The following is a 52,654-nucleotide window of genomic DNA, read 5'->3' on the forward strand; positions in this document are numbered from 1 at the left end:
GACGATGCCGTTGTCGTCCATCGTCCACAGGAGGCCGCCGGACAGCACCGGGGACGCGCCGGTCGCCCGCTGGCCGCGGACGTCCAGCAGCGGCACCCAGCCGTCGCCTTGCACGCGGTAGGCCTGCCGCGCGGTGTTGACGAACCAGTCCGTCGTCCCGTCGCTGAACAGCTCGATCGGCGGCAGCCCGCCCGGCAGGCCTGGCGCGATCGGCGTACGTCGAGGGCGGGCGGCGGACGGGACCAGGGCCTCGACGCGATCCTTGGCGACCAGGAAGAGCGTCCCGCCATGCCCGCGCAGTAGCACCAGCAGCGAAGGGTCGCGCAGGACGGGACGCGCGGTCGCGCTGCCCGCCTTCACCGTCATCAGCTGCCCGTTGTCCAGCCACCAGAGGTCGCCGGCGTCGTCGACGACGGCGCCCGAGAAATCGCCGCCCGCCGCCGGCGTCCCGCGCAGCGCGACGAAGCGGTGCCGGGCGGCGTCGAACCAGGCCGCGCCCTGGCGGGTGAAGGCCCAGACGCGACCGCTGCCGTCCTGCACGATCCTGAACACGACCCCGGAGGGCAGGCCGGAGTCGCGCGTCCAGTGGTCGACCTCCCCATACCCGATCCAGCGGTGGATGCCCTGGCCGGACGCGCCCAGCCACAGCGCGCCGTCGGCGTCGGTGAGCAGCACGCGCAGGGCGGCGTCGGGCAGGCCCTCCTCGCGCGACCACGCCTGCCAGGCGCGTCCGTCCCAGCGCGCGAGTCCGTGCTCGGTGGCGGTCAGGATGCGGCCCTGGGCGTCCTCGGCGGTGGGGCTGGAGGCCTCCCAGGTCGGGCTGGGGGATGGCGCCGCGGTGACCTCGAAGCGTTGCGCGCCGGGTGCCAGCCGCGCCAGGTGCGTCCGCCCGCGCGCCCACAGGCTGCCGTCCCGGCCGACGAACAGCGTCGCCCAGGAGTCGTCGGGCAGGCCCTGCGCCTGCGCCCAGCGCGTGACCGCGGGTTGGCGCCGGTCCCACGAGCACAGGACCTCGCCGCAGCCGAACCACAGCTGGCCGCCGAGGAGCCGCAGCGGGCTGGAATCGACGAAGGGCGTGCCGCGCGATCGCAGGTGCGCCGGCACCGCCAGGGGCCGGGCCTGCACGGTGGCCGACGCGGTGGCGTCGTCGATGCTGGCGGTCCAGTAGCGGAAGTCGCGATCGAACGCGACCAGCCCGCCTTGCGCGTCGATGTCGAACTGCTGGGCCAGCACGATGTCCAGCGGCTTGCCGTCGGGGCGCACGATGCCCACCCAGCGCGCCGGGCGGTCGGTCTCGTCCGCGTGGCCCGTCGACGCCGGCGGCAGGCGGACGAACAGGCCGCGGTCGGTCGTCAGCCAGAGCCGGCCGAGCGGGTCCAGGCGGCCGCCCCACAGGACCGTGCCGATCGCCGGCGGCGTCGGTTCGGCGTGGACCTGGAAGCCGTCGAAGCGGAAGAGGCCGTTCTCGGTGCAGATCCAGAGCACCGACCGCCGGTCCTGCAGCAGGCAGGTGGGGGTGAGGTTCTGCAGGCCTTCGCGTTCCTGGTACGACGACAGGACGATGTGCTCGCCCGCGTGGACGTCCCGCGGCGCCAGCAGCGCCAGCAGCGCGGTCAGGAGCGCCAGCAGCGCGAGCGCGGCGGACGCCGGCAAGGCCAGGCGCCGGCGGCCCGCGGTCGTCTCAGTCGACGATCCCATGGCGCATCGCGTAGCGCACGAGATCGCTCAGCGACGACTGGTTCAGCTTGTCCATCAGGCGCGTCTTGTAGGTGCTCACGGTGTTGGGCGCCACGTTCAGCGCGGCGGCCGTCTCCACGAGCGACTTGCCGCGCACCAGGGCGACCAGCACCTGGCGCTCCCGGGGCGACAGCGACTCGAGCGGCTCCGGCGCCTTCGGCCGCGGCCGGATCAGCGCGGCGCTCAGCGCCGGATCGACATAGGCGCGGCCGGCCGCGACCTGGTGCAGCGCGTCGATGAGCAGTTCGGTCGAGATGTCCTTGGTCAGGTAGCCGTTCGCCCCGGCCTCCATCGCCCGGCTGGCGATGTGCGGGTCGGCATGCATCGTCAGGACCAGCACCGGCAGGTCCGCATGGGCCTGCCGGATGCGCTCGATCAGGTCGACGTCCGTGCAGCCCGGCATCAGCAGGTCCAGCAGCACCAGGTCGACCCCGCCTTCGGCCAGGCGTTCCAGCACCTGGGAGGCCGACGCGGCCTCGCCGGCCAGCTCGAGCCCGTCCTCCAGCTCCAGGACCTTGCGCAGGCCCTCGCGCACCAGCGCGTGGTCCTCCGCGATCAGGACCCGGATCCTGGCGGCCGCCTTCATCGTGCCCACCGCCCCTCGCGGGCGCCGCGCGGCGCGATGCGGTCGCTGGAACGGGAACCGGCGAGGAACGGGAACGGGAACGGGGACGTGGACGGGTCGCGCGGGGCGCGACGAGGTCGTGCGAGGGTCATGGTCGGGGCGGAACTGGCCTGGGGGACCGACCATTGTCATCCGAACGCGCGCCGGGCGGCCCGGGGCCGGTCCGGCGTTCGGGCGTTCCCGCGCGCTCAGACCGCGCCGCGCTGCGCCTCCAGCCGGGCGCGGATCTCGGCCATGCCCCGCTCGGTCAACTCGAAGCGCGACACCGCCACCAGCGCCAGCAGCAGCCCCAGGACCGGGATGCCGGACAGCAGGATCCGGATCATGAAGATCGCGTGCTCGCTCTGGACCGGCAGCTTGGCATCGAAGCCGGTGAACTGCAGGATCCAGCCCGAGGCGCCGACGCCCAGCGCGATGCCGACCTTGGAGATCCAGGACTGGCAGGCCGCGAAGGAGCCCTCGCGGCGCTGCCCGGTCTGGGCCTCGTCGTAGTCGACGATGTCGGGGACGGTCGAGCCGTAGAGCGTCCAGAAGCCCGCGCCGGTGAAGGCGACGAAACCGCAGGCCAGCAGCTGCAGGGCGGGGCGCTCGGGGTCGTACAGCCACCAGTCGCCGATGAACGCGCAGATCGCCAGCGACAGCACCAGCGCCAGCGCCGCGCGCTTGCCGTGGCGCCGCGCCATGAAGTTGAAGAACGGGATGCCCAGGAAGCCGAAGGCCATGCCCGACACGCCCATCGCCGTGTTCCATTTCGTGGCCAGCGTCACGTCGCCCTTGCAGACGTAGTAGACGGTGGCGTAGTAGCCCAGCGCGGCCACCATCGCCGTGCCGATGCCGTAGGCCAGCATCATCCCGAGGATCTGGCGGAACGGCCGGCAGCGCAGCGTGCGCCACAGCGTGTCGGCGAACGGGATGTAGGTCTGCGACTGCGCGACCAGCTTCTCGTAGTAGCGCTCGCGCACCGTCATGAACATCACGATCGACACGCCCACCATCACCGCGCCCAGCAGCGCGCAGTAGGTCTGCGCGCCGAGCAGGATGTCGGGCTTGCCGTCCGCGCCGCGGAACCAGGCCAGGGTGGTGAACTGGGCGGCGAAGAACATCGCCAGCTCCGGCACCTTCTGGATCGCGCTCTTGATCGACATCACGTTGGTCCGCTCGTGATAGTCGGGCGTCATCTCCGAGCCCAGGCTGAGCCAGGCCATGTTGAAGCAGCTCATCACCGGCACGTACACGGCGGTGGAGATCACCATGAACATGAAGTACTGCGTGTCCGTCCAGCCGCGGCCGACGGCGAACATCAGCGGCAGCCCGATGCCGGCGAGCAGGCCGCCGACCAGGATGAAGGGCCGCCGCCGGCCGTAGCGGGTGCGCGTGTTGTCGGAGATCCAGCCGAAGACCGCGTCGGACCCCGCGTCGATGATGATCTTGATCATCTGCGCCGTGGAGATCAGCCCCGGGGCGACGCCCAGGAAGACGTTGAAGACGTGGAAGGCCAGCGACGCGTAGAGCCAGTGGCCCCACATGTCGATCCACGAGCCCAGGCCGTAGCCGATCTTCTGCGGCATCGGCACGCGATCGGCGGGGCGGATCACGTGGGGCGCCGCCGGGTCGGCGGCGGCGGAGGGCAGGCTGTGTGCGCTCATGGCGTTGGCGGGGCCGTCCCGCGTCCTTTCATGGGTTCAGGCTGGGAGGGCCGCCGGCTCACAGGATGCGCCGCGCCTGGATGATCCGGGCGTAGTAGCGGGCCGAGAGCTTGGGCGTGCGCTGCTGCGTGCCGTAGTCGCAGTGCACGATGCCGAAGCGCCGCTGGTAGCCGTCCTCCCATTCGAAGTTGTCGATGAACGACCACAGGAAGTAGCCGTCCACCGGCACCCCGTCCCCGATCGCCCGGTGCAGCTCGCGCAGGTGGCCGCGCAGGAAGTCGCGGCGGTGCAGGTCCTGGCACTCGCCGTCGGTGACCGGCTCGTCGTCGTAGCCGCAGCCGTTCTCGGTGATGTAGATCGAGCGGTGGCCGTAGAGCTCGGCCACCATCCGCGGCGCCCAGTACATCGACTGCGGCACCAGGTGCAGCCACGGCGGGTCCGCGCGCGGATAGTTCTTCGGCAGCGCGAGTTGCTCGTAGCCCGCCGCGTTGTCGGCGGCGCGCACGTAGTGGCCGGTGTAGAGGTTCAGGCCGAGGAAGTCGGTCGGCTGGCCGATGAGCTCGAAGTCGCCGGGCAGCACCTTCGGCGCGGCGTCGCCGACGCGCGCCAGGTAGGACTCGGGATAGCGCCCGGCGTGGATCGCGCCCAGGATGTGGGCGTTGCGGTCGCGGAACCAGGCGGTCGCCGCGGCGATGTCCTCGGGCGTCTCGCTGACCGGCACCGAGACGTCGCAGTTGTCGGTCAGGCCCACCTTCGCGTCGGGGCCGCCGTGGCGGCGCACCGCGCGCACCGCGTGGCCGTGGGCGACGATCGCGTGGTGGTAGGTCTGGTTGACCACCGCCGGCGGCTCGCGCCGGCCCGGCGCCTTGGTGCCGTAGCCGTAGGCCAGCATCGTGAAGCAGCGGATCTCGTTGAGCGTGATCCAGTGCCGCACGTCGCCGGCGAAGGCCTTGACCACGACCTCGGCGTAGCGCGCGAAGGCGTCCACCGTCTCGCGCGAGGTCCAGCCGCCGCGTTCCTCCAGCGCCATCGGCAGGTCCCAGTGGAACAGCGTCACCCAGGGCGTGATGCCGTGGCGGCGCAGGCTGTCGAACAGGCGGCGGTAGAAGGCGAGGCCCGCCTCGTTCACCGCGCCGGTCCCGTCCGGAATGATCCGCGGCCAGGCGATCGACAGCCGGTAGTCCTTGATGCCCAGCGAGGCCATCAGCGCGAAGTCCTCGTCGAAGCGGTGGTAGTGGTCGACGGCCACGTCCAGCGTGTCGCCGTCGTGGACCGCGCCGGGCTGGCGGCAGAAGCGGTCCCAGTTGGACTCGCCCTTGCCGTCCTCGAAGGCGGCGCCCTCGATCTGCGGGGCGGAGGCGGACACCCCGAACACGAAGGTGTCGGGGAAGGGGGAGGCGTAGCCGAACGTCGGGGCCAGCGGGGCGATGGTGGAGGGCAAGGGACTGCTCATGAGGTCGGGCGTGGATCGGAGGAGCGCGGACCGGGCCGGCTCAGCGGGATTCGGACAGCAGGCGCGCGAGCGTCGGCGCCAGGGCCTCGGCCCAGAGGCGGTAGCCGCGTTCGCTCAGGTGCAGCCAGTCGGGCATCACCTCGGGCGACAGCGTGCCGTCCGGATTCGTCAGCGACGCGCCGATGTCCAGGAAGTGCACGACCTGCCCATCGGCGAAGGTGCGCAGGATCGCGTTGACCTGGTGGTTGATCGCGCGCAGCGGGCCGTCGGGCCGGGGATCGCGCGGGAAGATCGCCAGCAGCAGGATCCGCGTCGACGGCTGCCGCATGCGGATCTCGTCGATCAGGCGGCGCACGCCGGCGGCGGTCGTGCGCGGGTCCTCCTGGCGGTCGCCGGTGTTGTTGGTGCCGATCATCAGCACCGCGACCTTGGGCGCGATGCCGTCGATCTCGCCGTGCTGCAGCCGCCACAGCACGTTCTCGGTGTGGTCGCCGCCGAAGCCCAGGTCCAGCGCGTCGTGGCGGGCGAAGTGCTCCGCCCAGACCGCCTTGCCGGCGTCTTCCCAGCCTTGCGTGATCGAGTCGCCGATGAACACGACCTCCGGATTGCGCCCGGCCTCGCGCATCGCGCGGATCGCGGCGAGCTTCTGCTCGTGCCGCGGCATCCACCAGTCGACCGCCCAGGCCTGCAGCAGCGGCGACGGCGTGACCGACTCGGTCCGGTAGTCGGCGCAGACGGCATTGGACCGGCCGTTCCGCACGAAGCGCACGTTGGCGATCGACAGTTCGCCGCGGCCGCTGGACTCGATGGCGAAGGGCTGCGTCACGCGGCTGAAGTCGTCGCCGTCGCGATGGAAACACGACAGGGCGAAGGACAGGTGCTGCCAGCCCTTGCCCTCCAGCGCGCGGCCGGGCAGCAGGTGGTTGACCTTGCGCTCGCAGCCGTCGCCGCAGGAGAGCTTGAAGTTCAGGCCGCCCTGGGCCAGGTCGGCGACGTGGATGTCCAACTCCAGCGTGCCGTGCGCCAGGTAGGGCCGCAGGTCCACCGGCGGGCCGCCTTCCACGCGCAGGCTGGCGACCCAGGCGTCCCGCCAGGTCATCGTCACCGCGTCGCGCGCGCCGTCCTTGCCGGTGCGCCGCGCCGACACCCGGCTGTCCGGGACCTGGGGCTTGGGCGGCTTGGGCACCACGGCGCTGTCGCCGTTCAGCGGCGCGCTGAGCTCGAAGTCGGCCAGCACCAGCCGATGGCCCGACAAGGGCCGGTCGGCCAGGACGCGCAGTTCATCGGCGGGCGCGGCCAGCGGCTCGTCGCGGGCGGCGGCCAGGACGGGCGAGGCGGCGAGGGAAACGGTCATGAGCAGCAGGGTCAGGTTCATGGGCGGGTGGCGATCGGGAGATCGGGGGATCGGGCGATCAAGAGATCGGGCGGTGGGGTCATGGGAGCGGGTGGAGCCGCGCGTCGAGCCGCAGCGTCTGGCCGGGCCGCAGCTGGAACGTCGCGCGCCGGTCGCCGGCGCGCACGGCGACGCGCCGCGTGCCCTCGACACCGTCGCGCGACGCGCGCAGCGTCGCCCCGGTCAGCCGCCCGGCGGCCCATTGCAGGTCGACCTCGAGGCCGCCGCGCGCGCGCAGGCCGGAGACGCGGCCGTCGGGCCAGGCCGAGGGCAACGCCGGCAGCAGCGCCAGTTCGCCGGCATGCGACTGCAGCAGCATCTCGACGACGGCGGCGGTGTAGCCGAAGTTGCCGTCGATCTGGAACGGCGGATGCGCGTCGAGGAGGTTGGGATAGGTGCCGCCGGCGTTGTTGGATTCGGTTCCGGGGCCGGCCTGCTGCGCGGCGCGCGCACCGGGCGTCGCGAGCAGGCCGCGCAGCATGCGGTAGGCATGGTCGCCGTCGCCCAGGCGCGCCCAGAACGCCATCTTCCAGGCCATCGACCAGCCGGTGCCGGCATCGCCGCGCGCCTGCAGCGTGCGGCGCGCCGCCTCGGCCAGCGCCGGCGTGCGCGACGGGGAGATCTGCCGGCCCGGGAACAGCGCGAACAGATGGGACACATGGCGATGCGTGTCGCCCGGCGTGTCCAGCACCGGGTCGTGCTTCTCGTCCAGCCACTCCAGCAACTGGCCCCAGCTGCCGACCTTCGGACCGGCGAGCCGGTCGCGCAGGCCGGCCACGTGCTCGCGCCAGGCGCGCTCGCCGCCGGCCGCGTCGGCGGCGGCCACGGCGTTGTCGAACAGATCCCACAGGATCTGCTGGTCGTAGCTGACGCCGTCCTCGACCGGGCCGTGCTCCGGCGACCAGCCCATCGGCGCGACCAGCCGGCCGTCGGGCAGCGGCTTGAGCTGGTCCTCCCAGAAGGCCACCACCTCCTTCATCAGCGGCAACACCTGCTCGCGCAGGAAACGCCGGTCGCCGCCGAAGGCGTAGTGCTCCCAGAAATGCTGCAGGTACCAGGCGTTGCCGGTCTTGTTCCAGAGGTAGCCCATGCCGCCGAACGGATTGGATTCGGTGCGCACCGTCCAGCCGCGCACCGGCCGGCCCTGGGCCGTCAGGAAACGCTCCCGCGGCGGACGGGCCTCCCCGGCCTGGGCGCCGATGGGGATGGGCTCGGTGGAGGCGGTCGCGCCCGCCGGCGAGGCGTCCGCCGCGAGCGCCTGCGCGGCGGCCTCGGCGACGGCGCGCCGGTACATCGGGACCTGGCTCTGGACGAAGGCGAGGAAAGGCCGCGCCAGTTCCGCCAGGTTGGCCGTCTCCGCCGGCCAGTAGTTCATCTGGACATTGATGTTGGTGTGGTAGTCCGAGTTCCAGGGCGGGGTCAGGCTGTCGTTCCACAGGCCTTGCAGGTTGGCCGGCAAGGAGTCGCGCGAACTGGCGATGAGCAGGTAGCGGCCGTACTGCGCGTGCAGCGCCTCCAGCTCGGGGTCGTCGCCGTCGGCGGTGTAGCGGCGCAGCCGCTCGCCGGTGGGCAGCGCGCGGCGGTCGTCGGCGCCGCGGCCGAGATCCAGCGCCACGCGCGCGAAGAAGCGCCGGTGATCGGCGACGTGCCGCTCGCGCAGCGCCGGCCAGGGCGTGGCGGCGGCGGCGTCCACCTGCGCGGTGACGCGGGGCAGGGGATCGACGCCGCTGTCGAAGGCCCGCGCGGCGTCGGGCACGTAGCTCGTGCCGGCGCCCAGCACGATCGTCAGCGCATCGCAGCCGCTGAACACGAGCCGGTCGCCGTCCACGCGCACGCTGCCGCCCTCGGCCAGGACACGCGCCTGCGCGGCGTAGCGCATCCGGTTCGCGGTCGGCGGCTGGTCGCCGGGCCGGCCGTCCGGTCCCGGCAGGACGTAGCCGGCCAGCGAGCCGGTCGACGACAGCCGCGCGGCAGATCCGGCGACGGTGGCCGCGATCGCGGCGCCGTGACGGTCGGTCAGCGCGAGGCTACCGGTGTACTGGCCGCGGCGATCGGCGCTCAGGCGCAGCACGAGAGCCTGCGCGGGATGGCTGGCGATGAGCTCGCGCGTGAAGCGCACGCCGCCGTGCCGATAGCTGACGCGGTGGACCGCGTCGCCGATGTCGAGCTCGCGCCGATAGTCGGCGATGTCGGTGTCGTGACCGGGCAGCGTCAGCACCAGGTCGCCGAACGGCTGGTAGGCGCCCATGGTGCGCGCGTCGCCGGTCCAGAGCGTGTTCTCGTTGAACTGGATCCGGTCGCGGGCGAGCCCGCCGAACAGCATCGCGCCCAGGCGTCCGTTGCCCACGGGCAGCGCCTGGCGTTCCCAGCCGTCCGGCGTGTCCGGCGCGGGCGATTGCTCGAACAGGCGCAGGTCCGAGGCCGTGGCGATCGACGGCGCGCCGGCCGCGCCGATGACGGCCGCGGTGAGCGCGACCGCGATCACGCGCCCGACTCCACCGATGTGGCCGTCGCGCCGAATGCGCTCGATCGGCTCGACGCGGCCAACGTGGCCAACGTGGCCAACGCGGCCGACGTGTCCAACGTGGCCGATGCGCCCGACGGCGCGGACGAAGACGGCGACGAGGGCCCATCCGCTCATGCGGCGGCCCTCGGCTTGCCGACGACCACGCCGCGCCCATGCGGGGCGAGGAACACGGTGCCGTGCTCGAGCGGATCGGCGGTCATCGACAGCAGCCGCCCGTAGCGGTGCAGCTCGTCGCCGATCCGGACGAAGCTGCGGCCTTCGTCGTCGCTGCGGAACAGGCCCTCGGCCGGCGAGGCCCCGCCCACCGACACCCGTCCCCACACGTAGACCGCGTGATACGCGCCACCGGCCGCGGCCTTGCCGAGCGCGACCATCCAGGCCTCGGCGACCGCCTTGAGCGGCTGCAGCGGCTGGTCGGCGGCGGGCAGGCGGAAGAGGCCGCCGGGCAAGGCGAACCAGAGGTCCCGGGCGCGTCCGGGCGCGCACAGCAGCTGCGCGTACTGCTGGTCGGTCAGCACCGGCAGGCCTTCGACGGCCGGCTGGAAGCGCTGGCCGCCGTCGATGCTCACCAGCACGCGGCCGCGCGCGCGGTCGAGCACGTAGAACACACCCTCGACCGCGCGATCGGCGATCGGCGCGAGCAACGGCCCGAGGTCCTCCGGCCATCCTTCGCAACGCACCCAGCTGCGGCCCTTGTCCTTGGACCACATCGCCGGCTGGCGCTCCGGCGCCCAGACCAGGAAACCGCCCTTGGCGCTGACGGCGACCAGGCCGGTCGGCGCGCGGTGGCCCTGCGCGTTCTTCGCCTCGCGCGGCGAGGGCCCGAAGGCGCGCCAGCTCCCGCCGCCGTCGACCGAGACGTAGCCGCCGGTGGCGGCGTGGTCGGAGGTGCGGGCCAGCACGCGCGGCTCCAGCTCGGCGGCGTCGACGGAGCGGTTGGTCTCGTTGCTCGGCGCGAACAGGCCGGCCGACGGCGGCTTGCCGACGTCGTCCCAGGCCGCGCCGGACACGTCGCCCATCGCCGCCAGCAGCGTCACGCCGCCGGAGGGGCTCTTGATCTCGAGCGTCGCGGTCTCCTCGAGGTTCTCGACCTCGAAGCGCCACTGGACGGTGCCGGCGGGCGCGCGCGTCGCCGCGGCCAGCGTGTCGGTCATCCAGACGCCGTAGCCGGTGCCGTAGACCGCGCGGCCGCCGTCGTGCGGATCGAGCTTCACGTCGGCGATCCAGTGGCCCATCGGGTCGGGCCGCCGCGTCGCGCGCTTGTAGTTGGCCAGCCAGGGGCGGGACTCGATGTCGTGCCGGGAGCGTGCACCGAGCGCGGTCCAGGTCGCGCCGCCGTCCTCGCTGAGGAACAGGTCGTCGCCGTCGCCCCAGCGCTCGATCGTGGAGACGATCAGGCGGCCCGGGCGCTGCCGGTCCACGTCCAGGCCGGAGTAGCCGAAGCCTTTCAAGCCCTGGCCGGGCTGGACCGGCGTGATCTCGGTCCAGGCGGCGCGGCCGTCGCGCGTCTCGCGCTTCCAGACGCCGCCGGTGGAGGCGTAGCTCGGGTTGACCGCGTGCACGCCGTCGCCGCCGCCGGCGAAGCTCACGTAGAGCACGCCGTCCGGCCCGATCGCCGCGCGTTGCGGCGCCATCGCCGGCGTGCCGGGCTCGCGCTGGAAGCTGCGGCCGCCGTCCTGCGAGACGTACAGGCCGGGCTGGTCGTGGCTGCCGGCGTAGACCCGCGTCGCCGCCTGGCCCGGGCCGCCGCTGGCCGGGTCGACCAGCACCAGCGACACGTGTCTCGCCGGGAAGCCGGTCCGCTGGAAGGTGCGCCCGCGGTCGGTGCTCTTGAGCAGGCCGTCCTGCGAGCTGCCCAGGTAGAGCACCTCGCCGACCCGCGGGTCCACTTGCAGCCGCTCGCCGCTGCCGCGGCCCGGCGAGTTGCCGCCGATCTTGATGCCCAGTTCATGCTGGGTCCAGGTGCGGCCGCGGTCGGTCGACGCGAGCAGCGCGCCGTCGCGCACGTCCTTGGACAGGTACAGGCCGCAAGCCAGGTAGACCCGGTCGGCGTCGTTGGGGTCGACCGCGACGCTGAGCACGCCCATCAGGTCCGCGTCGGCCTTGTCGAGGTGGTCCAGCAGCGGCCACCAGCGCCGCGCCTTCGCGTCGAAGCGGTAGGCGCCGCCGATGTCGGTGCGGCAGTACAGCAGTCCCGCCTCGCGCGGATGGAAGACGAAACCGTCGACGAAACCCCCGCCGCCGAAGGGCACGCTGCGCCAGTCGTAGGGCACGGCGGCCGGACCGGGCGCGGCCAGCGCGCCGGCGATCGATCCTGGCAGGGCGCCCCCCAGCGCGGCCAGGCCGGCGGTGTGGGCGATGAAGCGGCGGCGTTGCATGGGCGTGTCCGGGGTCGCGTCCGTCATGGGCGTCATGGGCGGCATGTGCGTCATGGGGGAGGTCGGCGTGGTGGGCGAGGCAGGCGTGGCGGGCATGGTGGGCGTGCTGGCCGTCGCGTCAGTAGCGGCCGAGCTTGACGCGCAGCACCGTCGGCGTCGCCGGCAGGTTGAGGCCCCAGTCGACCTGGTCGCCATTCCAGTTGCGGACGGTGGTCCAGCGGCCGTCCGGGCCGAAACCGCCTTCCTGCGCATGGACCAGCATCGTGCCCAGGCCCTGGAACGAGGCGTCGGGCTCGAAGCGCACCCGGGCGCTCCGGCCGGTGACGATGAACTCGTCGTCGGCGATCTGCGCGATGGCGACGCCGCCGACGGGCTTCGCGGCCGACGGCGGCGCGTCGTCCTTGAGCTGCGGCCAGCTGCGTTCGCCGAACTGCCATTCGCCGAAGCTGACCTTGGCCGTCCAGCCCTTGAAGGCCACGGTCCGCGGCTGGCGGTCGTCGCCTTCGGCCACGCCGCGGGTGCGGCCTTCCAGCGCCCATTGCGCCCACTGCGAGGCCATCGGCGCGAAGCCACCGTAGACGGCGGCGATCGGCGCGGTCATGCGCGCGTCGGTGTGCGGCGAGCCCAGCGGGTAGTTGCTGTAGTCGGCGTAGTCCACGCCGAACGGCGCGACGCCGATCGCGCCGCGTCCGAGGATCGCGTAGTGGTAGCGGGCGTAGGTCGTGGCGTTGCCGATCTCCGGCACCCACAGCGCGTTGTCGCGGCGCTGGAACTGGTCCAGGATCGCCTCGACCTTGGCCGACTCCGGCATGTAGATGTCGGGGCCGACGATGTCGATCCGCGGCGCGGCCGCCTTGTAGATGCCGATCACGTCGTGGGTCGGGCCGCCGCTGGCGAAGTCCGACTTCCATGGCGCCATCGGCGCGAGCGGGTCGCGCAGCGCGTTGTTGACGAACATCGGCAGGTCGTAGACCCGGCGGCCGGCCGCGGCGATCTCGCCGATGTAGCGCGCGATCGCCCAGCTGTGGAAGTACTGCTCGGCGTAGTCGCCGTAGACCTCGGTCCACGAGCCGCGCGCCTTGCCGCCGGCCGCGGGCTTCTGCAGCCGCAGCACCTCGGCCGGCACCTCGGCGGCGAAGGCGCGGTTGGCCGCGGCGCCGTGGTCGCGCGCCAGGCCGTAGGTGCCGACCTCGTTCTGCACCTGGACCATGATCACCGTGCGCGTGGCCTCGTCGACCTGCTTCAGGTGGGTCATCAGCGCGACGAACGCGCGCCGGTCCGCCGCCAGCGTTTCCGCGCCGAACGGCGACAGGCAGTAGCTCGGCTTGCCCTTGTCGTCGAGCATGCGCGGGAAGCGCGCGTTGTCCAGCTTGACCCAGGCGGGCGCGTACTGCGGGCTGGTGTTCTTCCAGGTCGCGAACCACAGCAGCACCACGCGCACGCCGCGCTCGCGCGCCTGCGCCAGCAGCGTGTCGACGAAGCCGAAGTCGAAGCGGCCCTCGGCGGGCTCGACCTGCTCCCAGGCCACCGGCACGACGACGGTGTTGGCCTTCGCGTCGGCCACCGCCGGCCAGACCCGCTCGAGCGCCGCCACCGAGTTGCTCGAGTTGTGGACCTGCGCGCCCAGCACCAGGAAGGGCTTGCCGTCGACGAGCAGCGCATGGCGGCCGTCGCGCTCGACCAGGCGCGGCAGCTCGGCCGCGGCGGCCGTCACGGCCGTGACCGCGAGCGCGGTCGACAGCGCCGCGGCCGCGACGGCCGGCAGCGCCGCCCGCCACGTCCGGGACCGACCGGACTTCCTCGTCGACATCGGCATCGCGCGGCTCCTCAGAAGCTCATCCGGGCGGTGAGCGTGTAGCGCCGGCCGGTGTCGAACCAGGCGCGTCCCACGGTGCCGAAGTGCTGCTGCATCAGCTGCTTGTAGGTCGCGTTGGTCAGGTTCTGGCCTTCCAGGCCCAGCGTCACATGGTCGTTGAGCTTGTAGTACACGCCGGCGTCCAGCTGCCCGTACGAGTCGGCCCACACCGGCAGGCCCCAGGCCACGTTGGTCTGGCCCTTGGTCGCGCTGTCGGGGTTGGTGTCGGTGCCGTCGCCGCCCTGCGTGCCGTTGACGTTGACCGCCTGCAGGTACTTCGAGCGCCAGCTGTAGGCCAGCCGCGCCGAGATGTCGCCGCGGTCGTACAGCAGCGCCAGGTTGTAGGCGTTCTTGGACAGGTTCTGCAGCGGCAGGTTGCCGAAGGTGCGGCCGTCGGTGTCGCAGCCGTTGAGGTTGAGGTTCAGGTTGGACGCCGAGTTCCCGCCCGAGCAGTAGGCGCTGCCCACCGGGTCGTAGAGCTTGGTCTTGCTGTCGACGTAGGTGTAGTTGGCCTGGATGCCGAAGCCCGACAGCCAGCCCGGCAGCTTGTCGAAGTAGGTCTGGAAGGCCACCTCGAAGCCGGTCGCGCGGCCCTTGGCGCCGTTGATCGGGCCGGTGGTGATGAAGTTCTGCAGCGCGCCGGTGGCGTCGGGGATCTGCTTGACGAAGGTCTGGTTGAGGATGATGTCCTTGAGCTGCTTGTGGAAGGCGGCGAAGGTCAGCGAGCCGGTGCGGTCGAAGTACCACTCGGCGGTGATGTCGCCCTGCGTGGACTTGATCGGCTTGAGCATCGGGTTGCCCGAGGCGGTGCCGGTCTGCGTCACGTTGCTGACCACCGTCTGGCCGTTGACCGTCGTGGAGGTGAAGTCCTGCGACATCGTCGTGTAGGCCTGCAGCTGGCTGAAGTCCGGCCGTGACAGGCCCTTGCCCAGCGCGAAGCGGAACTGCAGCTTCTCGCTGGCCTTCATCCGCAGGTTCAGGCTGGGCAGCGCGTCGGTGTAGCTGTTGTCGAAGGTGCCGGCCTGCGAGAAGTTGGGGATCACCGGCACCGGCACGCCGGTCGCGCCGGTGGGCACCTGCTTGGCGGTGAAGACGGTGTAGCCCTCGGCGCGCGACTCGGTGCGGACCACGCGCAGCCCGATGTTGCCGTCCACCGGGTACTTCCAGTCGTCCATGCCGAAGCGCAGCTGCGCGAAGGCGGCCTGCGTGCGCTCGCGCTGGCGGTTCGTGCCCGCCGGGTCGGTGCCGAAGGACGCCGGCGACCAGGTCCCGCAGGACGAGGCGTCGCCGCCGTTCTTCTCGGCGCACAGGATGTCGTGGTACTTGTGCAGCGCCGCGTAGCTGTCCGGGTAGCCCGAGGTGGTCGCCACCGTCGGGAAGATCAGCGACGGCACCGAGGCCCGGCCGCTGAAGAAGTTGCTGAAGTTGTAGAGGTAGGCGTTGGCGCTGAAGCGCGGATCGTTCAGGTAGGCCAGGCCGCTGATCTCGCCCTGCCACGGCTGCGTGATGGCCGACCAGTTGTAGCCCGGCACCGTGTTGGTGGTGGTGGCGTCGCGCTCGGTGAAGCGCACGCCGAAGCGCAGGTCCTGCAGGAAGCCGTCGTCGAACTTGTAGCGGGCGTCGCCCTTCCAGGCCTTCTCGGTGGCCTTGGAGCGGTCCTGGTGCTCCATCGTGAAGGCCCAGTAGTACTGGGACGGATCGGCCAGCGCCGCGCGCTGCGCGTCGGTGAAGACCAGCTGCGGACGGCCGCTGCGCAGGTCCACCGTCTCCTCGGGCATCTGCACGCCGGTGGCCACGGTGGAGTCGAAGCTGTCGGTCGTGGCGCGGATGTACTGCAGGTCCGACGAGAACGACCAGTGGTCGTTGGCGCGCCAGTTCAGCTTCCAGGCCAGGTCCTGCGTCTGGGAGTTGCGGTAGGCGCTGCGCGTGTCCGCGCCGAAGTTCACCGGCGAGCCGTCGCTGTTGCGCAGCGTGCCGTAGAGGAAGCGGCCGTCGTCGGCGAACACGCCGTCGCTGACCCGCAGCTTGTACGGGTCGGTCTGCGCGAACAGGGCGCGCTCGTCCCATTGCATCCGGTACTTGCTGCGGAAGTAGGTGAGGTTGCTGTCGACGTCGTCCTTCTTCCACTGCAGCGCGCCGTACAGGCCCTCGCGCTTGCGGTCGAACTCCAGCGTGCGCCACTGCGAGCCCTTGGGCACCCACAGCGTGGTGCCGGCCGCCTGGCCGGCCACCGCGTCGGTGCGCGGGTAATAGGGCTCGACCTGGAAGGCGTCGGTGCGGGTGCCGCTGCGCGAGCTGGCGATGTTGAGCAGCGCGCCGAACTCGCCCAGGTCGGTCTTCCAGCGGTCGCTCACCATGCCCGACAGGCTGGGCGAGGACTTCTTCTTCAGGTCCGAGTACGTGGTCTGGGCCGACAACGCTGTCTTCACGCCGGAAAAATCGAACGGCAAGGCCGTGCGCAAGTTCACCAGGCCGCCGATGGCGCCTTCGATCTGCTCGGCCGAGGGGTTCTTGTAGACGTCGACGGCGGCCATCAGCTCGGGCGGCACGTCCTCGAAGTTGAGCGAGCGGCCGCCGTTGGCGGAGAACGAGTCGCGGCCGTTCATCTCGGAGCGCACGTAGGTGAGGCCGCGCACGGAGATGCCGGAGCCCTCGACCGAGAAGTGTTCCGGGTCGTTGCGCGCCATGGTGCGGTCCATGGTGACGCCGACGATGCGCTGCAGCACCTCGGTGACCGAGCGGTCGGGCAGCTTGCCGATGTCGTCGGCGACGATGGAGTCGACGATCTCGTCCGAGTTCTGCTTGATCTTCTGCGCCGAGCTCAGCGCCGCGCGCTTGCCCGAGACGACGACCGTCTCGATCTGCGCATCCGGCTTGGCGTCCGGCTTCGGGGCCGGCGCGGTCTGGGCGAAGGCGATGCCTGCGGCCATGCCGCCCAGGAGGACGGCCGCCTGCGCGGCAGCGACGGACACGGCGGTCCGCTGGCAAGTGCTCATGATGTCTCCAGTCTGTTAGGTGCGGGTCCGCTCTGACGGCGTGACCTCTGGCGGGGAGTCGTACGGCTCGGGACGGTGTTGCGATGCGGTGCGGGGATCGGCGGGCCGCTGGACGACGCGGTCCGCCGGGCTGGGCGCGTCAGGCGGTGAAGCGGTTGACGAGGTTCTCGAGGTATTCCTGCCGGCCGGAGCGCGGCGCGACGTCGGTGTTGCGCGCCAGCACGCGGTCGGCGAGCTGGTCCAGGGCCACGCGGCCCTCCAGGACGTCGCGCGCGGGCGCGGCGTCCCAGCCGGCGTAACGGTCGGCGACGTGGCGCGCCAGGCTGCCGTCGACGATCATCTGCTCGGCCATCAGCAGCGCGCGGGCGCAGGTGTCCATGCCGCCGACGTGGCCGTGGAACAGGTCCTCGGCGTCGATGGACTGGCGGCGCACCTTGGCGTCGAAGTTGAAGCCGCCGCTGCCCAGGCCGCCGGCCTGCAGGATGTGATAGACCGCGACGGCCAGTTCCGGCACGTTGTGCGGGAACTGGTCGGTGTCCCAGCCCAGCTGCGGGTCGCCGCGGTTCATGTCGATGCTGCCCAGGATGCCCAGCGCGGCGGCGGTGGCGATCTCGTGCTCGAAGCTGTGGCCCGACAGCGTCGCGTGGTTGGCCTCGATGTTGACCTTGACTTCCTTCTCCAGGCCGTAGCGGGCCAGGAAGCCGTAGACGGTGGCGGTGTCGAAGTCGTACTGGTGCTTGGACGGCTCGCGGGGCTTGGGCTCGAGCAGGATGGCGCCCTTGAAGCCCTTGCGGTGCTTGTATTCGACGACCATGTCGAGGAAACGGCCCATCTGGTCGAACTCGCGGCCCATGTCGGTGTTGAGCAGGGTCTCGTAGCCCTCGCGGCCGCCCCACAGCACGTAGTTCTCGCCGCCCAGGCGCATGGTGGCGTCCATCGCGTCGCGCACCTGCAGCGCGGCCAGGCCGAAGATCTCCGGATCGGGATTGGTGGCCGCGCCGGACATGAAGCGGCGGTGGCTGAACAGGTTGGCGGTGCCCCACAGCAGCTTCATGCCGGTGCGCTGCTGGTGCTCGCCCAGCACGTCGACCAGGCGCAGCAGGTGCTCGTGGCTTTCCTTGGGCGTGGCGCCCTCGGGGGCGACGTCGCGGTCATGGAAGCAGTAGTAGGGCGCGCCGAGCTTCTCGAAGAACTCGAAGGCGGCATCGGCCTTCTGGCGCGCCAGCTCCAGCGGCGAGCCGCCCTGGAACCAGGGCCGCTCGAAGGTGCCGCCGCCGAACGGATCCAGGCCGGTCCAGCAGAAGCTGTGCCAGTAGCAGACGGCGAAGCGCAGGTGCTCGGCCATGGTCTTGCCCAGGACGATGCGGTCCTTGTCGTAATGGCGGAAGGCGAGCGCCTCGTCGGAGGCCGGGCCCTGGTAGCGGATCGGGGCGATGTGCGAGAAGTAGCTGGTCATGGCGGAACTGCGAAGTCGAGGCGTGGCAGGGGCCGGCGCCAGGCCCTTTTGGGGGCCGGGCGACGCGGGTCGGGCGCTCAGGGCCGGATCGGCGGCAGCGCGCGCAGCGGCGCGTACGAGGCGCGGAAGACGGCGAGCCGTCGGGCGAGCACGGCCTGCCGCGCGGGCGAGGGCGTGTGTCGATCGGTGATCGGTGGGGGCGGGCAGGACTCGTCGATGCCCGCGCCGGCGGCCATGCGGCCCAGCCGCGCGGCGCCCAGCGCGCCGCCCGCGTCGGCATCGGCGTGGCGGAGGATCTCGACGCCGAGCGCGTTCGCCATCAGCTGCGCCCAGAAGCCGCTGCGCGCGCCGCCGCCGACGATCGAGAGGCGGTCCACCGCGGTGCCCGCGGCGCGCAGCGCGGCCAGGCCGTCGGCCATGCCGAAGGCGACGCCCTCCAGCACCGCGTAGCCGGCATGCGCGCGGCGCGTCTCGTGCGTCAGGCCGTGGAAGGCGCCGGTCGCGAACGGGTCGTTGTGGGGCGTGCGCTCGCCGGCGAGGTAGGGCAGGAACAGCGGCGCGGCGGCGAGGTCCTCGGGCGGCAGCGCCTCGATCTCCTCGAGCAGCGCGGCCTCGGTCGTGCCGCCGAGCTGGCAGAACCAGCGCAGCGCGCTGGCCGCGGTGAGCATCACGCTCATCTGGTGCCAGCGCCGGGGCAGCGCGTGGCAGAACGCGTGCACGGCCGACGCGGGGTTCGGGCGGAAGCGGTCGTTGACGACGAACAGCACGCCCGAGGTGCCCATGGACACGAAACCGGCGCCCGGCGCGGTGGCGCCGATGCCGATGGCGCTGGCGGCGTTGTCGCCCGCGCCGCCGGCCACGACGACGTCGTCGGCCACGCCCCAGGCGGCCGCCAGTTCGGCGCGCAGCACGCCGGACGGCGCGTTGCTCTCGACCAGGCGCGGCATGTGGGCGCGCGTCAGGCCGGTGGCGGCGAGCAGCTCGTCGGACCAGTCGCGGCGCGCCACGTCCAGCCACAGCGTGCCGGCGGCGTCGGACGGGTCGCTGACCTTGTCGCCGGTCAGCAGCAGCCGCAGGTGGTCCTTGGGCAGCAGCACGGTGCGGACGCGGTCGAAGAGCTCTGGCTCGTGCGCGCGCACCCACAGCAGCTTCGGCGCGGTGAAACCGGGCATCGCGAGGTTGCCGGCGATCTCGTGCAGGCGCGGCGCGGCGGCGGTGAGCGCCTCGCATTCGGCGTGGCTGCGGCCGTCGTTCCAGAGGATGGCGGGGCGCAGCACGCGGTCCTGCGCGTCCAGCAGCACGGCGCCGTGCATCTGGCCCGACAGGCCGATGCCGCGCAGCCGCGAGAACGCCTGCGGCGCGGCCGCGCGCAGCTGCGCGACGGCGTTCGTCATCGCGGCGGCCCAGTCGGCGGGATCCTGCTCGGACCACAGCGGGCGGGGTCGCGACACCGTCAGCGGCGAGGCGGCGCGGCCCACGACGGCGCCCTCGCCGTCGATCAGCAGCAGCTTGACCTCGGAGGTGCCGAGGTCGATGCCCAGGAAGGTGCCGGCCTGGCTCACAGCGCGGCCTCCTCGTCCTGGCCCTCGTCGGCCGACGCGGCGGTGTTGGCGCGCGCGCCGCCGGCCAGCGGCAGCTGCGGGCGGGTGACGCGGTAGCGCGCCAGCGCCGCGGCGCCGGCGGCGACCGCGTCGGCGCCGAAGCGCGAGGTGCGGATCGGCGTCGGCGCCAGGCCCGCGGCCGAGGCGTAGTCGTTGAGCGTCGTCAGCGCGGGCTCGAGGAAGGCGTCGCCCAGTTCCACCACGCTGCCGCCGAGCACGATGCAGGCGGGGTCGTAGGCGGTCGCCAGGTTCTGCAGCAGCACGCCGAGGTAGCGGCCGGCGGACTCCACCGTCTTGGCGGTCCGGCGGTCGCCGTCGATCAGGCGGCCGCGGATGTCGGGCAGCGAATGCGGGCCGAGCTCGGCGGCCTCGTCCGGGCGCAGCATCGCGCGCATGCCGATCAGCGCCTCGGCGCAGCCGCGGCGGCCGCAGGAGCACAGCGGGCCGTCGATCTGCAGCACCATGTGGCCGACCTCGCCGGCGAAACCGCGCGCGCCGGTCAGCAGCCGGTCGCCGACGATCACGCCCGCGCCCACGCCCTGGTTGATCGAGACGTAGAGCAGCGGGTCGGCGGGCGAGCCGGCGTTGAACTCCATCTCGCCCAGCGCGGCGACGTCGGCTTCGTTCTGGAGGTACAGCGGGATGCCGGAGAGCGGGCCGCCGTCGAGCTTCTCGGTGAGCAGCTGGCCGACGGCCAGGTCGTGCCAGCCGAGGTTGGGCGCGAAGTTCAGCACGCCGCGTTCCTCGTCGACGCCGCCGGGCAGGCCCACGCCGATGCCGATGATCCGTTGCGACGGGTCGAGCTGCGCGCGCACCTTCAGCAGCACGGTGGCGAGCACGCCCATGCAGGCCTTGGCGCTGCGGCTCGCGCCGTAGGCGGAGACGGCGCGGGCGCGCACCTCGCCGGTCAGCGAGGTCGCGACCACGCGCACGCCGTCGATGCCGACCTCGGCGCCCAGCAACAGCAGCCGGTCCGGGCTGATGAACAGCGGGGTGGGGCGGCGGCCCAGGTCGCCTGTGGCGACGACGCTGCTCTCCATCAGCCAGCCTTCGGCGATGAGCTCGCGCACGAGGCTGGTGATCGTGGATTTCGTCAGGCCGACATCGTTGGCGAGGTCGGCGCGCGACAGGCCGGGATGCGCGCACAGGTGACGGACCAGGGCCATTCGGTTGATGGACTTCAACAGCTGTTGGCCACCGCTGGCGTCGGGTTGCATGCGCGTCGTCTCCTGTTTGTCTTGTCGTGAACGGTGTGCGCGGCATCGCGCATCCGTGACAGTGATATTAGTTGGGGCGCTGAACTAATAAATAGGAGGAAAACACCTAGAGCCCGAATGCCTTCTCACGCTCCGCCGTCTTCCGGCATTGCTCCCTCTCCCGCACTGCGGGAGAGGGCGGGGGTGAGGGGGGTGGAGCGGGCAGGGCCCGCGCCCGCCGTCGACTACTTGCGCTTGTTGTAGACGTCGATGAACACGGCCGCGAGCAGCACCAATCCCTTGATGACCTGCTGGTAGTCGATGCCCACGCCGAGGATGGACATGCCGTTGTTCATCACGCCCATCACGAACGCGCCGATGACCGCGCCCATGATCTTGCCGACGCCGCCCGAGGCCGACGCGCCGCCGACGAAGCACGCGGCGATCACGTCGAGCTCGAAGCCCAGTCCCGCCTTGGGCGTCGCCGTGTTGAGCCGCGCCGCGAAGACCAGCCCGGCCAGCGCCGCCAGCGCGCCCATGTTGACGAAGGTGAGGAAGGCAATGCGCTGCGTGCGCACGCCCGACAGGCGCGCCGCCTTCTCGTTGCCGCCGACCGCGTAGACGCGCCGTCCCAGCGTCGTCCGCCCGGCGACGAAGTCGTAGAGCAGCGTCAGCGCCACCATCACCACCATCACCGTCGGCAGGCCCTTGTACGAGGCCATCAGCCAGCTCATCGCCAGCACCGCGCCGACCAGCAGCGCCTGGCGCAGCCAGAACACCGGACCGGGTTCGGTCTCCATGCCGTGCCGCAGCGCCGCGGCGCGATGCCGCCAGGCCACGGCCACCGCCGCCGTGCTCAGCAGCAGGCCCAGGCCCAGCGTCGTTGGGCGCGGATCCTCCTGGCCGAAGAGCTCGGGCAGGAAACCGGCGCTCAGCGCCTGGAAGGCGTCGGGGAAGGGCCCGAGCGACTGCCCCTGCAGCAGCGCCAGCGCCAGCCCCTTGAACACCAGCATGCCGGCCAGCGTGACGATGAAGGACGGGATGCCGAGGTAGGCGACGAACCAGCCCTGCGCCGCGCCGATCGCGGCGCCGGCCAGCAGGCACACCAGCCCGGCCGGCAGCGCGCCCCAGTCGTGCTGGACCATCAGCACCGCCGCCAGCGCGCCGATGAAGCCGCACACCGAGCCCACCGACAGGTCGATGTGCCCGGCCACGATCACCAGCAGCATGCCCAGCGCCATGATGACGATGTAGCTGTTCTGCAGGACCAGGTTGGTGAGGTTCAGCGGCTCGAGCAGCGTGCCGTCGGTCAGGTACTGGAACAGTCCCATGATGGCCACCAGCGACAGCAACATGCCGTAGTCGCGCAGGTGGCGCTTGAGGAAGTGGCCGATGCCGGCGGGCGTCGCGGCCGGGGACGAGGAAGGGCGGGCGGATGGCGTGCCGCCCGCCGCGATCGGTTCAGACATGCGCGGTCTCTCCGGCGCCGACGATGGCGCCCATGATCATTTCCTGGGTGGTGCCGGCGGCGGGGAACTCCGCCACCAGCCGGCCTTCATTCATGACGTACAGCCGGTCGCACAGGCCCAGCAACTCGGGCATCTCCGACGAGATCAGCAGGATCCCGCGGCCCTGCTCGGCCAGCCCGGCGATCAGGCTGTAGATCTCGAACTTGGCGCCGACGTCGATGCCGCGGGTCGGCTCGTCGAGGATCAGCAACCGCGGCTCCGAGAACAGCCACTTGGCCAGCACCACCTTCTGCTGGTTGCCGCCGGACAGGTGCATCGCGCGCTGGTCGACGCCCGCGCAGCGGGTGGCCAGCCGCCGGCGGTAGTCCTGCGCGACCTGGTGCTCGCGCGCGTCGTCCAGCACGCCGGCGCGCGAGACCCCGCGCAGGTTCGCCAGCGAGGTGTTGACCGCGATCGACTCGTCCAGCAGCAGGCCCAGCGACTTGCGGTCCTCCGTCACGTAGGCCAGGCCCGCGGCGATCGCCTTGGGCACGGTGGACACGTCGACCTCCCGGCCGTCCATCCAGGCGCTGCCGCTGATGCGCCGGCCGTAGCTGCGGCCGAAGACGCTCATCGCGAGCTCGGTCCGGCCCGCGCCCATCAGTCCGGCGATGCCGACGATCTCGCCGCGGCGCACCGACAGGTCCACGCCCTTGACGACCTCGCGGCCCGCCTGCGCCGGATGCTGGGCGCGCCAGTCGCGGAGCTCGAACAGCACGTCGCCGATCCGCGGCGTGCGCCGCGGGTAGCGGTCCGCCAGGTCGCGGCCCACCATCGCCTGGATGATGCGCGACTCGCTGATCGGCTCGTCCGCGCAGTCCAGGCTCAGGATCGAGCGGCCGTCGCGCAGCACCGTCAGCCCGTCGGCCACGCGCGTGACCTCCTTGAGCTTGTGCGAGATCAGGATGCAGGCGATGCCCTGCGCGCGCAGCTCCATCAGCAGCGCGAGCAGCGCGTCGCTGTCGGACTCGTTGAGGCTGGCGGTGGGCTCGTCCAGGATCAGCAGCTGGACCCGCTTGGCCAGCGCCTTGGCGATCTCCACCAGCTGCTGCTGGCCGACGCCGAGCTCGCCGACCGGCGTCTGCGGCGAGGCGCGCAGGCCGACCCGCGCCAGCAGCTCGACCGCGCGGCGATGCATCTCCACGCGGTCGATGACGCCCAGGCGCGACGGCTCGTGGCACAGGAACAGGTTCTCCGCGATGGAGAGCTGCGGCACCAGCGCCAGCTCCTGGTGAATGATGATGATGCCCAGCCGCTCGCTGTCGGCGATGCCGGCGAAGCGCCGTTCCTCGCCGTCGAAGCGCAGCTCGCCGCCGTAGTCGCCGCCGTGGCCGGGGTGCGGGTAGACGCCCGACACCACCTTCATCAGCGTCGACTTGCCGGCGCCGTTCTCGCCGCACAGCGCGTGGATCTCGCCGGCGCGCACGCTCAGCCGCACGTCCTCCAGGGCGGCGACGCCGTGGAAGCGCTTGGTGATGCCGCGCAGTTCCAGCAGCGGGCCGGCGCCCGCGCCGTGTTCGGGAATCGCGTTCATGGCTGCGGTCCCTCGCGGCTCAGCGCAGCTGCGTGTCCTTGTAGTAGCCGCTGTCCACCAGCACCGGCCTGGCGTTGGCGGCGTCGACCGAGACCGGCTTGAGCAGCACGCTGGGCACCACCTTCACGCCGTTGTTGTAGGTCTTGGTGTCGTTGATCGCCGCGGGCGTCTTGCCGGCCAGCATCTCGTCGGTGACCGCGGCGGCGGCCTGCGCGAGCTGGCGCGTGTCCTTGAACACGGTGCTGGCCTGCTCGTGCTTGAGGATGGACTTGACCGACGGCAGCTCCGCGTCCTGGCCGGACACGACCGGGCAGGGCAGCTTGGCGGTGCAGTAGCCCGCGCCCTTGAGCGAGGACAGGATGCCGATGCTGATGCCGTCATACGGCGACAGCACCGCGTGCAGCCGCTCCTTGCCGTAGAAGGCCGACAGCAGGTTGTCCATGCGGGCCTGCGCCGTGGCCGCGTCCCAGCGCAGCGTGCCGACCTTGGCCATGCCGAACTGCTTGCTGCGCACCACCAGCTTGCCGCTGTCGATGTAGGGCTTGAGCACCGACATCGCGCCGTCGTAGAAGAAGGTGGCGTTGTTGTCGTCCGGCGAGCCGCCGAACAGCTCCAGGTTGAACGGTCCCTTGCCCTGCGCCAGGCCCAGCTTGTCCACCAGGCTCTGCGCCTGCATCACGCCGACCTGGAAGTTGTCGAAGGTGACGTAGTAGTCGACGTTCTTCGTGCCCTTGATGAGCCGGTCGTAGGCGACGACCTTGATGCCGCGGTCCGCCGCCTTCTGCAGCACCGGCGACAGCGTCGAGCCGTCGATCGACGCGATCACCAGCACCTTGACCTTGCGGGTGATCAGGTTCTCGATCTGCGCGAGCTGGTTGGGGATGTCGTCCTCGGCGTACTGCAGGTCGGTCTTGTAGCCCTTGGCCTGGAAGGCCTTGACCATGTTGTCGCCGTCGGCGATCCAGCGCGCCGAGCTCTTGGTCGGCATCGCGATGCCGACCAGGCCCTTGTCCTCGGCGCGCGCGGCCCCGCACAGCAGGCCCAGCGTGGCGCCGCCGGCGATCAGCAGCGTCTTGACGATCGATGCGCGGCGCTTCAAACCTGTATGAAACATTTTTGTCTCCTGAATGATTTATGAACGCGGGGCGTTTTTACTGCGGGGCGGCGCGCTTGTCGATCTCAGTTTGGGTATCGGTCGAAGGCCGGCGGTTATCGGCCCAGCGCCACCGATACATAGACCAGCGGCGCGTTCCAGTTGATCGCGACCTCGTTGCTGGCGTAGCTGCAGAAGTGGTCGAGGTAGGACAGCGCCGGGACCCCGGACGGGTAGGGCACCGGGCAGCCCTTGAGGTCCTGCTGGCCCGCGTTGGCGCCGCCGACGAGGAAACCCGGCACCGGCGCGTCCACGCCGTCGGCCTCGGACGGGCGGTGATGCGGATGCATCGGCGAGCGCGCGCCGAAGCCCGTCACCATCGACATCCCCAGCGGGTTGCGGCCCAGCACGTAGTCGAACAGCGCCTGCGCGGCCTGGCGGTAGGGCCGCGGCGCGGACGGCCTGGCGCCCGGACGCGCGGTGTCGAGCCGGTCGGCCTGCAGCAGCACCATGGCCTCGTTGAGCGCGGTCGAGTTGCTGCCCCAGCCGAAGTCCTTCGCGTCGAGCGCGACGCCCCAGGCCGAGGCCTTGCCCTTGGCCACCAGCGCGTCGGCCAGGCCGCGGAGGCGGCGCTCGATCAGCGCGCGGTCGGCGGCCGGGGTCAGGCGCTCGCGGTGCGTGGCCAGCGACATCCAGGCCAGGCCGCGCACGTCGCCCCAGGACGGCACCGTCATCGCGGTGCGGGCCGGTTGCATCGCGGCGTGGAAGGCGTCGTCGCCGGTGGCGATGTAGAGCTCGGCGGCGGCCCAGGCGAACTCGTCGTCCAGCGTCGCGTCGCCGTAGTCGCCGGTATGGATGTCCGGCGGCTGGCGGTAGATCGCGTCGGGATGCGCCTGCGCCCAGGTCCAGGCCGAGCGCGCGGCGGCCAGCATGCGCGCGGACAGTCCCGGGCGCTGCTGCTCGAAGTCCTTGAACACCCGGCTGCCGACGGCCATCACCGCGGCGAAGTCCAGCGTCGCGGCGGTGCTCTTCTGCACGACGACGCGGTCGCCGGAGGCCGTCGCCGCGTCCGGCATCACGACGCCGTCGAAGCTCGGGTTGGTGAGCTTGTGATAGACGCCGCCATCGTCCGGATCCTGCATGGTCAGCATCCAGTCGAGGTTCCACAGCGCCTCGTTGAGCACGTCGGGCAGGCCGTCGCCGCTCTCGGGCAGGCCGACCTTGAGCGCGCGCAGGCGCTCGGGCATCTGCTCGTAGGCGGCCAGCAGCGTGTAGACCGAGATGCCGGAGTTGACGACGTACTTGTTGTAGTCGCCGGCGTCATACCAGCCCTTGGGGCTGCCGATGACGTCGCCGGCCTGGCGCTTCGGGCCGGCGGCCGAGGCGTGGATCAGCACCCGCGTGTCGGGATGCCCGGCTGGCCGCGCGTAGGGGCCGGCCAGCTCCGGCGTCAGGGCGATGCCGGCGCGATTGAAGTAGAAGGCGCGGATCGCGCCGGCGGCCAGCGCGTCGTAGCGGCTGGCGCCGATCGTGAACGGATCGGAATCGGGCAGGCCGGCGACCCGCAGCCGGTAGGTGCCGGGCCGTGTCAGCGCGCTGAAGTCGGCGATGCGGACCCGGCGCTTCGCCGGCGCCCAGGACGCGGCGGGCCCGAGCGCGCCGGTCCAGGCCGCTCGTCCGGTCTCGGCGTCGACGAGCTGGAAGCGCGGGGCCGCGACCGCGGGCACCGTGGCCCGCTTGGCCGATGCCGGCAGGTAGCCGAGCTGGTTCAACTCGATGCGGGCCTCGCGCGGCGCCTGCTGCGCATAGGCGGCGGTCGCGCCGACGGCGACGATCGCGAGGCTGGCCAGCATGGCCACGGTCCGGGTGCGCATCAGCGGCCCTTCCAGCTCAGCGTCTTGCCGGCCTGCGCGGGGCTGCGCTCGCCGTCGACCTCGAGCATCCAGTCGAGCAGCGCGCCCTCGGCGATCTCGACGCGGTACTCGGCGCCCGAGCGGCTCACCGTGCCGCGCGCCGCGATCGTGCCGTCGGGCGACGCGACGGCGAAGGCCGCGCTCGCGCCGTCGTCCAGCGCGAACACGCGCAGCACCACGCCGCGCGCGTAGTCGTAGTCGGGGCGTTCGGTCTCCAGGCCCCAGGGCAGCACGGTGTTGGGCGCGACATAGAGCGGCAGGCTCATGAAGTCGTGCGTCTCGCGTCGCCAGCGGCCGCCCTCGACGACCTCGCCGCTGAGCAACTGGGTCCAGCGGCCGGCCGGCAGGTAGACGTCGACCTCGCCGCCGTCGCTGAACACCGGCGCCACCAGCAGCGCGTCGCCGAGGTGGTACTGGCGGTCCAGCGTCGCGCAGGCCGGGTCGTCCGGGAACTCCAGGACCGGCGCGCGCATCATCGGCACGCCGGTCTCGGTCGCCGCGATCGCGGTCGCGTAGAGGTAGGGCATCAGCTGGTGCTTCAACCGCGTGAAGCGTTGCAGCACCACGCAGCTCTCCTCGTCGACCAGCCAGGGCACGCGGTAGAAGCTGCTGCCGTGCAGCCGGCTGTGCGAGGACAGCAGCCCGAACTGGATCCAGCGCTTGTAGACGGCCGGCGGCGGGTTGCCCTCGAAGCCGCCGATGTCGTGGCTCCAGAACGCGAAGCCGCAGGCGGTCAGCGACAGGCCGCCGCGCAGGCTCTCGGCCATCGACTCGAAGTTGGACCAGCAGTCGCCGCCCCAGTGCACCGGGAAGCGCTGGCCCGACGCGTAGGTCGAGCGCGCGAAGACCACGGCCTCGTCGCCCTGGACCTCTTGCAGCAGCTCGAAGACCGCCTCGTTGTACTGCAGCGCGTAGAGGTTGTGCATCTCCACCGGATCGGCGCCGTCGAAGTAGACGACGCCCTGGTCGGGGATGCGCTCGCCGAAGTCGGTCTTGAAGCAGTCCACGCCCATCGCCAGCAGCCGGCGCAGGTGGCCCTGGTACCAGGCCTTGGCGGCCGGGTTGGTGAAGTCCACGATCGCCATGCCGGGCTGCCAGAGGTCGGTCTGCCAGGTCAGGCCGTTGGCGCGCTTGATGAAGTAGCCCTCGCGCACGCCCTCGGCGAACAGCGGCGAGCGCTGCGCGACGTAGGGGTTGATCCACAGGCTGATCTTCAGGCCCTTGGCGCGCAGCCGCGCGAGCATGCCCTCGGGGTCGGGGAAGCCGCGGCGGTCCCATTCGAAGTCGCACCACTGGAACTCGCGCATCCAGAAGCAGTCGAAGTGGAAGACGCTGAGCGGCAGCTCGCGGCGCGCCATCTCGTCGATGAAGTGGGTGGCGGTGGCCTCGTCGTACTGCGTCGTGAACGAGGTCGTCATCCACAGGCCGAAGGTCCAGGCCGGCGGCAGCGGCGCGCGGCCGGTCAGCTCGGTCAGGCGCGCGACGGCGGCCTTGGGCGTCGGGCCGGCGACGACGCAGTAGTCCAGCGTCTCGCCCTCGCGGCTGAACTGCACGCGCGAGGTCTTCTCCGACGCGACCTCGAAGGAGACCGGGCCCGCCTCGTTGACCAGCACGCCGTAGCCGCGGCTGCTCAGGTAGAAGGGCACGCTCTTGTAGGCCTGCTCGCAGGCGGTGCCGCCGTCCTTGTTGGTGTTCTCCACGGCCTGGCCGTTCTTGACCCAGGGCGTGAAGCGCTCGCCCAGGCCGTAGACGTACTCGCCCACCGCCAGCGTCAGCTGCTCATGGACGTAGTTGGCCTTGCCGGCGGCCTGCAGGTAGCCGAGCGAGCGCCAGTCGCTGCGGGTGAGCACCTTGTCGCCCTCGCGGAAGATCAGGCCGTAGCCTTCGCCCTTCTTCACGTCGACCGACAGCGGGCCGGAGGTGATCGTCACGAGCTGGTCGGTCTCGACGACCTGGAGCGCGGGCGAGGTCGCGCCGACCATCGGCACGTGCAGCCGCGGCGGCTGCGAGGCGCTGAAGTGCTCGACGCTGACGCGGATCACGCCGGGCAGCGGCGAACGCAGCGTCACCGTCAGCGTCGGGCCCTGCAGCGTGTCGCCGCGGTGCTTGATGGGGCGGGTGGTGACCAGCAGCACGACGCGGTCGTCGTGCACGTCCACGGCATAGGTCTCGGTCGCGTAATGCGCCGTGACGCCCGGCTGCAGCAGCCATTGCCCGTCGGTGAACTTCATTGGGGGTCCTTCTCGTTGTCTTGTCGAATCCAGGTCGGCGCTTCGGCCGGTCGCGGCCGGTCAGCGCGCGGCCGGCTCGAGCGTGACCAGCACCACGTCGTGCGAGCGCATCGGCACCGTCTCGCGGTGCCGCCCGTCGCGGCCGATGCGCACGCTGCGCTCGCGCTGCGGCTTGTCGGCGGTCAGCGTCTGCAGCGATGCGAGCTGGTCGGCGGTCAGCGTGCCGGGCTTGCCCAGCTTCAGCCAGGCCGTGTAGGCGTCGTTGGCCTCGAAGCCGACGCGGTACTGGCGCAGCGTGTAGACGCCGGGGGCCAGGCCCTGCCAGCGCAGCGTCGCCGGCGCGAGCTTCGCGGCCGGGCGCACCTCGCCGAAGTAGGGGCGGTTGCTGGTCGCCTGGTCCGGCAGCCGCCAGTCCCAGACCAACGCGGCGACCTGGCCGCCGTCGACCGCGGCGAGCGCACCGTCGTCGGTCAGCGGGATCCCGCGGCCGCGCAGCTGCTTCAGGTACTTGTAGGCGAAGAAGGCGGGCTTGCGCACGCCCTCGCGCGTCAGCAGGCCGAAGCCGCCATGGAAGGGCGCGGGCGGCGGACCGGCCTCCTCGAACAGGTCGCTGTAGGTCCAGTAGCTCATCGCCTGCGCGAGGCCGCGCGTGCGGCGCAGCTTCTCCAGGATGTAGGGCGCGCTGAGGTAGGCGTCGTGGACCGGGTCGCGCGGGTTGTAGCTGGTGCTCCACTCGGTGATGTAGAGCGGCAGGCCGGGGAAGGGCGAGGCCTGGATCTCGGCGCGCACGCGCGTCACGTCGCCGACGATCGCGTCCGGCGAGCGCGACAGCTTGTTGTCGTCCTGGCCGAACTCGTCGAGGAAACCGCCCTCGACGCCGTAGGTGTGCGTGGTGACGAAGTCGACCGGCACGCCCTGGTCCTTGCAATAGGCCAGGAAGGGCACGACCCAGGCCGCGCCGGCCGTCGACGGACCGCCGACCTGGAGCCGCGGGTCGACCGCCTTGAGCGCGCGGGCGCTGCGGGCGTAGAGCGCGAAGTAGGCGGCCTGGTCGGCGCGTTCCCAGAAGCCGTCGAGGTTGGGCTCGTTCCAGACCTCGAAGGGCCAGCGTCGCACCTCCTCGGCGCCGTAGCGCGCGATCAGGTGGCGGGCGAAGGCGTCGACCAGCGCGACCCAGGGCTCCGCCTGCGGGTGCGAGGTGTTGCCCTTCCAGTAGAAGATGGTCTGCGGCGAGCTGGCCATCGCCTCCGGCGTGAAGCCGAGCTCCACGAAGGGCTTGATGCCCTTGGCCAGCAGCGCGTCGTAGAGCGTGTCGATGCGGCTGAAGTCGAACTTCAGGCGGCCGTCGGCGTCCTTGGTCACCGTCTTCAGCGCGTCGTGGAAGATCGCGTGGAAGCGGATCGTGCGGAAGCCCAGCTCGTCGACGGCGGTCTTGAGCTGCGCCTGGCTGTCGTCGCGGATCAGCGTGCCGGGGAAGTCGGCGCCGACGGCGTAGTCGAAGCCGCGGTCCACCGGGCCGGCGGCCTGGCGCAGGTCGATGTCGATGGCGCGGGGCGCCGGCGCGGCCGGTCCGGCGGACCAGGACGCGACGGGCGCCAGCAGCAGCGCGGTCGCGAGCGCCGTCAACGCTGTCAACGCGGCGGGACGGAAGGTCGGAAGGGAAGTCGGCATGAGGGGTTCCAGGGGGGGCCGGCGTTCAGGCCGGCAGGCCGCGATAGCGGAAGCGGCGGAAGCGCACCTCGCCCCGGCCCGCGCTGAACAGCGCGAGCTTCAGGCTCAGGAAGCCGCCGAAGACGTTGTGATGGAAGCCCGAGACCTCCATCTGCCAGGGATGCTGCGTCCAGGCCTGGCCGTCGGGCGAGGTGTGGAAGGTGACGACGTTCTCGCGGTTCACCAGCCGCAGGTGCAACACGCGCGGACCGGCCTGGGCGGGCAGCGGCTGCCGCATCCAGGCGATCTCCTGGCCGTAGTTGTAGGTGAGCATCTCGCGCGCGCTGGCGCCGATGCCGGCGAAGCCGCGGCCGTCGTAGAACAGCGCCAGGCCGCCGTGGGCGTCGCCGCCGATCTCGAGTTCGACGCTCGCTTCATAGCTGCGGTCGCCGACCAGGCAGGTCAGCGGCGAGCAGTCCGCCAGCGTCGTGCCCTTGGCCTGGAGCACCAGGCTGCGTCCCTGCAGCGCGACGCGCGGCGGGTCCTTCGCGTCGGGCGCGAACAGCGACCACTGGAGGCCCATGCGGTCGCGGCTGAAGTCGTCGGACAGGTCGGCGCCGGCCGGGGAGGGCGTGCCGCCCCGGGGCTTTGGCAAGGCGCGGGCGAGCGTGCCGCCGCGGGCCTTCAGCCAGCCGTCGCGGGTCCACTCGACCGGCTCCAGCAAGGTCTGCCGGCCCAGCGTGCGCATGCCGTTCTCGTAGCCGTGATAGACCATCCACCAGTCGCCGGCCGGGCCCTCGACGACGCTGGCATGGCCGCGGGACCACCAGGGTTCGTCGGCGCTTTGCGTGCGCACGATCGGGTTGTGGGGGCAGTCCTCCCAGGGACCGTGGATGGAGCGCGAGCGCGCCAGCGTGACCATGTGGCTGGTCGGCGGGCCCGAGGTGCCGCCGACGGCGGCGATCAGGTAGAACCACTCGCCGCGGCGGAACACCTTCGGCCCCTCCGGCGCGAACATCTCGACGACCCAGTCCTTGGGGTATTGCCACGGCGTGTAGGCGGGCTCGAGCTGGCCGACGGTGGACAGGCCGTCGTCGCTGAGGCGGATGCGCCGCACGCCGTTGACGAACAGGTAGCGGTGGCCGTCCTCGCCGACCGCGTGGCCCGGATCGATGCAGCCGGTCAGGCCCAGGTCGACGGGGTCGCTCCAGGGGCCGCGGATGTGGTCGGCGTGGATGACGTAGATCCGGGAGCCGTCGTCCCGCATCGCCGGGATGTAGAGGAAGTAACGGCCCGCGTGCTTGACGAGGTCCATCGCCCAGACCGCGCCGATCGGCTGGCGCAGCGCGGCGGTGATCGGGGCCCAGTTCACCAGGTCCGTCGAGTGCCAGATCACCGCGCCCGGGTAGGAGGTGAACGAGGAAAAGGTCAGGTAGTAGTCGCTGCCGTCCTTGAGCAGTGTCGGGTCGGGGCGGTCCCCGGGCACGATCGGGTTGCGGTAGGTGCCGTCGCCGAGGTCGGCCTTGCGCTGGCCCTCGCGGCCCCGGCCGAACGCGGGCGCTGCTGCCGGCGCGCGGGCCGGCGAGGCGGCGGGCGCGGCGACGGCCAATCCGGCGCCGGCGCCCGCGACCGACGCGAGCGCCGCGCGGACCGCGCCGCGCCTGGTGAGAGTCGACATTCCTTTTGTCTCCTTGCCGCGGTCGTCTCGCAGGGGACGATCTGTCCAAGGGGGCGGCTTGGGAAGGGATGTTAGTTCGCGCGCTGCACTAATTAATCAGAACTAACCCTTGCCGCCCCCTTGGCGCATGGGCGGACGAGGCTGCCGGCGCTGGTGGTGATATGGTGCCGTTCGCGGCGCGCTGCGCCCTTCGAGGCCCCCGCCTGGCCCGTTCGATGAACGAAACAAGGCGTCCAGGTTCTTATCCGTGCAATGAAAGTCGATACCAAAAGCAAGAAGGTCAACAAGGCGTGGCTCAACAACCACGTCAACGATCCCTACGTGAAATTGGCCCAGAAAGAGGGCTATCGCTCCCGCGCCGCCTACAAGCTCAAGGAAATCGACGAGGAATTCCAGTTGATCCGCCCCGGCCAGGTCGTGGTGGACCTCGGCGCCTCGCCCGGCGCCTGGAGCCAGTACCTGCGCCGGCGCTTCGCGCCCAAGGAGGCGGGCGCCGGCGGCGCCGCGGTCGGGCAGCTGAACGGCCGGATCATCGCGCTGGACCTGCTCGACTTCGAGGCGATCGAGGGCGTCGAGTTCATCCAGGGCGATTTCCGCGAGGACGCGGTGCTGGCCCAGCTCGAGGCCACGCTGGGCGGCGCCAAGGTCGACCTGGTGGTCTCGGACATGGCGCCGAACCTGTCCGGCATCGAGAGCACGGACGCGGCCCGCATGGAGCACCTGATCGAACTGGCGCTCGATTTCTCCCAACAACACCTGAAGCCCGAAGGCGCGCTGGTTGCCAAGGTCTTCCACGGCAGCGGCTACGACCAGCTGGTGCACGCGTTCCGGGACAAGTTCAGGAAGGTCAAGACCAGCAAGCCGAAGGCGTCGCGGGAACGGTCGTCGGAAAACTTCCTCGTCGGCATCGGCTTGAAGAAGGCCTGACGGCGTTCCATATCGACTGAACGGGCGATCAGGCGTCGAGTTCAGGTCCGCTTCCGCCGGTCTCGATGGGGCGGAGATGGCAATATCTATCGTCGCGTATGGGAATGCCAATCAAGTCTGGGGACTTGACTGGCCTAGAATCCGCCCCATATGCCGTGAAAGTCCGCTGCCCAAGGCTGTATAGGGCGCGCGGTGATGGAATGACAAAGGAGTCGCGGTGAACAATCAGTGGTTCTCGAAAGTGGCTGTGTGGATGGTGATCGCCTTGGTGCTGTTCACCGTCTTCAAGCAGTTCGATCGCAGCGCAACCCAGGGGAATCCGATCGTCTACTCTGACTTCCTCGAGGAAGTCCGTGCCAAGCGCATCAAGCAGGTCACCCTGCAGGAAACCCCGGCGGGCACCGAGATCGTGGCCCAGACCAGCGATGGCAACAAGCTGCGCACGACCGCGCCGTACATGGATCGCGGCCTGATCGGTGACCTGATCAACAACAACGTCAAGTTCGACGCCAAGCCCCGCGAGGAGCCGTCGGTCCTGATGAGCATCCTGCTCAGCTGGGGCCCGATGCTGCTGCTGATCGCCGTCTGGGTGTACTTCATGCGCCAGATGCAGGGCGGCGGCAAGGGCGGCGCGTTCAGCTTCGGCAAGTCCAAGGCGCGCATGCTCGACGAGGCCAACAACACCACGACCTTCGCCGACGTCGCCGGATGCGACGAGGCCAAGGAAGAGGTCAAGGAACTCGTCGACTTCCTGAAGGACCCGCAGAAGTTCCAGAAGCTCGGCGGCCGGATCCCGCGCGGCGTGCTGCTGGTCGGCCCTCCGGGCACCGGCAAGACGCTGCTGGCCAAGGCCATCGCCGGCGAGGCGAAGGTGCCGTTCTTCACGATCTCCGGTTCGGACTTCGTCGAGATGTTCGTCGGCGTCGGCGCGGCGCGCGTCCGTGACATGTTCGAGCAGGCCAAGAAGAGCGCGCCCTGCATCATCTTCGTCGACGAAATCGACGCGGTCGGCCGCCATCGCGGCGCCGGCCTCGGCGGCGGCAACGACGAGCGCGAGCAGACCCTCAACCAGATGCTGGTCGAGATGGACGGCTTCGACACCAACCTGGGCGTCATCGTGATGGCCGCGACCAACCGTCCGGACATCCTGGATCCGGCGCTGCTGCGTCCGGGCCGCTTCGACCGTCAGGTGTACGTGACGCTGCCCGACGTGCGTGGCCGCGAGCAGATCCTGAACGTCCACATGCGCAAGGTCCCGGTCGGCCAGGACGTCCGCGCCGACATCCTGGCGCGCGGCACCCCCGGCTTCTCGGGCGCCGACCTGGCCAACCTGGTCAACGAGGCCGCCCTGTTCGCCGCCCGCCGCAACGGCCGCGTGGTCGACATGCAGGACTTCGAGAAGGCCAAGGACAAGATCATGATGGGCCCCGAGCGGAAGTCCATGGTCATGCCCGAGGAAGAGCGCAAGAACACCGCGTACCACGAGGCCGGCCACGCGCTGGTGGCCCGCCTGCTGCCCAAGACCGATCCGGTCCACAAGGTGACGGTGATCCCGCGCGGCCGCGCGCTGGGCGTGACGATGCAGTTGCCCGAAGGCGACCGCTACAGCATGGACAAGGAACGCATGCTGTCGACGATCTCGGTGTTGTTCGGCGGTCGGATTGCTGAAGAAGTCTTCATGAACCAGATGACGACCGGCGCCAGCAACGACTTCGAGCGCGCCACGGCGATCGCCCGCGACATGGTCACGCGCTATGGCATGACCGACGAGCTGGGCCCGATGGTCTACGCCGACAACGAGGGTGAAGTCTTCCTGGGCCGCTCGGTCACGAAGACGACCAACATGTCGGAAGAGACGATGCGCAAGGTCGACCAGGAGATCCGCAAGATCATCGACGAGCAGTACACGACCGCGCGCGACCTGATCGAAGGCAACAAGGACAAGATGCACGCGATGGCGACGGCGCTGCTCGAGTGGGAAACCATCGACGCCGACCAGATCGACGACATCATGGACGGCCGCCCCCCGCGTCCCCCGAAGGACTGGGCGCCGCCGACCAACAAGTCGGACAGCGGCGGCACGCCGGCGGTCAACACCGGCAGCGCGCCGGCGGCGGCCTGACAGGCTGGCGCGCCAGGCGTCCGAAGGCCGCCTGAACGCTGACCCTCAGAAGGGCTGATCGAGAGATCAGCCCTTCTTTCGCATTCGAGCGCAACGCCGCGCGCCCGACACTCACCCGCCCATGACTGCTGCTTCGATCTGGAAAACCACCCGCTTCGACCTCGATCTGGCGGAGCGGCCGCTGGTCATGGGCATCGTCAACGTGACGCCCGATTCGTTCTCCGACGGCGGCCTGCATGACGACGCGCCCCGCGCCATCGATTACTGCGCGCGCCTGCTCGGCGAAGGCGTCGACATCCTGGACCTGGGCGGCGAATCGACACGCCCCGGCGCTCCGCGGCTCGATGCCGACGAGGAATGGCGCCGGCTGGAGCCGGTGCTGCGGGCAGCGTTGAACTTCGGCATCCCGGTCTCCGTCGACACCTGCAAGACCGAGGTGATGCGGCGGGCGCTGGACCTGGGCGTCGACATCATCAACGACGTGCAGGCCCTGCGCGACGCCGGCGCGGACACGCTGTTGGCCGAGCACGGCAGTGCCGGCGTCTGTCTGATGCACATGCGGGGGCAACCCGCCGGCATGCAGCAGCTGACCGACTACGACGATGTCGTGACCGAGGTCGCCGACTTCCTGGGCGAGCGGATGCGGCACCTGGTCCAGGCCGGCGTGGCGGCCGAGCGGATCACGCTGGACCCCGGTTACGGCTTCGCCAAGACGGTCGAGCAGAACGTGGAACTGCAGCGGCGCCAGCGCGAGCTGCTGGCCCTGGGACGTCCGCTGCTGATCGGCTGGTCGCGCAAGTCGACGCTGGGCGCGCTCACTGGCAAGGCCGTCGACGAGCGCATGCCGGCCAGCGTCGGCGCGGCCCTGGCCTCGGTGGCGCTCGGCGCGCGCGTGGTGCGCGTGCACGATGTCGCCGCCACCGTCGACGCGCTCAAGGTCTGGCAGGCGTTCTGCGCGCCTCGCGCCTGAGGCCCGCCCGCCCCGGCGGCGTCCGGTCCGACCCCTCCGTTCGCGGGCCCCGCGGCGCGCACCGGCCGCCGGCGGGAAGAGCGGGCATCGGCATCGGCGACAATCCGCGGATTGAAGATTGAGAAGTCGCAGGAGGTCGCCTCAATGAGCCGGAAGTATTTCGGGACCGACGGAATCCGCGGGACCGTGGGCCGCACGCCCATCACGCCCGATTTCATGTTGCGCCTCGGGCACGCCGTCGGGCGCGTGCTCAAGCGCAGCTACGCCAAGCCCAGCGTCCTCATCGGCAAGGACACCCGCATCTCCGGCTACATGCTCGAATCGGCGCTCGAGGCCGGTTTCGCCTCGGCCGGCGTCAACGTGCTGCTGACCGGTCCGCTGCCGACGCCGGGCGTCGCCTACCTGACCCGCGCGCTGCGCCAGCATCTGGGCGTGGTGATCTCGGCGTCGCACAACCCGTTCGCCGACAACGGCATCAAGTTCTTCTCGTCCAAGGGCGAGAAGCTGCCGGACGCCTGGGAACTGGACGTCGAGGCCGTCCTGGAAGAGCCGCCCGTGTGGGTGGACTCGGCGAGCCTGGGCCGCGCGCGCCGCCTGGACGACGCCCAGGGGCGCTACATCGAGTTCTGCAAGGCCAGCTTCAGCGGGGACCTGAGCCTGCGCGGCATGAAGCTCGTGGTGGACGCCGCCAACGGCGCGGCCTACCAGGTGGCGCCGTCGGTGTTCCATGAACTGGGCGCCGAGGTCATCACCATCGGCAACAAGCCCGACGGCTTCAACATCAACGACAAGGTCGGCGCGACCTCGCCCGACGCGATCGTCGCCGCGGTGCGGGAGCACCAGGCGGACTACGGCATCGCGCTCGACGGCGACGCCGACCGGCTGCAGATGGTCGACGCCGACGGCCGCCTCTACAACGGCGACGAGCTGCTGTACGTGATGGTCGCCGACCGCCTGGCGCGCGGCGAACGCGTGGCCGGCGCCGTCGGCACGCTGATGACCAACATGGCGGTGGAGCTGGCGCTGCGCCAGCGGGACGTCGAGTTCGTCCGCGCCAAGGTCGGGGACCGCTACGTCCTCGAGGAACTGGCCGCCCGCGGCTGGCAGCTGGGCGGGGAGGGCTCCGGCCACCTGCTGGCGCTGGACCGCCACACGACCGGCGACGGCATCGTCAGCAGCCTGCTGGTGCTCGAGGCCGTCTGCCGCAGCGGCCGCCGCCTGGCCGACCTGCTGGACGGCGTGTCCCTGTTCCCGCAGACGCTGATCAACGTCCGCCTGCAGGCGGACCAGCAGGACTGGAAGAGCAACCCGGCGCTCGCGCGGACCGAGGCCGAGGTCATGGCCGAGCTCGGCGACCGCGGCCGCGTGCTGATCCGCAAGTCCGGCACCGAGCCGCTGCTGCGCGTCATGGTGGAAGCCAGCGACGCCGGCCTGGCGCAGCGCTGCGCCGAGCGCCTGGCCGACGCCATCCGCGGCTGAGCCTCCCGCCTCCTGGGCCGCCCTCCGCTTCGCGCGGACCGGCTCGCCCCTGATTCCTCCCGGACCAAAAGAATGGCCGCCGTCGCGCAAGCGTCGGCGGCCGAATTGCATTGGTCGCGGCCGCGTCGAGCGCGGCTCTTCGGGGGCTGATTGGGAAGCTGATCCTTTCGAACCATGCGCACCGCCGTGGTGCGTCATCGTCGCTGAAAGGGTTTTCCCGCACGTCCGGCAGGCTAGGCACCGATGATGACAACGGGGTGAATCGAATATGACAATGGTCGCCGACCCCCGCGCCAAGCCCCGTTTCTCCTCTGGGGCGCTGTGCGTAACGACATTTTTCCGCTTCCGGCCGATGGTCACGGATGTGTCACATTGGGGTCATAGCATCCGCTCCGTTCGCCAACCAACCCCTAGCGATAGGACTGAATGACCATGAATCAACTGCGTGCTGGCCTGCTGTTCGCCGCTTGCGCCGCGATGTTCTCCGCGGCCCATGCTCAGGAGGTGACCGGTGCGGGTGCCTCGTTCCCGGCACCCGTGTACGCCAAGTGGGCCGATGCCTACAACAAGGCCACCGGCGTTCGCATCAACTACCAGTCGGTCGGTTCCGGCGCCGGCATCAAGCAGATCCAGGCCAAGACCGTCGACTTCGGCGCGTCCGACGCCCCCCTGAAGGACGACCAGCTGGCCAAGGACGGCCTGGTCCAGTTCCCGACCGTGATCGGCGGCGTCGTGCCCGTGATCAACGTCAAGGGCGTGAACGCCGGCCAGCTGAAGCTGGACGGCAAGGTCCTGGGCGACATCTACCTGGGCAAGGTCACGAAGTGGAACGACCCCGCCATCGCCGCCCTGAACCCGGGCGTCGCGCTGCCGGACGCCGCGATCGCCGTGGTCCGCCGCGCCGACGGTTCGGGCACCAGCTTCCTGTTCACGAACTACCTGTCCAAGGTCAACGCCGAGTGGAAGGAAAAGGTCGGTGAAGGCACGGCGGTGAACTGGCCCACCGGCGCGGGCGGCAAGGGCAACGAAGGCGTGTCCGCCTTCGTGACGCGTCTGCCGAACTCGATCGGCTACGTCGAATACGCCTACGCCAAGCAGAACAAGATGACCTACGTGCTGATGAAGAACGCCTCCGGCGCCTTCGTCAGCCCGAGCGACGACGCCTTCAAGGCCGCCGCCGCCGGTGCCAAGTGGGATCAATCGTTCTACCAGGTGCTGACCGAGCAGGCCGGCAAGGACAGCTGGCCCATCACCGGCGCGACCTTCATCCTGATGCACGTCGCCCAGGACAAGCCCGCCCAGGCCGCCGCCGCCCTGAAGTTCTTCGACTGGGCCTACACCCAGGGCGACAAGGTCGCCGACGAGCTGGACTACGTGCCGCTGCCCGCCAGCGTCAAGGACCTGGTCCGCAAGCAGTGGGCCGGTGTCAAGGACAGCGCCGGCAAGGCTGTCAGCTACAAGTGATCGTCGCCTGACGAGCACGGCCCGGTGACCGCGTCGCGGTCCCCGGGCTTTCGCACAAGACCGCAGGCGTGGGCACGAACCGCGCCGCGACACAGACGTCGTGCAGGACGCGTCGACCGACCGGAGGAGGCGGGCGGCGCGCCGAGATTCCAAACACTCCAGCGGAGGCCCCGTGGCCGCAATACTTCCAGCCAATTCCATTGACCGAGACCGCGGCGAGGAGCGCGCCAAGCCGGACGGCCGTCCGCCGCAGCGCCGCCGCGTCGCGCCCTGGGCCGACACGGTGTTCTCGGTGCTGACGCACGGTGCGGCGTGGCTGACGCTGGCGCTGCTGGCCGGCATCATCGGCTCGCTGCTCATCGGCGCCGCGCCGGCCATCAAGCAGTTCGGCCTGAACTTCCTGGTCACCGCGGACTGGGATCCGGTGCAGGAGAAGTTCGGCGGGCTGGTGATGATCTACGGCACGTTGATGACCTCGCTCATCGCGCTGCTGATCGCCGTGCCGGTGAGCTTCGGCATCGCGCTGTTCCTGACGGAACTCTCCCCGGGCTGGCTGCGCCGCCCGCTGGGCATCGCCATCGAGCTGCTGGCCGCGGTGCCCTCGATCGTCTACGGCATGTGGGGCCTGCTGATCTTCGGCCCGATCCTGGCGACCTACGTGCAGCAGCCGCTGCAGTCGCTGCTGGGCGGCGTGCCCTACCTGGGCGCGCTGGTGTCCGGTCCCCCGGTGGGCATCGGCATCCTGTCGGCCGGCATCATCCTGGCGATCATGATCATCCCGTTCATCGCCTCGGTGATGCGCGACGTGTTCGAGGTCACGCCCGCGATGCTCAAGGAGTCGGCCTACGGCCTGGGCTCCACGACCTGGGAAGTGGTCTGGAAGGTCGTCCTGCCGTACACCAAGACCGGCGTGGTCGGCGGCATCATGCTGGGCCTGGGCCGCGCGCTGGGCGAGACGATGGCCGTCACCTTCGTGATCGGCAACATGAACCAGCTGAATTCGCTGTCGGTCTTCGAGGCCGCCAACAGCATCACCTCGGCGCTGGCCAACGAGTTCGCCGAAGCCGGCGCCGGCCTGCACCAGGCCTCGCTGATCTACCTGGGCCTGGTCCTGTTCTTCATCACCTTCGTGGTGCTGGCGTGCTCCAAGGTCCTGCTCAACAAGCTCAAGAAGAACGAGGGAGCCCGCTCATGAGCGCCACCAATGCCAAGCGCCTGGCGATGTACAACAAGCGCCGGCGTGTCAACACCATCGCCCTGACGCTGTCGCTGGGCGCGATGGGCTTCGGCCTGGTCTGGCTGATCTGGATCCTGCTGGAGACGCTGGTCCAGGGCATCGGCGGCCTGACGATCGCGACCTTCACCCAGATGACGCCCGCGCCGATGTCCGAGGACGGCGGCCTGGCCAACGCGATCTACGGCTCGCTGGTGATGGTCGGCCTGGCGACCTGCCTGGGGACCCCGATCGGCGTGCTGGCCGGCGTCTACCTGGCCGAGTACGGCCAGAAGACCTGGCTCGGCGCCGTGGTCCGCTTCATCAACGACATCCTGCTGTCGGCGCCGTCGATCGTGGTCGGGCTGTTCATCTACACGGTGGTGGTCACGCGGATGAAGTCGTTCTCGGCGCTGGCCGGCATCCTGGCGCTGGCGCTGATCGTGATCCCGGTGGTGATCCGCACCACCGAGAACATGCTGAGCCTGATCCCCAACGCGCTGCGCGAAGCCGCCTACGCGCTGGGCACGCCGAAGTGGAAGGTCATCATGACCGTCACGCTGAAGTCGGCCCGCGCCGGCGTGATCACCGGCGTGCTGCTGGCCCTGGCCCGCATCTCCGGCGAGACCGCGCCGCTGCTCTTCACCGCGCTGTCCAACCAGTTCTGGACCAGCTCGCTGGGCAGCCCGATGGCCAGCCTGCCGGTGACGATCTTCAAGTTCGCGATGAGCCCCTACGAGAACTGGCAGAAGCTCGCCTGGGCCGGTGTCTTCATCATCACGATCGGCGTGCTGGTGCTGAACATCCTGGCGCGCGTGCTGTTCAAGGAAAAGCATTGACCGGTTGACCGCCGCGGCCCGGCGGGCCGCGGCTACCGATCCACGAATCCAACGAATCGAGAAACAACATGGACGTCAAAGTCGACATGCCGGTGACCGAGAAGGCGAAGCTCTCGGTGAAGAACCTGAACTTCTACTACGGCAGCTTCCACGCGCTGAAGAACATCAACCTGGACATCCCCGAGAACAAGGTGACCGCGTTCATCGGTCCCTCGGGCTGCGGCAAGTCCACGCTGCTGCGCACGCTGAACCGCATGTTCCAGCTCTATCCGGAACAGCGCGCCGAAGGCCAGATCCTGCTGGACGGCGAGGACATCCTCACCAGCAAGGAAGACGTCTCGCTGATCCGCGCCAAGGTCGGCATGGTGTTCCAGAAGCCGACGCCGTTCCCGATGTCGATCTACGACAACATCGCCTTCGGCGTGCGCCTGTTCGAGACGCTGTCGCGCGTCGAGATGGACGAGCGCGTGGAATGGGCGCTGAAGAAGGCCGCGCTGTGGAACGAGGTCAAGGACAAGCTCAACCAGAGCGGTTCGGGCCTGTCCGGCGGCCAGCAGCAGCGCCTGTGCATCGCGCGCGGCATCGCGATCAAGCCCGAGGTCCTGCTGCTGGACGAGCCGTGCTCCGCGCTGGACCCGATCTCCACCGGCAAGATCGAGGAACTGATCCACGAGCTCAAGCATGACTACACGGTCGCGATCGTGACCCACAACATGCAGCAGGCCGCGCGCTGCTCGGACTACACCGCCTACATGTACCTGGGCGACCTGATCGAATTCGGACCGACCGCGGAGCTCTTCATGAAGCCCAAGCGCAAGGACACCGAGGACTACATCACCGGTCGTTTCGGCTGATCACAGGGGAGCACACACCATGACCGACAAGCATCTTTCCACCCAATTCGACGCTGAGCTCAGCGGCATCTCCACCCGCGTGCTCGAGATGGGCGGGCTGGTGGAGTCGCAGGTGGCGCAGGCCGTCGAGGCGCTGGGCACCTTCAGCGGCGACATCGCCAGCCACGTGCTCAAGCAGGAGGAGATCGTCAACACGATGGAGGTCGAGATCGACCGCGACCTGTCGACGATCATCGCCCGCCGCCAGCCCACCGCCCGCGACCTGCGCCTGCTGATCGCCGTGTCCAAGACGATCGCCAACCTCGAGCGCGTCGGCGACGAGGCCGCGCGCATCGCCCGCACCGTGCAGCGCCTGATCAACACCGGCGTGTCGAGCCGGCTGCGCCTGCCGATGTCGGACCTGTCGTACGAGGCCGAGCTGGCCACGGCGCAGCTGCGCAAGGCGCTGGACGCGTTCGCGCGCCTGGACGTGGACCGCGCGCTGGAAGTGCTCAAGGCCGACGACCAGATCGACAAGGAGTTCGACGGCCTGATGCGCAAGCTCATCACCTACATGATGGAAGACCCGCGCACGATCTCGTCGTCGATCGACCTGGTGTTCGTCGCCAAGGCGATCGAGCGCGTGGGCGACCATGCCAAGAACCTGGCCGAAGTGATCATCTACGTGGTCAAGGGCACCGACGTCCGCCACAACTCGCCCGACGCCGTCGAGCACATGGTGCGCTGAGCACCGTCGTCATGCACCCCGCCGGCCCGGCCCCGACCGGGGCGTCCGGACCGGCGGGACCGAACAAGAGGAGTTACCCCGCATGAGCCGCATCCTGGTAGTCGAGGACGAATCCGCGATCGCCGAACTGATCTCCATCAACCTGCGCCACGCCGGCTACGAAGTGACGCTGGCCGGCAATGCCGAACAGGCGCAGCTGGAAGTGGATCGCGTGTTGCCCGATCTGGTCGTGCTCGACTGGATGCTGCCGGGCCAGACCGGCCTGGCGCTGGCGCGCCAGTGGCGCGGCGCCGCCCGCACCCGCGAGCTGCCGATCATCCTGCTGACCGCGCGCGCGGAAGAGGTCGACAAGGTCTCCGGCCTGGACGCCGGCGCCGACGACTACCTGACCAAGCCGTTCTCCACCAACGAGCTGCTGGCGCGCATCCGCGCGGTGCTGCGCCGCAAGGCGCCCGAGGCGCTGGACACGGCGGTCGAGGTCGGCGGCCTGGTGCTCGATCCGGGCACGCGCCGCGTCAGCCGCGAAGGCGTCGAGGTCAAGCTCGGCCCGACCGAGTTCCGCCTGCTGCACTTCTTCATGACGCACCCGGAGCGCGTGCACAGCCGCTCGCAGCTGCTGGACCGCGTCTGGGGCGACCACGTGTTCATCGAGGAACGCACCGTCGACGTCCATGTCAAGCGGCTGCGCGAGGCGCTCGAGAAGGTGAGCTGCGCGCGGATGATCGAAACGGTGCGTGGCGCCGGTTACCGGCTGACCCAGCAAAGCAGCGCCCTGTCGGCCTGAGTTCGACATGGCGTGGATGTTGTCGCGGGTGCTGATGCTGGTGCTGGGCACCGGCGTCGCCGGCGCCCTGGGGTACTGGCTGGGAGAGTGGCTGCGGATGCCGCAGCTGGCGGCGGCCCTGGCCGCCGGCCTGGCCGTCGTGATGATGGCCGTCTGGGACGCGACGCGGGCCCACCGGCTGGTGGTCTGGCTGCGCGGCGACCAGGATGACGACGCGCCGCGCGTCGCCGGCCTCTGGGGCGAGATGGCCTACCGCGTCGAGCGCGGCCTGCGCGACCGCGAGCGCCGCTACGAGCGCGAGCGCCAGCAGCTCGAGCAGTTCCTGCTCGCGATCGAGGCCTCGCCCAACGGCGTGATCCTGCTCGACGGCCAGGACCACATCCAGTGGTGCAACGTCGTCGCCGGGGATCATTTCTCGCTGGACCCGCAGCGCGACAAGCTGCAGCGGATCACCAACCTGGTCCGTTATCCGGCTTTCGTGTCCTACCTGCAGAACGGCAACTTCCAGCAGCCGCTGACGCTGACCAACACCCGCGCGAAATCGACGCTGCAGGTGCTGGTGCGGGACTACGGCGTCGCCGGGGAGTCGCGCAAGCTGGTGCTGTCGTTGGACGTCACCGACCGCGAACGCAACGAGGCGATGCGGCGCGACTTCGTCGCCAACGTCTCGCATGAGATCCGCACGCCGCTGACGGTGCTGGCCGGCTTCATCGAGACGATGGCCAGCCTGCAGCTGACCGAGGCCGAGCGCAAGCGCGTGCTGCACCTGATGCAGCAGCAGACGACGCGGATGCAGACGCTGGTCGGCGACCTGCTGACGCTGGCGCAGCTCGAGGGCAGCCCGCGTCCGGCGGCCGATCACTGGATCGCGCTGGACCCGCTGCTGACGCGCGTCGCGGCCGATGCGCAGGCGCTGTCCAACGGGCGGCACGAGCTGGTCTGCGAGCGCCAGACCGGCGTCGAGCTGGCCGGCATCGAGACCGAGGTGCTGAGCTCGATCGCCAACCTGATGAGCAACGCGGTGCGCTACACGCCGGAGGGTGGCCGCATCGAGCTGCAATGGCGCTGGCTGCCGGATCACTCGGCCGAGATCTCGGTGATCGACAACGGCCCCGGCATCGCCCGCGAGCATTTGCCGCGGCTGACCGAACGCTTCTATCGCGTCGACGGCAGCCGCTCGCGCGACACCGGCGGGACGGGCCTGGGGCTGTCCATCGTCAAGCACGTGGTGCAGCGCCATGGCGGCGAGCTGCGCATCGAGAGCGAGCCCGGGAAGGGCTCCAAGTTCAGGCTGCAATTCCCGGCGGCGCGCATCCGGCTGGCCGACTCGCCCGCGATGGGCGACGAGGCGGCGCCCGCGGCGCTGGCGGGCGGCGACGACCTCTGATCGTCGCGGTCCTGCTCAGCGGTCCTTCTGCATGACCAGGTAGGTGCCGAAGCGGTCCGTCGGGCGACGGACCACGCCGAGCACCCGCCAGCCGGCGCGCGGCATCGGCGTGCTTTCCGCCTGCACCGAGATCGCCACCGAACAGGCGGTGCGGTCCAGGTTCTGCGTCGCGTCGACGCGCCAGCGGCCTTGGAACTCCAGCGCGGCCAGCGCGTGCGTCGGCAGGCCCGGCGCGGCGATGCAGTCCACGCCCGCCGGCAGGTGCGCCGCGATGCGGTCGACCAGCGGCTTGTTGCTGCGCGCGTAGTTCAGCGGATGCAGGCCCAGCGTCATCGCCAGCAACCAGGCCAGCGCGACGCCGCCCGCCGGCAACGCCAGGCTCTTCCAGATCGCATGGCGATGGCGCGCGGTGCGCCAGCGCACCAGCCACAGCCAGGCCAGCGTGCCCAGCAGGGCCAGCACGAAGGTCAGCAGGCCGAACTCGGGCTCGTAGCCCTGCGCCAGCTTGCGGACGTTGGCCAGCAGCTTCGCCGGCCAGCCGATCTGCAGCGCGGTGTAGTACAGCCACAGGAAGATCGCGCCGGCGGTGAAGAAGAACACCGAGAACCAGTCGAGCAGGGCGCTCGCGCTGCGCTGGAAGGTCGGCAGCGCGAAGCTCGCCAGCACCGCCAGCGGCGGCAGCGCCAGCAGCAGCGCGCGGTCGTCGGCGCCCATCAGCAGGCTGGTCAGCAGCGGCACCAGCGAGGCCAGCAGCGGCACCGAGATGTGCCGCCGCATCAGGTGCGAGCGCCAGCGCCACAGCGACCAGGCGGCCAGCGGCCAGGCCGGCCAGCAGAACCAGCCGGTCAGGCGCAACCAGTCGAGCACGCTGCGCTCGCTGGCCCGCACGCGCCAGGCCCAGCCGTGCATCGGCCAGGCGACCAGCGCGGCCAGCGCCATCGCGCCCAGGATCCAGGGCAGGAACTTGCGGGCGTCCTCGTAGGTCGAGCGGTGGCACAGCCACAGCGCCCCCACCGCCAGTGCCAGCGCGACGGCCGGGGCGCCGCTGGTGGCCAGGACGGGCAGGGCGGTGAGCATCGCCGCGCGCGCCTTCCCGGTGCGGAAAGGCAGCGCCGCGAGGCTGTAGACGAACAGCGTGATGCCCAGCAGCTGGAGGATTTCCGGCGTGATCTCATGGCCCAGGCGCAGCAGGCCGAGGCTGGCGATCAGCGCCAGCAGGCAGCCGTCGGCCATCGCGCGGGCGTAGTCGACCGCGTGGGCCTCGCCACCGAAGGCGAACGCGACCGGCTGGGCGGCTTCGGTGCGGGCCAGGTGCAGGCAGCTGTACCAGGCCAGCGCGAGCACCGCGGCCAGCATCAGCCCGAACGGGATCCGCGCGGCCACCGCCGGTTCGAGGAAGGGCAGCAGCTTCACGCCCAGCGCGCCGACCCAGTAGGGCAGCAGGCCGCCGTCCGCGGGCAGCCCGGCGATCGCGGGCTGCAGCCAGGGCGCATGGCCCTGCACGATGCTGGCGATGTAGCCGTAGGCGGTGAGGTCGGCATTGCGCCACGGGTCGCGGCCGAACAGGCCGGGCAGCACGTAGGCCGCGCACAGCAGCAGCAGCGCCAGGCGCGGGATCGGATGCGTGCTGCGCTCGGCCACGACGGCCGGGGTGGGCAGATTCATGCGCGTCTGTCTCGTTGTCGTTGTGGATGCCGGTGCGCATCATGCCGCAGCTTGGCGGCGGCCAGGACGAGTCGCCCGACCCGGCGCGGTAAAGAAAAAAGGCAGCCGATGGGGCTGCCTTTTTGTCGGGGACCGGACGCGGGGTCCGATCCGGAAGGGCTGCTTAGGCCTTCTTGCGCAGGTTCGCAAACTTGTTGCGGAACTTCTCGACGCGACCGCCCAGGCTGTCCACGCTCTTTTGCGTGCCGGTGTAGAACGGGTGCGATTCGCTGGAGGTTTCCAGCTTGACCAGCGGCAGCTCGCGGCCGTCGTCCAGCTTGATCGATTCCTTGGTGTGAACCGTCGAGCGGATCACGAACTGGGAACCGTTGGACTGGTCCAGGAAGACCACGTCACGGTAGTTGGGGTGAATGCCTTCTTTGGCCATCTTGAAATCCTCGCTGCGGTGCCGCCAGCCACACTGCCCCTTGCAGTGCACTTGTCGACAGCGGAAAAACGCGGAGTATAGCTGAAATGCAGGAAGCCGCCCAGGGGGCGGCTTCCTTTGAAGTCCAGAGAGGGGAGACGGGAGGCCCCAGCCGGTGCGCGCAGGACGCGCACCGTCCTTCGCCGGCGTCGGACAGGCCACTGGGCCTGTCCTCGGTCCGGGCTCAGCCGCCTCGCCGCATCATGTCGAAGAAGTCATGGTTGTTCTTCGAGGACTTCATCTTGTCGAGGATGAACTCCATCGCCTCGATCTCGTCCATCGGGTACAGCAGCTTGCGCAGGATCCAGGCCTTCTGGAGGATTTCCGGCTTGAGCAGCAGTTCCTCGCGGCGGGTGCCGGACTTGTTCAGCAGGATCGACGGGTAGACCCGCTTCTCGGCCATGCGGCGGTCCAGGTGGATCTCGCAGTTGCCGGTGCCCTTGAACTCTTCGTAGATCACCTCGTCCATCTTGGAGCCGGTGTCCACCAGCGCGGTGCCGATGATCGTCAGCGAGCCGCCTTCCTCGATGTTGCGCGCCGCGCCGAAGAAGCGCTTGGGGCGCTGCAGCGCGTTGGCGTCCACGCCGCCGGTCAGCACCTTGCCGGAGCTGGGCAGCACGTTGTTGTAGGCGCGGGCCAGGCGGGTGATCGAGTCCAGCAGGATGATCACGTCCTTCTTCAGCTCGACCAGGCGCTTGGCGCGCTCGATCACCATCTCGGCGACCTGCACGTGGCGCGCGGCCGGTTCGTCGAAGGTGGAGCTGATGACCTCGCCGCGCACGGTGCGCTGCATCTCGGTCACTTCTTCCGGGCGCTCGTCGACGAGCAGCACCATCAGGTGGGCGTCCGGGTAGTTGGCCGCGATCGAGTGCGCCAGGTGCTGCATCATCATCGTCTTGCCCGACTTGGGCGGGGCGACGAGCAGCGCGCGCTGGCCTTTGCCCAGCGGGGCGATCAGGTCGATGATCCGGCTGGTGATGTTGTCGTCGCCGCGGATGTCGCGCTCGAGCTTGAACTGCTCCTTCGGGAAGAGCGGCGTCAAGTTCTCGAACATGATCTTGTGCTTGGACTCCTCCGGCGTCAGGCCGTTGACGCGGTCCACCTTGACCAGCGCGAAGTAGCGCTCGCCGTCCTTGGGCACGCGCACCTCGCCCTCGACCATGTCGCCGGTGTGCAGGTTGAAGCGGCGGATCTGGCTGGGCGACAGGTAGATGTCGTCCGTGGAGGCCATGTAGCTGGCCTCGGGCGAGCGCAGGAAGCCGAAGCCGTCCGGCAGCACCTCGAGGACGCCGTCGCCGAAGACCTGCTCGCCGGCCTTGGCGCGCTTTTTCATGATCGCGAACATCAGCTCCTGCTTGCGCATGCGAGCGACGTTGTCGATCTCCAGCTCTTCGCCCATCTGGATCAGGGCGGAGACGTGAAGCGCCTTCAGTTCAGAAAGATGCATGGGGGGGTTGACCCGGTCTGTCGTCCAGGGCCTGCCAAGGCCAGGGACACAAACAACGGCGAGCCCAAGGGACGCGCGTGCCGCGTTGCTGCGGACTTGAGGAATGCGTGGAGACTTGGGCGCCGAGTCCACGCGCTCACCCGGAACGATCGACGGCGTCCTGCGACGCCGTCGGGCCCGGGCGGGCGTGTTGGCAAGTGGTCCGCCAGGACCGCTGAGGCCCCGGCGGATCGGATGATTATAGGTGGGCGTCCAGGAACGACGTCAACTGGGCCTTCGACAGGGCGCCGACCTTGGTGGCGGCGAGCTGGCCGTCCTTGAACAGCATCAGGGTCGGGATGCCGCGGATGCCGAACTTGGCCGGCACTTCGCGGTTGTCGTCGACGTTGAGCTTGGCGATCTGCAGGCGGTCGCCGTAGTCCTTGGCGACCTCGTCCAGGATCGGGGCGATCATCTTGCAGGGGCCGCACCACTCGGCCCAGTAGTCCACCAGCACGGGCTTGTCGGACTGGATGACGTCGCTGTCGAACGAGGCGTCGGAGATGTGTTTGATCTGTTCGCTGCTCATGGAGATGGTCCTTGCGTGATGTCCCTGCCGGGGCGAAGGCCTCGGTCGGGCGGCCGGAGGGGCGACAATGCGTCGCCGCGAGAGCCCAGGGCTGCAGGGAGCGATGATTCTCACACAAGCCCGGAAACCTCGGCCCGAGTAGGCGCTCGTCCGACATGATGGTGCGGACAGCGGATCTCAAGCCGTCCGCGCCCTCGTCGTCGCTATCGCCGCCATCAGCAAAATCTTCGACGCCGCCTTGCCGACTCTGCCGCCGCCCCCGCCATCGCCCTCGATCCCGCCCCAGGCGATCGCGCCGCCGGTCGACTTCCCGTTGTCGCCGGACCACGCCAGCGCCGCGATCTGGGACGGCGTCGCGCGCCGGGCCGCCGAGTGGCTGGAGGCACACGGCCTGGCGGCGCGGGATGCGGTGCTGCTGCTGCCGTTCGCGCAGCACCTGGCGCCGGCGCGGCGTGCATGGATGAAGCTGTCGCGCTGGCAGCCCCGGATCGAGACGACCCACAGCCTGGCTTCGGCGCTGGGCCCCAGCGCGCTGCCGCAGGCGCAGCAGCTGACCGGCGACGCCGCGATCGACGCGCTCGCGGCGCGCGCCTTGCTGCGCGGCCAGAGCTGGGCCCAGGCGCTGCGTGACGAGGACCCGCGCGCCCACGACGCGGCGGTGCTGCGCCTGGTCGAGGCGGCTCATGCGCTGGCGCGCGCGGCCGCGCTGCGCGATCCGGCGCGGCGCGCGGCGTTCTGGGACGACGGCCGCCAGGCGCTGGCCCAGCAGGGCGGCGTGGGCCAGCTGGAACGCGCCTTGCTCGCCGTGGCGCTCGAATGGGCGGCGTCGGATCCCCGCGCGCCGGCGACCGACGCGCTCTTCGCCTTGCGCCCGAGCGCCTGGTTGCACCTGCGCTGCGGCGGGCCCGATGCGCTCGCCGAGGCGCTGCTGGACAGCGCGGAAGCGGCCGGCATTCCCTGCCTGCGCCTGAACGCCGACTTGCCGCTGGACACCGCCTTCGACGGCGGCGCGCCGGTCGGACGGCTGGAGCAGGCCGTCTGCGATGACTTCGAGGACCTGGCGCAGTGCAGCGCGGCCTCGGTGCTGGACCACCTGCGGGAGGGCCGCGCGCCGGTCGCGCTGATCGCGCAGGACCGGGTGCTGCTGCGGCGCGTGCGCGCGCTGCTGGAGCGCCAGGGCCTGGGCATCCAGGACGAGACCGGCTGGACGCTGGCGACGACCGCGCCGGCGGCGCAGCTGATGGCGATGCTGCGCGCGGCGCGGCGCGACGCGACCGTCGACGACTGGCTCGCCTGGCTGAAGACGCCGCTGGCGGCGGCGCTGCGCGATCGCGGCGGCAGCGCGTCGGTGAGCGCGCTCGAGGGCCATTGCCGCAAGCGCGGCTGGTCCTCGCCGCAGGCCGTCCGCGTCGACCGGCTGCCGCCGGGCGGCGGGCGGTTGTGGGAAGCGGCGCGCGAGGCGTTGGTGCCGCTGCAGCAACGCGGCGCGCAGTCGCTGGAGGACTGGATCGCGGCGCTGTTGCAGACGCTGCAGCAGCTCGGCGCCGACGAGCAGCTCAAGCGCCAACTGGCGGGCGGGCCGCAGGTGCTGGAGGCGCTCTGGCTGAGCAAGACCCCGTGGCCGGGCTCCGGCCACGAGGCGGTGCTGCGCGAGGCCCAGCTGACCGCGGCCGAGTTCGTCGACTGGGTGTCGCAGACGCTGGAAGCCGGCGAATACAAGCCGCCGCTGGACGGCGGCCTGCAGATCATGATCACGCCGCTGGCGCGCACGATGCTCCGGCCCTTCGGCGCGGTCGTGCTGCCGGGCGCCGATGCCGCGACGCTGGGGCCGGTGCCGCCGGGGCCGGTGCTGATCGGCGACGCGCTGGCGCGCCAGCTCGGCCTGCCGACGGCTGAGGACAAGCGCCAGGCGCTGGCCTGGCAGTTCGCGCAGTTGCTGCGCGCGCCGGCCGTGACGCTGCTGCGCCGCGGCCACCTGGGCAGCGAGCCGCTGGCGGCCAGCCCGCTGGTGGAGCGGCTGGACCTGGCCTTGCAGGCCGTGGGACAGCGGCTGCCGCGGTGGCGCGACCCCCGGATCGAGGTCAGCCTGGACGCCGCCCACGCTGGTCGGGCCGCCGCGCGGGCCCAGGGGCGGCTGCCGTCGGCGCTGAGCGCCAGCGCGGTCGAGTCCCTGCGCCAGTGCCCGTACCAGTTCTTCGCCCGCGTGCTGCTGGGCCTGCGCGAGGCCAACGAGCTCGACGTGCAGGCCGACAAGCGCGACTACGGCACCTGGCTGCACGCGGTGCTGCACCAGTTCCACACCGAGCGCGCCGCCGGAACCGATCCGCACCTGGACGACGACACCCGGCTGCAGCGCGCGGCGCAGGACCAGATGCGGGAGCTCGGGCTGGCGCCGGCGGAGTTCCTGCCGTACTCGGCGAGCTTCGCGCGCTTCCGGCCGGCCTACCTCGGCTGGCTCGCGGAACGCGAGGCCGAGGGCCAGCGCTTCGAGCGCGGCGAGCTCGACCGCCGCGTGCGGCCCTGGGCCGAGGTCGAGCCGGTGCTCGGGGACCTCACGCTGCTGGGCCGCATCGACCGCCTGGACAGCGCCGCCGACGGGGCGCTCCTCATCGACTACAAGACCGGCAGCGTGAAGGGCCTCAAGGACAAGGTCGCCGATCCGCTGGAGGACACGCAGCTCGGCGTCTATGCCGTGCTCATGGGCGCCGGCCACGCCGCCCACGCCGCCCATGCCGGCCACGCCGGCCACACCGGCCACACCGGCCACACCGGCCACACCGGCCACGTCGCCCGCCGCAACGACACCGGGCCGGACGCCGATCCGGGGCCAGGACCGGGACTGGGACCGGGATCGGGACCCGGGCCTTGGCCGGGGGCGGAGGCGGAGGCGGAGGCGGGGCATGCGCAGGACGACTCTTTCCCCCTCTCCCGCACTGCGGGAGAGGGTCGGGGTGAGGGGCATTCGGGCTCTCCCGCCGCGCTCCGTGCCCAGTACCTGGCGCTCGACGACTCGAAGGGCATCGCCTCGATCGAGCACGACGACGTGGCCACCACCGCGGTGGTGATGCTGGACGGCCTGCGCCAGGACCTGATGGCGATGCGCGGCGGCGAGCCGCTGCCGGCGCTGGGCGAGGGCGTCGCCTGCGCCTACTGCGAGATGCGCGGCCTGTGCCGGCGCGACGACTGGGAAGGGGCTGCGCCGTGACCGCGCCGACGAACGACACGACGATCGCGGCGACCGCGGCGACCGCGGCGACCGCGGCGACCGCGAC

At 70.9% G+C, this 52,654-nt stretch carries 35 protein-coding genes; 12 read left to right on the top strand and 23 right to left on the bottom strand.

What is annotated here, in order from left to right:
- The 19 genes from N5D62_RS22010 to N5D62_RS22100 all read right to left on the bottom strand — a co-directional run.
- Positions 1-1,698: hypothetical protein (locus tag N5D62_RS22010; RefSeq protein WP_279760037.1), on the bottom strand; the 1,698-nt coding region annotated here is incomplete at its 3' end.
- Entirely contained in the window at positions 1,682-2,323 is a 642-nt protein-coding gene (locus tag N5D62_RS22015) for a response regulator transcription factor (RefSeq protein WP_279760065.1), read from the bottom strand. The genes N5D62_RS22015 and N5D62_RS22010, both read right to left, overlap by 17 nt.
- 227 nt (positions 2,324-2,550) lie before the next feature.
- Positions 2,551-4,008, bottom strand: coding sequence for an MFS transporter (locus N5D62_RS22020; protein WP_279760038.1), 1,458 nt, complete (start codon positions 4,006-4,008; stop codon positions 2,551-2,553).
- Positions 4,009-4,066: 58 nt separating this feature from the next.
- A complete protein-coding gene (locus tag N5D62_RS22025) occupies positions 4,067-5,461 on the bottom strand; it encodes a GH1 family beta-glucosidase (protein WP_279760039.1) in 1,395 nt (464 codons plus the stop codon).
- A 40-nt stretch (positions 5,462-5,501) separates the two neighbouring features.
- Positions 5,502-6,836 (bottom strand): GDSL-type esterase/lipase family protein, encoded by a 1,335-nt coding sequence (locus tag N5D62_RS22030; protein WP_279760040.1) that lies wholly within the window; start codon positions 6,834-6,836, stop codon positions 5,502-5,504.
- Positions 6,837-6,894: 58 nt separating this feature from the next.
- The gene (locus N5D62_RS22035; RefSeq protein ID WP_279760041.1) at positions 6,895-9,495 is read right to left on the bottom strand and encodes a glycoside hydrolase family 95 protein; all 2,601 of its coding nucleotides are present in this window, start codon (positions 9,493-9,495) and stop codon (positions 6,895-6,897) included.
- Entirely contained in the window at positions 9,492-11,759 is a 2,268-nt protein-coding gene (locus tag N5D62_RS22040; protein WP_279760042.1) for a sialidase family protein, read from the bottom strand. The genes N5D62_RS22035 and N5D62_RS22040 overlap by 4 nt, the downstream gene beginning before the upstream one ends.
- 118 nt (positions 11,760-11,877) lie before the next feature.
- The gene (locus N5D62_RS22045) at positions 11,878-13,575 is read right to left on the bottom strand and encodes a DUF5597 domain-containing protein (protein WP_279760043.1); all 1,698 of its coding nucleotides are present in this window, start codon (positions 13,573-13,575) and stop codon (positions 11,878-11,880) included.
- Between the two features lie 11 nt (positions 13,576-13,586).
- Entirely contained in the window at positions 13,587-16,610 is a 3,024-nt protein-coding gene (locus N5D62_RS22050; RefSeq protein WP_279760044.1) for a TonB-dependent receptor, read from the bottom strand.
- 139 nt (positions 16,611-16,749) lie between these two features.
- A complete protein-coding gene (gene xylA / locus N5D62_RS22055) occupies positions 16,750-18,066 on the bottom strand; it encodes a xylose isomerase (protein ID WP_279760045.1) in 1,317 nt (438 codons plus the stop codon).
- A gap of 77 nt (positions 18,067-18,143) precedes the next feature.
- The gene (gene xylB / locus N5D62_RS22060; protein ID WP_279760046.1) at positions 18,144-19,628 is read right to left on the bottom strand and encodes a xylulokinase; all 1,485 of its coding nucleotides are present in this window, start codon (positions 19,626-19,628) and stop codon (positions 18,144-18,146) included.
- A complete protein-coding gene (locus tag N5D62_RS22065; RefSeq protein WP_279760047.1) occupies positions 19,625-20,884 on the bottom strand; it encodes an ROK family transcriptional regulator in 1,260 nt (419 codons plus the stop codon). Before N5D62_RS22065 ends, xylB begins: the two co-directional genes overlap by 4 nt.
- A gap of 224 nt (positions 20,885-21,108) precedes the next feature.
- Complete coding sequence (gene mmsB, locus N5D62_RS22070) at positions 21,109-22,332, bottom strand: multiple monosaccharide ABC transporter permease (RefSeq protein WP_279760048.1); 1,224 nt, start codon at positions 22,330-22,332, stop codon at positions 21,109-21,111.
- Positions 22,325-23,905: a sugar ABC transporter ATP-binding protein gene (locus N5D62_RS22075; RefSeq protein WP_279760049.1), complete on the bottom strand. Its 1,581-nt coding sequence runs from the start codon at positions 23,903-23,905 to the stop codon at positions 22,325-22,327. Before N5D62_RS22075 ends, mmsB begins: the two co-directional genes overlap by 8 nt.
- A 19-nt stretch (positions 23,906-23,924) precedes the next feature.
- Positions 23,925-24,986: a multiple monosaccharide ABC transporter substrate-binding protein gene (chvE, locus tag N5D62_RS22080; protein WP_279760066.1), complete on the bottom strand. Its 1,062-nt coding sequence runs from the start codon at positions 24,984-24,986 to the stop codon at positions 23,925-23,927.
- Positions 24,987-25,114: 128 nt separating this feature from the next.
- Positions 25,115-26,872, bottom strand: coding sequence for a glycoside hydrolase family 9 protein (locus N5D62_RS22085; protein WP_279760050.1), 1,758 nt, complete (start codon positions 26,870-26,872; stop codon positions 25,115-25,117).
- A complete protein-coding gene (yicI, locus tag N5D62_RS22090; RefSeq protein WP_279760051.1) occupies positions 26,872-29,142 on the bottom strand; it encodes an alpha-xylosidase in 2,271 nt (756 codons plus the stop codon). The genes N5D62_RS22085 and yicI overlap by 1 nt, the downstream gene beginning before the upstream one ends.
- A 60-nt stretch (positions 29,143-29,202) precedes the next feature.
- Positions 29,203-30,813, bottom strand: a complete 1,611-nt coding sequence (locus N5D62_RS22095) for a cellulase family glycosylhydrolase (RefSeq protein WP_279760052.1) — start codon at positions 30,811-30,813, stop codon at positions 29,203-29,205.
- A 25-nt stretch (positions 30,814-30,838) separates the two neighbouring features.
- Entirely contained in the window at positions 30,839-32,470 is a 1,632-nt protein-coding gene (locus N5D62_RS22100) for a family 43 glycosylhydrolase (protein WP_279760053.1), read from the bottom strand.
- A 252-nt stretch (positions 32,471-32,722) separates the two neighbouring features.
- On the opposite strand from N5D62_RS22100, the gene N5D62_RS22105 reads away from it, so the two are divergent.
- The 11 genes from N5D62_RS22105 to phoR all read left to right on the top strand — a co-directional run bounded on the left by N5D62_RS22105 (position 32,723) and on the right by phoR (position 45,236).
- On the top strand, positions 32,723-33,397 hold the full coding sequence (locus tag N5D62_RS22105; RefSeq protein WP_279760054.1) for an RlmE family RNA methyltransferase: 675 nt from the start codon (positions 32,723-32,725) through the stop codon (positions 33,395-33,397).
- A 217-nt stretch (positions 33,398-33,614) separates the two neighbouring features.
- A complete protein-coding gene (gene ftsH, locus N5D62_RS22110) occupies positions 33,615-35,519 on the top strand; it encodes an ATP-dependent zinc metalloprotease FtsH (protein WP_279760055.1) in 1,905 nt (634 codons plus the stop codon).
- 121 nt (positions 35,520-35,640) lie between these two features.
- Positions 35,641-36,489, top strand: coding sequence for a dihydropteroate synthase (gene folP, locus N5D62_RS22115; protein WP_279760056.1), 849 nt, complete (start codon positions 35,641-35,643; stop codon positions 36,487-36,489).
- A 144-nt stretch (positions 36,490-36,633) separates the two neighbouring features.
- Positions 36,634-37,968 carry a phosphoglucosamine mutase gene (gene glmM / locus N5D62_RS22120; protein WP_279760057.1) on the top strand — a complete coding sequence of 445 codons (1,335 nt, stop codon included), beginning with the start codon at positions 36,634-36,636 and terminating at the stop codon, positions 37,966-37,968.
- 477 nt (positions 37,969-38,445) lie between these two features.
- Positions 38,446-39,432 carry a phosphate ABC transporter substrate-binding protein PstS gene (gene pstS, locus N5D62_RS22125; RefSeq protein ID WP_279760067.1) on the top strand — a complete coding sequence of 329 codons (987 nt, stop codon included), beginning with the start codon at positions 38,446-38,448 and terminating at the stop codon, positions 39,430-39,432.
- Positions 39,433-39,715: 283 nt separating this feature from the next.
- Complete coding sequence (gene pstC, locus N5D62_RS22130; RefSeq protein WP_279760068.1) at positions 39,716-40,627, top strand: phosphate ABC transporter permease subunit PstC; 912 nt, start codon at positions 39,716-39,718, stop codon at positions 40,625-40,627.
- Complete coding sequence (gene pstA, locus N5D62_RS22135) at positions 40,624-41,484, top strand: phosphate ABC transporter permease PstA (RefSeq protein ID WP_279760058.1); 861 nt, start codon at positions 40,624-40,626, stop codon at positions 41,482-41,484. The genes pstC and pstA overlap by 4 nt, the downstream gene beginning before the upstream one ends.
- Positions 41,485-41,552: 68 nt before the next feature.
- On the top strand, positions 41,553-42,338 hold the full coding sequence (gene pstB, locus N5D62_RS22140) for a phosphate ABC transporter ATP-binding protein PstB (protein WP_067270340.1): 786 nt from the start codon (positions 41,553-41,555) through the stop codon (positions 42,336-42,338).
- A gap of 19 nt (positions 42,339-42,357) precedes the next feature.
- Positions 42,358-43,065 carry a phosphate signaling complex protein PhoU gene (gene phoU / locus N5D62_RS22145; protein WP_279760059.1) on the top strand — a complete coding sequence of 236 codons (708 nt, stop codon included), beginning with the start codon at positions 42,358-42,360 and terminating at the stop codon, positions 43,063-43,065.
- Positions 43,066-43,147: 82 nt separating this feature from the next.
- Positions 43,148-43,849: a phosphate regulon transcriptional regulator PhoB gene (gene phoB / locus N5D62_RS22150; protein WP_088406639.1), complete on the top strand. Its 702-nt coding sequence runs from the start codon at positions 43,148-43,150 to the stop codon at positions 43,847-43,849.
- A 7-nt stretch (positions 43,850-43,856) separates the two neighbouring features.
- The gene (gene phoR / locus N5D62_RS22155; RefSeq protein WP_279760060.1) at positions 43,857-45,236 is read left to right on the top strand and encodes a phosphate regulon sensor histidine kinase PhoR; all 1,380 of its coding nucleotides are present in this window, start codon (positions 43,857-43,859) and stop codon (positions 45,234-45,236) included.
- Positions 45,237-45,251: 15 nt separating this feature from the next.
- Here phoR and N5D62_RS22160 read toward each other — a convergent pair whose 3' ends face one another.
- The 4 genes from N5D62_RS22160 to trxA all read right to left on the bottom strand — a co-directional run bounded on the left by N5D62_RS22160 (position 45,252) and on the right by trxA (position 49,382).
- Positions 45,252-46,901, bottom strand: coding sequence for a hypothetical protein (locus tag N5D62_RS22160; RefSeq protein ID WP_279760061.1), 1,650 nt, complete (start codon positions 46,899-46,901; stop codon positions 45,252-45,254).
- A 163-nt stretch (positions 46,902-47,064) separates the two neighbouring features.
- Positions 47,065-47,328, bottom strand: coding sequence for a type B 50S ribosomal protein L31 (locus tag N5D62_RS22165; protein ID WP_088406645.1), 264 nt, complete (start codon positions 47,326-47,328; stop codon positions 47,065-47,067).
- 223 nt (positions 47,329-47,551) lie between these two features.
- The gene (gene rho / locus N5D62_RS22170) at positions 47,552-48,814 is read right to left on the bottom strand and encodes a transcription termination factor Rho (RefSeq protein ID WP_279760062.1); all 1,263 of its coding nucleotides are present in this window, start codon (positions 48,812-48,814) and stop codon (positions 47,552-47,554) included.
- A 238-nt stretch (positions 48,815-49,052) separates the two neighbouring features.
- Positions 49,053-49,382, bottom strand: a complete 330-nt coding sequence (gene trxA / locus N5D62_RS22175; RefSeq protein ID WP_279760063.1) for a thioredoxin TrxA — start codon at positions 49,380-49,382, stop codon at positions 49,053-49,055.
- 238 nt (positions 49,383-49,620) lie between these two features.
- Between trxA and N5D62_RS22180 the strand changes: the two genes are divergently transcribed.
- Positions 49,621-52,587 (top strand): PD-(D/E)XK nuclease family protein, encoded by a 2,967-nt coding sequence (locus tag N5D62_RS22180; protein ID WP_279760064.1) that lies wholly within the window; start codon positions 49,621-49,623, stop codon positions 52,585-52,587.
- Positions 52,588-52,654: the final 67 nt, after the last annotated feature.

Source organism: Mitsuaria sp. GD03876 (assembly GCF_029840635.1).
Lineage (GTDB): Bacteria > Pseudomonadota > Gammaproteobacteria > Burkholderiales > Burkholderiaceae_C > Roseateles.

What these genes read in the sequence shown, in the direction of transcription:
- N5D62_RS22015 (WP_279760065.1), bottom strand. Translation starts at nt 2,323, where the DNA reads ATGAAGGCGGCCGCCAGGATCCGGGTCCTGATCGCGGAGGACCACGCG.
- N5D62_RS22020 (WP_279760038.1), bottom strand. Translation starts at nt 4,008, where the DNA reads ATGAGCGCACACAGCCTGCCCTCCGCCGCCGCCGACCCGGCGGCGCCC.
- N5D62_RS22025 (WP_279760039.1), bottom strand. Translation starts at nt 5,461, where the DNA reads ATGAGCAGTCCCTTGCCCTCCACCATCGCCCCGCTGGCCCCGACGTTC.
- N5D62_RS22030 (WP_279760040.1), bottom strand. Translation starts at nt 6,836, where the DNA reads ATGAACCTGACCCTGCTGCTCATGACCGTTTCCCTCGCCGCCTCGCCC.
- N5D62_RS22035 (WP_279760041.1), bottom strand. Translation starts at nt 9,495, where the DNA reads ATGAGCGGATGGGCCCTCGTCGCCGTCTTCGTCCGCGCCGTCGGGCGC.
- N5D62_RS22040 (WP_279760042.1), bottom strand. Translation starts at nt 11,759, where the DNA reads ATGCAACGCCGCCGCTTCATCGCCCACACCGCCGGCCTGGCCGCGCTG.
- N5D62_RS22045 (WP_279760043.1), bottom strand. Translation starts at nt 13,575, where the DNA reads ATGCCGATGTCGACGAGGAAGTCCGGTCGGTCCCGGACGTGGCGGGCG.
- N5D62_RS22050 (WP_279760044.1), bottom strand. Translation starts at nt 16,610, where the DNA reads ATGAGCACTTGCCAGCGGACCGCCGTGTCCGTCGCTGCCGCGCAGGCG.
- xylA (WP_279760045.1), bottom strand. Translation starts at nt 18,066, where the DNA reads ATGACCAGCTACTTCTCGCACATCGCCCCGATCCGCTACCAGGGCCCG.
- N5D62_RS22065 (WP_279760047.1), bottom strand. Translation starts at nt 20,884, where the DNA reads ATGCAACCCGACGCCAGCGGTGGCCAACAGCTGTTGAAGTCCATCAAC.
- mmsB (WP_279760048.1), bottom strand. Translation starts at nt 22,332, where the DNA reads ATGTCTGAACCGATCGCGGCGGGCGGCACGCCATCCGCCCGCCCTTCC.
- N5D62_RS22075 (WP_279760049.1), bottom strand. Translation starts at nt 23,905, where the DNA reads ATGAACGCGATTCCCGAACACGGCGCGGGCGCCGGCCCGCTGCTGGAA.
- N5D62_RS22085 (WP_279760050.1), bottom strand. Translation starts at nt 26,872, where the DNA reads ATGCGCACCCGGACCGTGGCCATGCTGGCCAGCCTCGCGATCGTCGCC.
- yicI (WP_279760051.1), bottom strand. Translation starts at nt 29,142, where the DNA reads ATGAAGTTCACCGACGGGCAATGGCTGCTGCAGCCGGGCGTCACGGCG.
- N5D62_RS22095 (WP_279760052.1), bottom strand. Translation starts at nt 30,813, where the DNA reads ATGCCGACTTCCCTTCCGACCTTCCGTCCCGCCGCGTTGACAGCGTTG.
- N5D62_RS22100 (WP_279760053.1), bottom strand. Translation starts at nt 32,470, where the DNA reads ATGTCGACTCTCACCAGGCGCGGCGCGGTCCGCGCGGCGCTCGCGTCG.
- N5D62_RS22105 (WP_279760054.1), top strand. Translation starts at nt 32,723, where the DNA reads ATGAAAGTCGATACCAAAAGCAAGAAGGTCAACAAGGCGTGGCTCAAC.
- folP (WP_279760056.1), top strand. Translation starts at nt 35,641, where the DNA reads ATGACTGCTGCTTCGATCTGGAAAACCACCCGCTTCGACCTCGATCTG.
- glmM (WP_279760057.1), top strand. Translation starts at nt 36,634, where the DNA reads ATGAGCCGGAAGTATTTCGGGACCGACGGAATCCGCGGGACCGTGGGC.
- pstS (WP_279760067.1), top strand. Translation starts at nt 38,446, where the DNA reads ATGTTCTCCGCGGCCCATGCTCAGGAGGTGACCGGTGCGGGTGCCTCG.
- pstA (WP_279760058.1), top strand. Translation starts at nt 40,624, where the DNA reads ATGAGCGCCACCAATGCCAAGCGCCTGGCGATGTACAACAAGCGCCGG.
- pstB (WP_067270340.1), top strand. Translation starts at nt 41,553, where the DNA reads ATGGACGTCAAAGTCGACATGCCGGTGACCGAGAAGGCGAAGCTCTCG.
- phoU (WP_279760059.1), top strand. Translation starts at nt 42,358, where the DNA reads ATGACCGACAAGCATCTTTCCACCCAATTCGACGCTGAGCTCAGCGGC.
- phoB (WP_088406639.1), top strand. Translation starts at nt 43,148, where the DNA reads ATGAGCCGCATCCTGGTAGTCGAGGACGAATCCGCGATCGCCGAACTG.
- phoR (WP_279760060.1), top strand. Translation starts at nt 43,857, where the DNA reads ATGGCGTGGATGTTGTCGCGGGTGCTGATGCTGGTGCTGGGCACCGGC.
- N5D62_RS22160 (WP_279760061.1), bottom strand. Translation starts at nt 46,901, where the DNA reads ATGAATCTGCCCACCCCGGCCGTCGTGGCCGAGCGCAGCACGCATCCG.
- N5D62_RS22165 (WP_088406645.1), bottom strand. Translation starts at nt 47,328, where the DNA reads ATGGCCAAAGAAGGCATTCACCCCAACTACCGTGACGTGGTCTTCCTG.
- rho (WP_279760062.1), bottom strand. Translation starts at nt 48,814, where the DNA reads ATGCATCTTTCTGAACTGAAGGCGCTTCACGTCTCCGCCCTGATCCAG.
- trxA (WP_279760063.1), bottom strand. Translation starts at nt 49,382, where the DNA reads ATGAGCAGCGAACAGATCAAACACATCTCCGACGCCTCGTTCGACAGC.